At 69.0% G+C, this 56,289-nt stretch carries 54 protein-coding genes (2 of these 54 cut by a window edge); 35 read left to right on the top strand and 19 right to left on the bottom strand.

The window, feature by feature from the left end; translation table 11 throughout:
* Window positions 1-1,633, top strand: the 3' portion of a protein-coding gene (locus JGU66_00760) for an AAA family ATPase (GenBank protein MBJ6759271.1). Its footprint begins 125 nt before the window's first position; only the last 1,633 of its 1,758 coding nucleotides appear in the window; the start codon falls outside the window, past its left edge; it ends in the stop codon at window positions 1,631-1,633.
* A 5-nt stretch (window positions 1,634-1,638) separates the two neighbouring features.
* Here JGU66_00760 and JGU66_00755 read toward each other — a convergent pair whose 3' ends face one another.
* From JGU66_00755 to JGU66_00740, 4 genes are all read right to left on the bottom strand, one after another.
* A complete protein-coding gene (locus JGU66_00755) occupies window positions 1,639-2,769 on the bottom strand; it encodes a L,D-transpeptidase family protein (GenBank protein ID MBJ6759270.1) in 1,131 nt (376 codons plus the stop codon).
* 67 nt (window positions 2,770-2,836) lie between these two features.
* On the bottom strand, window positions 2,837-4,765 hold the full coding sequence (locus JGU66_00750; protein MBJ6759269.1) for a LysM peptidoglycan-binding domain-containing protein: 1,929 nt from the start codon (window positions 4,763-4,765) through the stop codon (window positions 2,837-2,839).
* A gap of 122 nt (window positions 4,766-4,887) precedes the next feature.
* Complete coding sequence (locus JGU66_00745; GenBank protein MBJ6759268.1) at window positions 4,888-6,447, bottom strand: cytochrome C; 1,560 nt, start codon at window positions 6,445-6,447, stop codon at window positions 4,888-4,890.
* A complete protein-coding gene (locus tag JGU66_00740; GenBank protein MBJ6759267.1) occupies window positions 6,447-6,830 on the bottom strand; it encodes a response regulator in 384 nt (127 codons plus the stop codon). The genes JGU66_00745 and JGU66_00740 overlap by 1 nt, the downstream gene beginning before the upstream one ends.
* 139 nt (window positions 6,831-6,969) lie before the next feature.
* On the opposite strand from JGU66_00740, the gene JGU66_00735 reads away from it, so the two are divergent.
* From JGU66_00735 to JGU66_00695, 9 genes are all read left to right on the top strand, one after another.
* Window positions 6,970-8,598, top strand: coding sequence for a mechanosensitive ion channel (locus tag JGU66_00735; protein MBJ6759266.1), 1,629 nt, complete (start codon window positions 6,970-6,972; stop codon window positions 8,596-8,598).
* A gap of 122 nt (window positions 8,599-8,720) precedes the next feature.
* Window positions 8,721-9,284, top strand: a complete 564-nt coding sequence (locus JGU66_00730; protein MBJ6759265.1) for a hypothetical protein — start codon at window positions 8,721-8,723, stop codon at window positions 9,282-9,284.
* Window positions 9,285-9,288: 4 nt separating this feature from the next.
* Complete coding sequence (locus JGU66_00725) at window positions 9,289-10,119, top strand: hypothetical protein (GenBank protein ID MBJ6759264.1); 831 nt, start codon at window positions 9,289-9,291, stop codon at window positions 10,117-10,119.
* 13 nt (window positions 10,120-10,132) lie between these two features.
* The gene (gene lpoB / locus JGU66_00720) at window positions 10,133-10,744 is read left to right on the top strand and encodes a penicillin-binding protein activator LpoB (protein MBJ6759263.1); all 612 of its coding nucleotides are present in this window, start codon (window positions 10,133-10,135) and stop codon (window positions 10,742-10,744) included.
* Between the two features lie 17 nt (window positions 10,745-10,761).
* The gene (locus tag JGU66_00715; GenBank protein MBJ6759262.1) at window positions 10,762-12,015 is read left to right on the top strand and encodes a hypothetical protein; all 1,254 of its coding nucleotides are present in this window, start codon (window positions 10,762-10,764) and stop codon (window positions 12,013-12,015) included.
* A gap of 30 nt (window positions 12,016-12,045) precedes the next feature.
* Window positions 12,046-12,804 carry a ZIP family metal transporter gene (locus JGU66_00710; GenBank protein MBJ6759261.1) on the top strand — a complete coding sequence of 253 codons (759 nt, stop codon included), beginning with the start codon at window positions 12,046-12,048 and terminating at the stop codon, window positions 12,802-12,804.
* A 137-nt stretch (window positions 12,805-12,941) separates the two neighbouring features.
* A complete protein-coding gene (locus tag JGU66_00705; GenBank protein MBJ6759260.1) occupies window positions 12,942-13,376 on the top strand; it encodes a CBS domain-containing protein in 435 nt (144 codons plus the stop codon).
* Between the two features lie 93 nt (window positions 13,377-13,469).
* A complete protein-coding gene (locus JGU66_00700) occupies window positions 13,470-14,297 on the top strand; it encodes a class I SAM-dependent methyltransferase (GenBank protein MBJ6759259.1) in 828 nt (275 codons plus the stop codon).
* A gap of 381 nt (window positions 14,298-14,678) precedes the next feature.
* Window positions 14,679-16,406, top strand: coding sequence for a sigma-54-dependent Fis family transcriptional regulator (locus JGU66_00695; protein ID MBJ6759258.1), 1,728 nt, complete (start codon window positions 14,679-14,681; stop codon window positions 16,404-16,406).
* 13 nt (window positions 16,407-16,419) lie between these two features.
* On the opposite strand, the gene JGU66_00690 is transcribed toward JGU66_00695, so the two are convergent.
* From JGU66_00690 to JGU66_00675, 4 genes are all read right to left on the bottom strand, one after another.
* A complete protein-coding gene (locus tag JGU66_00690; protein MBJ6759257.1) occupies window positions 16,420-16,914 on the bottom strand; it encodes a GDYXXLXY domain-containing protein in 495 nt (164 codons plus the stop codon).
* On the bottom strand, window positions 16,914-18,032 hold the full coding sequence (locus tag JGU66_00685; GenBank protein ID MBJ6759256.1) for a DUF4401 domain-containing protein: 1,119 nt from the start codon (window positions 18,030-18,032) through the stop codon (window positions 16,914-16,916). The genes JGU66_00690 and JGU66_00685 overlap by 1 nt, the downstream gene beginning before the upstream one ends.
* Before the next feature lies 1 nt (window position 18,033).
* Entirely contained in the window at window positions 18,034-19,047 is a 1,014-nt protein-coding gene (locus JGU66_00680) for a DUF2157 domain-containing protein (GenBank protein MBJ6759255.1), read from the bottom strand.
* 91 nt (window positions 19,048-19,138) lie between these two features.
* Window positions 19,139-20,110, bottom strand: a complete 972-nt coding sequence (locus JGU66_00675) for an alpha/beta fold hydrolase (protein ID MBJ6759254.1) — start codon at window positions 20,108-20,110, stop codon at window positions 19,139-19,141.
* Between the two features lie 116 nt (window positions 20,111-20,226).
* On the opposite strand from JGU66_00675, the gene JGU66_00670 reads away from it, so the two are divergent.
* From JGU66_00670 to JGU66_00630, 9 genes are all read left to right on the top strand, one after another.
* Window positions 20,227-21,216: an AAA family ATPase gene (locus tag JGU66_00670; GenBank protein ID MBJ6759253.1), complete on the top strand. Its 990-nt coding sequence runs from the start codon at window positions 20,227-20,229 to the stop codon at window positions 21,214-21,216.
* A 38-nt stretch (window positions 21,217-21,254) separates the two neighbouring features.
* Window positions 21,255-22,136, top strand: a complete 882-nt coding sequence (locus JGU66_00665) for a DUF58 domain-containing protein (GenBank protein MBJ6759252.1) — start codon at window positions 21,255-21,257, stop codon at window positions 22,134-22,136.
* Window positions 22,133-23,116 carry a hypothetical protein gene (locus tag JGU66_00660; protein MBJ6759251.1) on the top strand — a complete coding sequence of 328 codons (984 nt, stop codon included), beginning with the start codon at window positions 22,133-22,135 and terminating at the stop codon, window positions 23,114-23,116. The genes JGU66_00665 and JGU66_00660 overlap by 4 nt, the downstream gene beginning before the upstream one ends.
* The gene (locus JGU66_00655; protein ID MBJ6759250.1) at window positions 23,085-24,101 is read left to right on the top strand and encodes a VWA domain-containing protein; all 1,017 of its coding nucleotides are present in this window, start codon (window positions 23,085-23,087) and stop codon (window positions 24,099-24,101) included. Before JGU66_00660 ends, JGU66_00655 begins: the two co-directional genes overlap by 32 nt.
* Entirely contained in the window at window positions 24,098-25,153 is a 1,056-nt protein-coding gene (locus JGU66_00650; protein ID MBJ6759249.1) for a VWA domain-containing protein, read from the top strand. The genes JGU66_00655 and JGU66_00650 overlap by 4 nt, the downstream gene beginning before the upstream one ends.
* Window positions 25,154-25,164: 11 nt before the next feature.
* Entirely contained in the window at window positions 25,165-26,115 is a 951-nt protein-coding gene (locus tag JGU66_00645; GenBank protein MBJ6759248.1) for a tetratricopeptide repeat protein, read from the top strand.
* Window positions 26,099-27,964 (top strand): protein BatD, encoded by a 1,866-nt coding sequence (locus JGU66_00640; protein MBJ6759247.1) that lies wholly within the window; start codon window positions 26,099-26,101, stop codon window positions 27,962-27,964. Before JGU66_00645 ends, JGU66_00640 begins: the two co-directional genes overlap by 17 nt.
* Window positions 27,961-28,686, top strand: coding sequence for an SH3 domain-containing protein (locus JGU66_00635; protein MBJ6759246.1), 726 nt, complete (start codon window positions 27,961-27,963; stop codon window positions 28,684-28,686). Before JGU66_00640 ends, JGU66_00635 begins: the two co-directional genes overlap by 4 nt.
* A gap of 264 nt (window positions 28,687-28,950) precedes the next feature.
* A complete protein-coding gene (locus tag JGU66_00630; GenBank protein MBJ6759245.1) occupies window positions 28,951-29,352 on the top strand; it encodes a response regulator in 402 nt (133 codons plus the stop codon).
* Between the two features lie 15 nt (window positions 29,353-29,367).
* On the opposite strand, the gene JGU66_00625 is transcribed toward JGU66_00630, so the two are convergent.
* Complete coding sequence (locus tag JGU66_00625) at window positions 29,368-29,691, bottom strand: PilZ domain-containing protein (GenBank protein MBJ6759244.1); 324 nt, start codon at window positions 29,689-29,691, stop codon at window positions 29,368-29,370.
* A 230-nt stretch (window positions 29,692-29,921) separates the two neighbouring features.
* Here JGU66_00625 and JGU66_00620 point away from each other — a divergent pair, with 230 nt between their 5' ends.
* From JGU66_00620 to JGU66_00570, 11 genes are all read left to right on the top strand, one after another.
* On the top strand, window positions 29,922-30,371 hold the full coding sequence (locus JGU66_00620; protein MBJ6759243.1) for a hypothetical protein: 450 nt from the start codon (window positions 29,922-29,924) through the stop codon (window positions 30,369-30,371).
* Between the two features lie 7 nt (window positions 30,372-30,378).
* Window positions 30,379-30,855 carry an ATP-dependent helicase HrpB gene (locus JGU66_00615; protein ID MBJ6759242.1) on the top strand — a complete coding sequence of 159 codons (477 nt, stop codon included), beginning with the start codon at window positions 30,379-30,381 and terminating at the stop codon, window positions 30,853-30,855.
* A gap of 12 nt (window positions 30,856-30,867) precedes the next feature.
* Window positions 30,868-31,671, top strand: coding sequence for a flagellar M-ring protein FliF (locus JGU66_00610; protein ID MBJ6759241.1), 804 nt, complete (start codon window positions 30,868-30,870; stop codon window positions 31,669-31,671).
* A 145-nt stretch (window positions 31,672-31,816) separates the two neighbouring features.
* Window positions 31,817-32,161, top strand: coding sequence for a hypothetical protein (locus JGU66_00605; protein MBJ6759240.1), 345 nt, complete (start codon window positions 31,817-31,819; stop codon window positions 32,159-32,161).
* 123 nt (window positions 32,162-32,284) lie between these two features.
* On the top strand, window positions 32,285-33,433 hold the full coding sequence (locus JGU66_00600; protein MBJ6759239.1) for a FliM/FliN family flagellar motor switch protein: 1,149 nt from the start codon (window positions 32,285-32,287) through the stop codon (window positions 33,431-33,433).
* Between the two features lie 20 nt (window positions 33,434-33,453).
* Complete coding sequence (locus tag JGU66_00595) at window positions 33,454-33,855, top strand: hypothetical protein (GenBank protein MBJ6759238.1); 402 nt, start codon at window positions 33,454-33,456, stop codon at window positions 33,853-33,855.
* Entirely contained in the window at window positions 33,855-34,580 is a 726-nt protein-coding gene (gene sctR / locus JGU66_00590; protein MBJ6759237.1) for a type III secretion system export apparatus subunit SctR, read from the top strand. The genes JGU66_00595 and sctR overlap by 1 nt, the downstream gene beginning before the upstream one ends.
* Before the next feature lies 1 nt (window position 34,581).
* Window positions 34,582-34,851 (top strand): flagellar biosynthetic protein FliQ, encoded by a 270-nt coding sequence (locus tag JGU66_00585; protein ID MBJ6759236.1) that lies wholly within the window; start codon window positions 34,582-34,584, stop codon window positions 34,849-34,851.
* Window positions 34,852-34,859: 8 nt separating this feature from the next.
* A complete protein-coding gene (locus tag JGU66_00580) occupies window positions 34,860-35,642 on the top strand; it encodes a flagellar biosynthetic protein FliR (protein MBJ6759235.1) in 783 nt (260 codons plus the stop codon).
* Window positions 35,639-36,688 (top strand): EscU/YscU/HrcU family type III secretion system export apparatus switch protein, encoded by a 1,050-nt coding sequence (locus JGU66_00575; protein ID MBJ6759234.1) that lies wholly within the window; start codon window positions 35,639-35,641, stop codon window positions 36,686-36,688. Before JGU66_00580 ends, JGU66_00575 begins: the two co-directional genes overlap by 4 nt.
* Window positions 36,685-38,760, top strand: a complete 2,076-nt coding sequence (locus JGU66_00570) for an FHIPEP family type III secretion protein (GenBank protein MBJ6759233.1) — start codon at window positions 36,685-36,687, stop codon at window positions 38,758-38,760. Before JGU66_00575 ends, JGU66_00570 begins: the two co-directional genes overlap by 4 nt.
* 22 nt (window positions 38,761-38,782) lie before the next feature.
* Here JGU66_00570 and JGU66_00565 read toward each other — a convergent pair whose 3' ends face one another.
* The 6 genes from JGU66_00565 to ligA form a co-directional block, all read right to left on the bottom strand.
* Complete coding sequence (locus JGU66_00565) at window positions 38,783-39,130, bottom strand: integration host factor subunit beta (GenBank protein MBJ6759232.1); 348 nt, start codon at window positions 39,128-39,130, stop codon at window positions 38,783-38,785.
* A 125-nt stretch (window positions 39,131-39,255) separates the two neighbouring features.
* Window positions 39,256-40,644, bottom strand: a complete 1,389-nt coding sequence (locus JGU66_00560) for a YihY/virulence factor BrkB family protein (GenBank protein ID MBJ6759231.1) — start codon at window positions 40,642-40,644, stop codon at window positions 39,256-39,258.
* A 490-nt stretch (window positions 40,645-41,134) separates the two neighbouring features.
* Complete coding sequence (locus JGU66_00555) at window positions 41,135-43,732, bottom strand: Rne/Rng family ribonuclease (GenBank protein ID MBJ6759230.1); 2,598 nt, start codon at window positions 43,730-43,732, stop codon at window positions 41,135-41,137.
* Between the two features lie 550 nt (window positions 43,733-44,282).
* Window positions 44,283-44,726: a DUF3052 family protein gene (locus tag JGU66_00550; GenBank protein ID MBJ6759229.1), complete on the bottom strand. Its 444-nt coding sequence runs from the start codon at window positions 44,724-44,726 to the stop codon at window positions 44,283-44,285.
* Complete coding sequence (locus JGU66_00545) at window positions 44,723-45,010, bottom strand: acylphosphatase (GenBank protein ID MBJ6759228.1); 288 nt, start codon at window positions 45,008-45,010, stop codon at window positions 44,723-44,725. The genes JGU66_00550 and JGU66_00545 overlap by 4 nt, the downstream gene beginning before the upstream one ends.
* Before the next feature lie 13 nt (window positions 45,011-45,023).
* On the bottom strand, window positions 45,024-47,051 hold the full coding sequence (ligA, locus tag JGU66_00540; protein MBJ6759227.1) for an NAD-dependent DNA ligase LigA: 2,028 nt from the start codon (window positions 47,049-47,051) through the stop codon (window positions 45,024-45,026).
* A 794-nt stretch (window positions 47,052-47,845) separates the two neighbouring features.
* Between ligA and rho the strand changes: the two genes are divergently transcribed.
* Window positions 47,846-49,471, top strand: a complete 1,626-nt coding sequence (gene rho, locus JGU66_00535; protein ID MBJ6759226.1) for a transcription termination factor Rho — start codon at window positions 47,846-47,848, stop codon at window positions 49,469-49,471.
* A gap of 17 nt (window positions 49,472-49,488) precedes the next feature.
* Window positions 49,489-49,797 (top strand): hypothetical protein, encoded by a 309-nt coding sequence (locus JGU66_00530; protein ID MBJ6759225.1) that lies wholly within the window; start codon window positions 49,489-49,491, stop codon window positions 49,795-49,797.
* A 13-nt stretch (window positions 49,798-49,810) separates the two neighbouring features.
* On the opposite strand, the gene JGU66_00525 is transcribed toward JGU66_00530, so the two are convergent.
* From JGU66_00525 to JGU66_00510, 4 genes are all read right to left on the bottom strand, one after another.
* Window positions 49,811-51,034: an AI-2E family transporter gene (locus tag JGU66_00525; protein MBJ6759224.1), complete on the bottom strand. Its 1,224-nt coding sequence runs from the start codon at window positions 51,032-51,034 to the stop codon at window positions 49,811-49,813.
* Window positions 51,035-51,097: 63 nt separating this feature from the next.
* Entirely contained in the window at window positions 51,098-51,553 is a 456-nt protein-coding gene (locus JGU66_00520) for a hypothetical protein (GenBank protein ID MBJ6759223.1), read from the bottom strand.
* Window positions 51,554-51,559: 6 nt separating this feature from the next.
* Window positions 51,560-52,363 carry an alpha/beta hydrolase gene (locus tag JGU66_00515; GenBank protein MBJ6759222.1) on the bottom strand — a complete coding sequence of 268 codons (804 nt, stop codon included), beginning with the start codon at window positions 52,361-52,363 and terminating at the stop codon, window positions 51,560-51,562.
* A 117-nt stretch (window positions 52,364-52,480) separates the two neighbouring features.
* Window positions 52,481-52,966 (bottom strand): hypothetical protein, encoded by a 486-nt coding sequence (locus JGU66_00510; protein ID MBJ6759221.1) that lies wholly within the window; start codon window positions 52,964-52,966, stop codon window positions 52,481-52,483.
* 285 nt (window positions 52,967-53,251) lie between these two features.
* Between JGU66_00510 and JGU66_00505 the strand changes: the two genes are divergently transcribed.
* The 3 genes in view from JGU66_00505 to JGU66_00495 are tightly spaced (at most 41 nt apart) and all read left to right on the top strand, a layout consistent with a single transcriptional unit that may run on beyond the window.
* On the top strand, window positions 53,252-54,742 hold the full coding sequence (locus JGU66_00505; GenBank protein MBJ6759220.1) for an aldehyde dehydrogenase family protein: 1,491 nt from the start codon (window positions 53,252-53,254) through the stop codon (window positions 54,740-54,742).
* Between the two features lie 41 nt (window positions 54,743-54,783).
* Window positions 54,784-56,244, top strand: coding sequence for a glutamine synthetase (locus JGU66_00500; GenBank protein ID MBJ6759219.1), 1,461 nt, complete (start codon window positions 54,784-54,786; stop codon window positions 56,242-56,244).
* 11 nt (window positions 56,245-56,255) lie between these two features.
* Window positions 56,256-56,289, top strand: partial view of an iron-containing alcohol dehydrogenase gene (locus JGU66_00495; protein MBJ6759218.1) — the start only. It continues 1,151 nt past the right edge of the window; 34 of the gene's 1,185 nt are visible here — the first part of the coding sequence; its start codon is at window positions 56,256-56,258; its stop codon lies off the right edge, out of view.

Raw genomic sequence — 56,289 nt, 5'->3', positions numbered from 1 at the left:
AGACCTCCAGCCGCTGATGCTGGAGGACGGTGGCCGTGGCTTCGGCACGCTCAAGACGTTCCTCTCCGAGGAACTCTTTGGTGGGCGCGACCACGTCCTCTTCTACGACCGCTCGTCCGGCATCCGCTCCGCCTCGCCCGAGACGCAGAAGGACCTGCAGCGGGCCATGGCCGGTTACGACGCGATGTACGGCACGGACTTCTCCAAGGTGCTGCCGCGCGATCCAGGCCGCGCGCTGCAGATTCTGGAGAACTACCTGCGCATGCGGTTGAGCGAGGGCCGGTCGATGGCGCTCATCATCGACTTCGCGGAGACGCTGGTGCCCGGTGGCGAGATGAGCCACTTGTCCGCCGAGGACCGCTTCGTCGTGGCCACGCTCGACAAGTGGGCGCATGACCCGCAGCTCCTGGCGGGAGACGTGTCCGTGGTGCTGCTGGCCGAGAACCTGGCGGACATGTCGCCGCGTATCAGCCGCAACCCGTACGTGGCGCCCATCGAACTGCCGCTGCCCACCGAGGAAGAGCGCCTGGACTACGTGCGCTCCAAGCTGGAGGGCAAGCGCCTCCAGTCGCTCTCGGATGTGCCGCTGGCCGGACTGGCGAAGATGACGGCGGGTCTGTCCCGCATCAACCTCGACCGCATCCTCACCGAGGCGCTCGAGCGCGAGGTGCGCATCACGCCGGAGCTGTTGAAGGAGAAGAAGAAGGAGATGATCCAGGCGGAGTGCCATGGCCTCCTGGAATTCATCGAGCCGGCGCACACGCTCGACGCGGTGGCGGGCCATGGCCGCGCCAAGCAGATGCTGCGGCAGGCCGCCCAGGCCCTGAAGAAGGGACGCCTGGAGGTGATGCCCATGGGCTACCTGCTGAGCGGCCCCGTGGGGACGGGCAAGACGTTCATGGTGAGCTGCTTCGCCGGGGAGATTGGCATCCCGGTGGTGAAGTTCCTGAACTTCCGAAGCCAGTGGCAGGGCGTCACCGAGGCCAACCTGGAGAAGATCTTCAACCTGCTCAAGGCCCTGTGGCCCGTGGCGGTGATGATCGACGAGGCGGACACGTTCCTCGGCAACCGCGACTCGGGTGGGGACTCGGGCACGAGCAGCCGCATCTTCGGCTCCATCGCGTCCTTCATGGGCAACACCCAGTACCGCGGCAAGATCGTCTGGTTCCTCATGACGGCGCGACCCGACCTGCTGCCCATCGACCTCAAGCGCCAGGGCCGCGCCGAGGAGCACATCGCGCTCTTCTATCCGCAGACCGATGCGGAGCGAGACGACCTCTTCAAGGTGATGAGCAAGAAGACGGGCGTGTCGGTGGAGGGCATCGAGTCGTTCTCGTCCTTCATCCCGAAAGAGGTGCGTGCCTTCAGCGGCGCGGACATCGAAGCGGTGATGGTCCGCTCGAAGTTCCATGCACTCGCGGATGGCCGCGAGCAGGTGACGCAGGACGACCTCAAGGCCGTGCTCGCGGACTTCGTGCCGCCCAGCTATCCGCTGGAGATCGAACTCCAGAACCTGGTGGCCGTGCAGGAGTGCACCAGCCGCGAGCTGCTCCCGGAGAACTTCCGCTCCTTGGACCGAGACTTCATCAGCCGTCGCGTCCGTGAGTTGAAGATGCTCCTGGAAGAGCAGTAGGCGCCTCACGACACGGACACGGGGACGCCGAGGTTCGGGTCGTCCACCGTCTCCACGACAGCCACGCGGTCACCGACCGAGAGCGCGTCGTACATCGCGACGATGTGCTCGTTGTCGTGGCGAACGCACCCGTGTGACACGTCCCCGCCGAGCAGGGCGGGGGCGCTCGTTCCATGCAGCTCCTCCCCCGAGTGGCCACCGTTGGCCCACGACAGGTCGAGGATGCGCACGCCGAACACGTGGCGGTCGTTCCACAGGCGCGCGCCCGCGGCTTCAGCCGCCACTTGATCCAACTTCGCGCGCACGACCTTGAGTCCGCGGTGCGTGGGCGTGGCCACGGTCCCCGCTGCGTTGGGGAAGATGTCCAGCAGCCTCCCCTCGGGGTCGAACAGGAACGTGCGGTGTTCGCGCAAGGCCACCACGATGCGCACGGGCTGGCCTTCGTAGAGGGGGATCGGCACGTGGCGGGATTGCCCACGCGTACCTCGGGCCGGAGCGAGCGCGTCGAGCGCGCGCAACGTGGCGGTATCCAGCACGCCCGTGGAGCGCACGTCGGGGAACTTCGAGCGCGCGTGGACCTGGAAGTTGCGCAGTGCGCGAGTCGTATCCGGGCCATGGATGCCGTCCGCACCACTCAGCAGCGCGAAGCCCATGTCCAGCAGCGCTGCCTGCACGGCGCGCAATCCCTCGCCGCGAGAACCCGGCCCTAGCACCCGTCCTCCCGCTGCCACGTCCGCGAGCTGCGGCAGTCCCGTGAAGCGAGCGTGTGCGAGCGGCGCGGCGATAGGGGAGGGGAGCCCCGCCGCGCGCGGCGCGTCGAGAAGCTCGAGGAGGGACCGCGCCTGTGTCGAGCTGCGCGATGCATCGAGAGGCGCGGTGCTGAGCGGAGGCTGCTGCGGAATTCGCGGTGCTTCGTGCGGCGCGATGACGGAGAGGCGAGGTGTCCGTCCTCGGGGCGCGCTGACTTCCGCTGCGCGAGACGGAGTGGCCTCCGACGTCTTCTTGTCGGGACGGGCATCCCGTGAACTGGAGTCGCTTCGAGAGGGGATGGCGCCCGGAGCAGGCTCGGTCGACGCCGGTGCGTCTGTGAAGCCCGTCGGAGACGGAGCGGTGATGCGCGAGAGCGAGGTGAGCATGCCCCCGCCCACTGCAAGGACGTGACCCAGCCTCGGCGCTGAACCACGTCCTGTCTCGCCGCGCTGCCTACTCCGCGCTCAAGTGCAGCAGCTTCCCGGTGGGCACCGTGCGGTGGTCCTTGATGTGGTTCCACCGCATGATGTCCTCCACCGTCACGCCGTACCGCTGCGACACGGACCAGAGCGTCTCGCCCTCGGCGAGCGTGTGCACCTTCTTGTTGCCGTTCTGAGGCGCCTGGCTGGCCACGTTGGACGCCACCACGACGGTGCCCGTGCTCGTGGCGGCCTTCGCCACGGTCGTGCCCTGGGGCTGGGCCTGCGGGGACCAGATGTAGAGCTGGGTGCCCACGGACAGCGTCCGGTTGCGACGCGGCAGGTTGTTCCACTTCTTCAGGTCGTCCACCGACACCTGGAAGCGGTTGGCGATGAGCCAGAGGCTGTCGCCGTCCGCCACGCCGTACGTCACGCGGGACTTGCCGTTGATGGTCTCGGTCTTCATGGGGCCCACGGCGACGGGACCCTTGGGCGTACCGGCGGGCACCTCGTCCTCGGGCCGCGTCGCCACCACGCCGCTGCGCCGCGCTTGAGCCACCTTGTTGGCCAGCGCGCCGCCCGCGTCGCCACTTCCGCCTCGGCCCGTGGGGACGGGAATCACCAGCTCCGTGTTGAGCTTCAGGGTGCGCATGCCCTTCAGCCGATTCATCTGCAGGATGGCCTCGGGCGCGCTGCCGTACTTCAAGGCGATTTGAGACAGCGTGTCGCCGCGCTTCACCTTGTGCACGCGATACGTCAGGCGCTCGATGGGCGACAGCCGCTGGATGTTCTCCGCGAAGCGAGGCCCGGTGCCCTTGGGGAGCCGGAGCATGTAGGGCTGCTTCGTGCTCGTGGGCGGCGTGCACCAGCGGCGCAGCTCAGGGTTGAGGTCCTGCACGTCCTTCACGCTCACGCCCGCGGCGCGCGCCACCACGTCCAGGTCCGTGGCGTCCGGCAGCTTCACCTCGTCGTACTCCAGCGCGGACTCGTACTCGAACTCCTCCTCAGAGAAGCCGAACGCGGTGGGGTTCTTCGCGACGAGCGCCGCGGCGATGAGCTTGGGCACGTAGTGCTTCGTCTCCTTCGCCAGGCCCTTCTCCTCGGAGATGGCCCAGAAGTCGTTCGTGCCCAGGCGCTCCATCATCCGGCGCACGCGCCCGGAGCCCGTGTTGTAGCCGGCCCACGCCAGGTACCAGTGGCCCAGCTCGCCGTAGAGGTCCTTCAGGTACTGCGCCGCCGCGCGCGTGGCCTTGACGGGGTCCCGGCGCTCATCCACCCAGAAGTCCTGGCGCAGGCCGTACTGCTTGCCCGTGCTGGAGATGAACTGCCACGGCCCCGCCGCGTGCGCCCACGAGTAGGCATTGGTCGAGAAGCCGCTCTCGATCATCGACAGGTACACGAGGTCCCGCGGCAGGCCCTCCTTCTCCAGGATGGGCTGCATCACCGGCAGGTAACGCGTGGAGCGAGACATCCACTTGCAGAACCAACGCCGGCCCGGGCCCTGGAAGAACTCGATGTACTGCGCCACCAGCGGCTGCATCTCCACCGGGATGTCGTAGCGGTCCTTCACCTGCCCGACGTCGAAGCGCGAGAGGTCGGTGATGAGCGGCAGGTCCGGAGGCGTGTCGTCCTCGCGGAAGGTGGCCTCCTCCAACGCGTCCAGCATCCGCATGCGCAGCGGGTTGGCCAGGCCCAGCCGGCGCAGGGACTGCATCACCTCGGCGCTCGGACGCGCGCCTGGATCCAGCGAGGCGCCTTCCAACGCGCGCAGCTCTTCCATCTCCGCGGACTCGGACTCGACCTCTTCGCTCTCGCTCGCGGATTCGGGGTCCAGCTCCTCCGCCTGCGGTGCGGCCACGGCGGGCGCCTCCACCGCGTGCGGGCCCGGAGGCGGTAACGGCGCTCCGGCCTCCAAGGGAGGAACCGAGGCCAGGGCGAGCATGAGCAGGCAGAGAGGCGACATGAGAGCGCTGAGAATAAGGGCCTAGAAGCAGGCGAAGGCCGCAGTATTCGCGCTTTTTCTTGACAGTCAAACTACGAGTCGCCGGGTATGCCTGGGGTGCGGACGCTCCGTGTGCGCAGGCGTCAGGGCGTGGACGGGCGCTTCGCTGGCTGGCCGACGTCCAGGGGCTTTCCGTGTCCCGGGCCCAGGATGCGCGGCAGGTACGTGGCGAAGTCGAAGTGCGGCGAGTTCTCCGGGTTGTGGCAGGTGAGGCACGTCTCGCGTCCCGGCGTGGCCACGATGGTGGTGGGCCCCGGATTCTCCACGTGCAGCGAGCCAGGACCGTGGCAGCTCTCGCAGCCCACGTTCTCGCGGCCCATCACCTTGTCGAGTCGGCACACGCCGCCAGGGCGCTGCCAGCCCGTGACATGACAGCCCACGCAGTTCAGGTGGTACTGCTTGCCCGCCTGCTCCAGCGTCCCCCACGCGTGGCTGTGCAGGGTCTTCTCCCAGACGGCGTAGGCCTCCACGTGGCACTCGCGGCACGTCTGGGTGCCGACGAACGCGGCCTGGCCTTGCTGCGGCGCGGGGCACTCCTCGCCGTGCTCCTTCGCCCAGGCGAGGTTCATCTTCCCCACGTCCGAGTCGTAGGTCGTCACCAGGGCCTGCGCGGTGGGCGCGGTGGGGAGGCTCGGGTCCAGCGGCAGGAAGCGCAGCGTGAAGCCGTTGCCCTCGGCGCTGGGGATGGGCGGCGCAGTGAGCAGGGCCTGCTTGCGCTGCGCCAGCTCATCGCGCTTGGCCTGCTTGAGCGCCTTCAATCGTGGATCCACGCCGGGCAGGTTGATGTCCTTGTCCAACAGCGCCATCCGCTGCTCCAGCGCGGATACCTCGCGGTCCGTGTCGTCCTGCGAGTGCAGCGGAGTGAAGGGCCCGCGCGTGGGCGCATACGTGAGGTCGATGCGCAGCAGTGAGCGGCCCTTGCTCTGGAGCGCCACCACGGGCACGGCGGCGCGCACGCGCTTGTTCTCCTCGCCGCTGAACTCCGAAGCCGTGTGCGTGGCCACGACAACGTTCGCCACGAGCCCGGGCTGCTCCGCCGCGGCCTGGGCGACCTCCAGGGTGGTGTGCAGCAGGCCCACCACGAAGTCCGCTCCCTCGCCGCGAGCGCGGGCACTCAACGCCACCAACTGCTCCGCGGAGGTCGCGGACACCACGCCCACCTTCCGAGCCCCAGCGTCGAGCAGCTTCACCTGTCCGGCCGGCAGCTCGGGCAGGTGCAGCGATTGACGGAAGGCCGCGCCGCGCGCGTCATCGAGTTCGCCCACCGCGCGCACGGACAGGCCCATCAGCTTCATGGCCTCCGCCAGCGCGCGCGCCTTGCGCTCTTCCTGGGGCACCTGTCCCGGAGGGAACGAGGGCTCGCCGAAGAGGCTGTCGCCTCCGTCCACGTAGAGGACCGGGAGGGAGCCCGCGCGCGCGTCCAGGATCTGCTGGGCCGCGCGACCGATACCGCCGCGCATGTTCTCACTGCACCCGCAGGGCCCCAGATAGCCCCGCATGTCCGCGGACAGGAAGAGGATGGCCCCGGTCGCGTCGCGGGCGGGCGCGGTGCTCTTGGGTTCGGACTCGGTGGGCTTCGGTTCCTTGCGCGTGCAGGCCGGAAGCACCGCGAGCAGCAGCGCCGCGAGGACCGAGGCGCGCATCACCAGAGGATGCTCTGCACCAGTTCGTCAATCTTCTCGCCCATCGCCTCCAGGCCATTCACCTTGGACAGCGAGCCATCCGCGCCGACCTGCTCGGCCAGCTTGGACAGCTCGTCATCGGGGAGGCTGGAGAACAGGACGATGGGGATGTCCTGCGTGCCGTATTCGTTCTTGAGGGTGCGGCAGATGTCCGTGCCCTTGGCCTCGGGCATGTGGATGTCCGTGAGGATGAGGTCCGGGCGCCAGCTCTGCAGCGTCTTCTCGAACTCCATCAGGGTCGACGTGGCGACGACCTCGTAGCCCCGCGCCTCGAGGACGGCCTTCTCCATCGCGAGGGTTATCTCGCTGTCGTCAATCAGGAGGATTCTTCGCTTCTCGGACACGGCACCCTTCCTTGCCCTCGGGTTCTAGCCTACCGAAACCCGGTGCACCAATGTCTTTCCCGTCCGCCTGGCCGCCCCTGGTGGGAGCAGCGCCATCTTTGACAGGCAAGACAGGTGAAAAGGAGTAAGGAAGTTCGTCATGACGCACCGTTCCCGCACGGGCTTGGCGGCCCTCCTCGTCGCGTGGACCTTGGCGTGGGCTTTCCGCGCCGGGGCGCTCGATGCCGGCCTGGGGGCTGTGCCCACCGGAGTCGAGCGGCAGAACCCCCATGACGCCGTGCAGGGCTTCCTGGAGGCCGCGCACCGGGGCGACTACACCCGGGCCGCCTTCTACCTGGACCTCGACTTCCTGCCCCGGACCGAGCAGTCCACGCGCGGCTTCCAGCTCGCCCGCCGGCTGAAGTTCGTGCTGGACCGCAAGCTGCCGGTGGACCTGTCCAGCCTGTCCAAGGCTCCGGAAGGGGACCCCGCGGACCCACGCTTCGACTCGCTGGGCGCGCTGCCGCTGAAGGGCGCCACGGTTCCCATTCGCCTCCAGCGCGTGGCGTCGGATGTCGGGCCCGTCTGGGTGTTCAGTGAATCCACCGTGAAGACAGTGGACGCGCTGTTCGATGAATACGGCCCGCTGTTCGCCGAGACCTTGCCGCCGCTGTTCTTCGAGGGCACCTGGCTGGGGCTCGAGCCATGGCAGTGGTTGGGGTTGTTGGTGACGGTGCTGGGCGGCCTGGCGCTGTCGTTGGTGCTGGAGCGATTGGTGCTCGCGCTGGGGCTGCGGGTGGCTCGCTGGACGCGCATCGAGTGGGATGACGAGCTGGTGGCCGCGGGCGCAGGTCCGCTGCGGCTGCCGTTCTTCGCGGGCCTGCTGGCGGTGGGCACGTCCTTCCTCTTGTTGCCGCGCCCGGTCCAGTTGCTGTGCGACCGGGTGAGCTACTCGCTCGTCATCATCGCCGTCGCGTGGTTCATCCTTCGCTTCCTGCGCGTGTCGGAGGACTTCGTGCAGGGGCGCGTGACGTCGGAGACCGGCGACGTGGGGCGGGCCCGCTCGCTGCGCACGCAACTGGCCGTGCTGCGCCGTGTCTTCGAGGTCGCCACCTACGTGGTGGGAGCAGCGCTGCTGCTCATGCAGTTCGAGGTGGTGCGCAACGTCGGCGTCTCGCTGCTGGCCTCCGCCGGAATCGCCGGCCTCGTCATCGGTCTGGCGGCGCAGAAGTCCATCTCCACGCTGCTGGCCGGCATCCAGCTCTCCATCACCCAGCCCATCCGTATCGGGGACCAGGTCGTCATCGAGGGTGAGTTCGGCACCGTGGAGGAAATCACCCTGACCTACGTCGTCCTCCGCATCTGGGACCAACGGCGCATGGTCATCCCCATCACCCAGTTCCTCGACAAGCCCTTCCAGAACTGGAGCAAGGCGTCCCCCGAGATGCTGGGCGTCGTCACGCTCCAGGTGGATTATTACGCGGACATTGATGCGCTGCGGGTGGAGTTGCGGCGCATCCTGGAGAACGAGGCGCGGCACGTGTGGGACGGCCGCGTGCAGACGCTGGTGGTGCTGGAGGTGCAGGACAAGACGCTGACCATCCGCGCGCTCGTCAGCGCGGCCAATCCGGACCGGGTGAGCGAGCTGCGCTTCCTGGTCCGAGAGCGGATGGTCGTCTACCTGCGCTCCCGGCCACAGTGGCTGCCCACCACGCGCACCGAGACGCGGCCCGCCCAGCCGCTCCCTGAGCCGGCGCCGGTGCCTCCCTCGGCGGGGCCTCGGGACTGACGGGAGGGGCAGGGCGTGCACGAGCCGCTTGCGCCCTTGTTCGCGGCGCGTTGAATATCCCGCCGTGCCGCGCCGTCCATGCGCGCCGTGAAGTCGCACCCACTGCTTCGGGAGTCCAAGAGATGAAGCGTCATGCCAGGTTGTGCGGAGCCCTCGCGCTGCTGGCCGCCGCCGTGCCACTGACCGCCGGGGCCCAGTCCCGCGGCCGGACCGACGGGCCCGAGGAGTCCGAGTACGGCAAGGGCGGGTACGGTGACAACCGCCGCGGTCTTTCCCTCCAGCTGGACTGGGGCGCGGCCATCAACTCGGTGGAGCCCCCTCGGGGCGCTCCCGAGGGTCCGCCGCTCTTCATCGGCGCCACGCTGTCGCTCTGGGGCGATGACTGGTACCAGCTCGATGCGAGCGCGGCCTACGTCTTCGACGGCGGGCGCTTCATCGGGATGATTGGCCCCACGTTCCGCACCTGGGGCTGGCCCCTGACCTTCACGGCGGGCCTCAAGGCGGGCGCCATCGTGAGCCCCAAGGGAGACGGCCTGCGCTTCGGCATCTCGCCCCAGGTCGGCGCCGAGTTCCTCCTCGGAGACGCGGACCGCATCGTGCTCGGGCTGCACTACTCCCCGGACATCCCCATCGGCGGCGACGGCGTCACCCACCGGCTGTACATGAACGTCGGATACCGGTTCTAACGCCATGATCGCCCACCTCCTCGCCGCCACCCTCGCGCTGGCCGCCGGCCAGGCTCCCCGTGCCACTCCCGCCGCGCGGGGAGGACCGCAGCCGGCCCTGCCGTTCCCCACCGGGGACGTGCAGACCTACAACATCATCCAGTGGGACCCGAACCAGCTGCCGCGCATCTACGAGCGCTCGGAGCAACTGCCCCTCTCGGACGAGGAGCTGACGAAGCTGTCCCAGGCGGGCTTCGAGCCCGCCCAGCTCGTGAAGATGATTGAAGAGCGCCGCTGCGCCTGCGACGCGAGCGCGGACGGCCTCATCCGCATGAAGAAGGCGGGCGTGGACAAGAACGTCCTGGCCGCGGTGTCGCTCCACGCGCTGCCGCCCAATCGGGCGCTCAACCTGCTGGTCACCCTCGACTTCACGGGCGAGGGCCGCACCGCGCGCGAGGCGTTCCTCTACTTCTTCGTGGATGACGGGGACCTCACCCGCGTGTTCACCGCCAACCTCCCCGAGCTGCTCCAGCGGCAGAACTCGCACGAGACGATGGTGGACCGCAGCGACATTCTCATCGCGCACACCGTGCGCCGCATCCAGCTCGCGGGCAACGTGCCGCTCAAGACGTATGGCCCGCACCGGGTGATGGTGGCCGCCAGCGCCAATCCCACGCTCACCCATCCGTCCCAGCTCACCCCTGCCGAGCGCGCGAAGTCGCAGACGTACACCTTCGACTATCCGCGAGGTTCGTTGCAGAGCCTCTGCCGGCTGACGGCCGGCTACCGCCGCGACGCGGTGCTCTCGTACAAGTGGAACTTCGAGGGCAGCCGTTTCGAATGCGAATGGAACTAGGAGTCACGTGCCCATGAACACCCGTCTGCTGTTGTCCGCCCTCGTCGCCGCCTCGCTGACTGGCTGCTATGCCGGCCCGCGCGCCTTCACGCGTGGAACCTACGAGGACCCCAACACCATCGAGATGCTGTCGGATCGCTTCAACGAGAACGACCTGCAGCTCATCGCGAAGAAGATGGCCGAGTCCCTGGCCAACTCGCCGCGCTTCGTGCAGCCGCCCGCCCCGGGCCAGGCGCTGCCCATCGTGCTGGTGGGCAAGCTGAAGAACAGCACCAGCGAGCACATCGACATGCGGTCGCTGGGGGACAAGATCCAGACGGCGCTGGCCCAGACCGGGCGCTTCGCCATCGTGGATCAGCAGGCCCGCCAGGACATCGCCGAGGAGTACGAGTATCAGCAGTCCGGCTATGTCGATCCGAACGCGGCGAAGGGCCCGGGCCATCAGGCGTCCGTGGACTTCCTGATGACGGGCGACCTGGCCTCCATCGTCCAGGAGGTCGGCCGCGACAAGCTCGTCTATTACAAGATGACGGCGAAGCTGAACGACGTGCACACCGGCACCCTCGCCTGGACGGATGAGAAGCAGATCCGCAAGAAGTTCGAGAAGCGGGGGGTGAGCTGGTAGCCCCAGCCACCACGTCGATGGACTCACTGCCCTGGACTCGCCAGCGCCCGCTGGGGCGGGGGGCGCTCGTGTTCGCGAGCCTCCTGCTCCTGAGCGGTTGTGCCACGGACTACGTCGCGCGCACGCAGGTCTCTCGCGTGGCGTACCAGTCCGAGGACTATGCCCGGGCGCTCACCGCACTGGAGACCGAGGCGCAGCACGCTCCGCCGCAGGACCGGCTGCTGCTCCTCCTCGACAAGGGCATGGTGCTGCACGCCTCCGGGCGTTGGGCGGACAGCATCGCCGCGCTCACGGAGGCGGACCGGCTGAGCGGTGAGCTGGATGCGGTGTCCGTGCGCGAGGAGACCCTGACGCTCGTGAGCAACGAGCGTCAGCGCGCCTACTCGGGGGAGGACTTCGAGAAGCTGATGATCTCCGTCCTCCAGGCCCTGAACTACGCGGAGCTGGGCCGGGATGAGGACGCGCTCGTGGAGGTGCGGCGGGTCAACGAGCGCCTGGAGAAGATGATTGTCGATGAGAAGAAGCCCTATGAGCAGCTCGCCATCGCGCGCTACTTGGGCGGCGTGCTCTGGGAGGACCAGCACGACTGGGACGCGGCTTACATCGACTACGCCAAGGCGCTCGAATTGGAGCCCCGGCTGGACACGCTCGTGGAGCCGCTGCTGCGGCTGGCGAAGAAGACCGGGCGCGACGACGTCTACGCGGAGCTGACCGCGAAGCACCCCAACGTCGTCCATCCCCCCATGGCCCCGGACGAGGCCCAGGTCGTGGTGGTGGTGGAAGCGGGCCTGTCTCCAGAGAAGACCTCCACCTCGCGCGACTACGGCGACTCGGGCGACCTCATCGAGGTGCCCGTGTACCGGGACCGCGGACGGCCGCCGCGCATCCAGGTGAAGCTGGCGGAGCAGTCCGCGAAGGCCGTGACGGTGACGTCCCTGGCGGATGTGGCCAAGGTGCACCTCAACGACCGCATTGGCCGGATGCTGGCGAAGCAGCTGGCCGGGGCCCTGGTGAAGGCGGGGCTGGCGGCGGGTGTCGGGGCGCTGACCAAGAGCAAGGAAGTGGGGATTCTGGCGTTCCTCCTGCTCAACGCGGGCAATGCGCCGGACCTGCGCTCCTGGCTGTCCCTGCCGGCCGAGTTCCAGGTGGCGCGCTTCCGAGTCCCCGCCGGCAAGCACACGGTCGAGGTGTCCTCCGGAGGGCGGGTGACCACCCATGAGGTGGAGGTCAGCCCGGGCCGCGTGGGGCTGGTGGTCGTGCGGCGCTACTGAGTTGCGATTTTGGAGTAGGGTGCGCGCCCCATGTCGTCGGTCGTTGCCGTGGTGGTCCTCTATTCCTGCATCATCGTGTGCGGCTCGCTGGCCGGCGCGACGGTGGTCATCTTCAACGAGCGGCCCACCCGGCTGGTGACGTTCCTGGCCTTCGCGGCGGGCGTCATGTTCGGGGCCGCCTTCTTCCACATGCTCCCGGAGGCGTACCATGGGGGCGGTTGGTGGGCCTTCGCCATGGTGCCGGCGGGGTTCGTCTTCGTGCTCGTGTTGGAGCGCTACCTCGTGGCGCACGCCTGCGAGGAGCCCCCGGACTGCACCGAGCACGTGCACGGCCACGCCCTGGGCCTCACGGCCTTCCTCGGGCTGTCCACGCACACGCTCTTTGACGGCATCGCGTTGGGTTCGGCGGTGAAGGAGGGCGTGGGGATGATGGCGCTCATCGCCATCACCGCGCACAAGATTCCCTCGTCGCTGTCGCTCGCTTCCATCCTCCAGTCAGAGGGCAAGAAGCGCGGCGCCATCCTCCTGTACGCGGTGATGTACGGGCTCATGGTGCCGGTGGGCGCGGCCGTGTACTTCGGCTTCGACGCGGTCTTGAAGTTCCAGTCGCTCGCGCCTCGCGCGCTCGCGTTCTCCGCGGGCACGTTCCTCTACATCGCGGTGTCGGACCTGCTGCCGCACGTCAACCGCCACGGCCGTGACAAGCCTGGACGCAACCTGGTTGCATTGGCAGCGGGGTTGCTGGTGATGCTCGCCCTCGCTCAGGTGACGGGCGGCATCGAGCACTGACGTGGGGCGGGGCGGTGGGCCCATGGAGCGCCCGTCCGCCCGGCTGGCTCCGGGCTGCGTCTGCGTGTCCCACGACGCACTCTCCCGCATGCGGGGCCGTGCCTTGCGCCCGGCCCGAACTGGGAGGCCGCACCATGCTGCTCACCGTGGGGGACTTGATGTCCCGTGACGTCGTCACGCTGGACGAGTCGGATGGCCTGCTGCGCGGGGATGACCTGCTCAAGCTCAACCACATCCGGCACCTGCCCGTGGTGAAGGATGGGAAGCTCGTGGGGCTCGTCAGCCATCGCGACCTCATCCGCGCGCTCGCGCGACGAGCGGCGAATCCCACGGGGCCCATTCTTGGCGTCGCGGACATCATGACGCGAGAGCTGGACACCGTGCGCGAGGACCTCCCGGTGCGCGATGCCATCCATCACCTGTTGGATCAACGCTTCGGCTGTCTGCTGGTGGTGGATGAGCCAGGGCAGCTGGTGGGCATCGTCACCGAGTCCGACTTCATGCGGCTCGCGGCGCGGTTGCTCGACCGCGAGGCGCATGCGGGCGCGGGAGCTTCGCCGCCGATGCACTGAGGCAGAGGCCTCTCGCGTGGTCGAAGCGGCAGCGCGCGGCGGCAAAGTCCTTGGGGATTCGCAGCGGGTGCCGGAGGATGCGCGCGCCCGCCCATGGAACGACGCAACGACTGGTACGAGCATCCGGAATATTACGAAGCCATCTTCGGCACGGACACCGAGCGCGAAGTGGACTTCCTCCTCGCGCTCAGCGCCAAGCACGGCACGGGCGGCAAGCAGTGGCTGGAGCCCGCGTGCGGCGCGGGCCGCCTCGTGGCCGCCGCCGCGGCGCGAGGACTCAAGGTCGCGGGCTACGACATCTCGGAGACGATGCTCGCCCACGCGCGCAAGCGGCTCACGCCCGCGCAGCGCCGTCGCGTGAAGCTGCGCGCCTCGCGCATGGAGTCCTTCGCCGAGCCCTCGCTGGACGGGCGCGTGGACCTGGCCCACAACCTCGTCTCCACCTTCCGCTACCTCGACAGCGAGGCCGCCGCCGTGGAGCACCTGTCCGGCACGCGCAAGCTCTTGCGGCCCGAGGGCATCTACGTGCTGGGCTTCCACCTGTCCGAGTACGAGCGCACCACGCCGGAGCATGAGCGCTGGGTGGGGCGTGTCGGCCGCGACTCGGTGGTCTGCAACACGCACGAGGGACTCCCGGACCGGCGCCTGCGCCGCTCGCCCATGCGCAACCGCCTGCGCGTCACGGGGCCGGGCAAGGACTGGCTCATCGAGACGACGTGGTTCTTCCGCACCTACGACGGCGCCCAGGCCCAGCGCCTCTTCCGCGCCTCGGGGATGCGTGTGCTGGCCACCTACGACTTCGACTACCGCATCGACGAGCCCCTGGGCCGAGGCAGCCCCCGCCTCGACCGCGTGTTCGTCCTCCAGCCGGCGCCTGACGCGGCGCTTCCTCGTCGCCCGGCGCGCCGCGCGAAGCCCTGACCCGCATTCCTCGCGGGTCCTGTTTCACTGTTGGTTCCGGTTTTGCTCGGTCCGCGCGAGCGGGGGGCGTGTCCGGGGACCCAGGGCGGCGAGAAGCGGCCCGGATGCGTGCGGCATGGACGCGGCGGCGTTCGGATGGAACGCAAGTCGCCCGTCTGTTCCATCCTGGCGCCTGGAATCTCGCGTGAATGCACGCTGGCACAAAGGCCGCATGGTGGGGCTGTGCACGCCGTGGTTGGGCGTGAACGCAGTCCTGCAGAAGCCTGAGCGCGGAAGGAGGGGCCGCTCCTTCCGCGCTCTTCATCTCCGCTACACTGCCCGGCCGGATCGGACCTGCCCCCTGAAGAGGCGTGGCACGGCGTCCGGACGGAGGTGAGTGGGATGCGAGACGAGATGGCCCAGTTGATGGCCGCGCTCAGGGATGCCAGGGACTTCGAGACGGCTGCGACCGCCACGCTGCGTCGCATGCTGGAGGTGGCCGAGGACGCCGTCGCCGCCAGCCGTTACGCGGGGCGCGCGCGCGTGCTGCGAGGCATTGTCCACCTGCGGCAAGGCGAAGTGTATCGGCGCCTCGCGGCGCTGGATGTGGGCGCGTCGGAGATTGCGGACGCGGGAGTGGGCACGCCGTTCTTCACCTCGGCGACGGCGTGGCGTGCGGTCATGGAGCACCGCAGCGCGGTGTCCATTGACGTCAACGTGGGGACGGTTCAACCCCATGCGCCGGACGCGCCGGTGACAGGAGACCCGGGGCTGGTGGGCTTCCACAGCACGGAGAGCCGGCAGCGCTTCCTCGGGCGGCACGCGTCGCACGTGTGCGTGCTGCCGCTGCGCACCCCGGGCGGCATGGCGGGGATGATCTCCCTGGAGGCGGATTGCCTGGCCGCGATGGGACAGGAGTTCGTCTGGCGCGGCGTGGGCGAGCGCCTGCAATTGCTCGGAGATGTGGCGGCGCCGTACCTCACGGGCCTGCCGCAGCGCCCGGTGGCCACGCCCCAGGTGGACGAGTTCCTGCCCGTGGTGGGCCGCTCCATGGCGGAGCTCTTGCCCATCCTTCGCGTGTTCGCGCTGCAGGACGAGACCATCCTCATCAGCGGCGCCACGGGCGCGGGCAAGTCGCGGCTGGCGCGCTGGTGCCACGAGCGCTCCAGTCGTCGGGGCAAGCCCTTCGAGACGTTGGACCTGGTGACGGTGCCGGAAGACCTTCAGATGGCCGAGCTGTTCGGCTGGAAGAAGGGGGCCTTCACGGGCGCGGTGCGCGATGCCCCGGGCAGCGTGGCGCGCTCGGAGGGCGGCACGCTGTTCATCGATGAAATCGACAAGCTGTCGCTCAAGGCGCAGGCGGGCCTGCTGCACCTCTTGGAGTCGCGCAGCTACCGGCCGCTGGGAGAGGGCACCGGAGAGCGGCTGGCGGACGTGCGCTTCATCATCGGCACGAACGCGGACCTGCACGCCGAGGTGCGCGCGGGTCGCTTCCGCGAGGACCTCTACTACCGGGTCAACGTGTTGCCGGTGCGCATGCCCGCGCTCCAGGAGCGCCAGGACGAGATTCCGATGTGGGCGCGCTACATGGTCAGTCGGCGCCATCGGGAGCGACAGCCGGAAGGACACGCGCGGCTGACGCCGGAGACCGAGCGGCTCCTCGTGGCGAGCTCGTGGCCCGGCAACCTGCGGCAGCTCGACAACATCGTTCGGCGCGCCTACACGCTCGCGATGGTGGAGCACGCGGGCGCGTCGGGTGAGCTGGTGCTGGAGGAGCGGCACGTGGCGCGGGCGCTCGACTATGAGCAGGCGCCCGCGGGCCGGCCGATTCCCGAGGCCCTTCGCGCCGCCGCGCAGGCCTTTGTCTCCGAGGCTCGGCGCCGCAACGCGCCGCTCGACCTGGACCTCGCGGACGCCTTCCGAGGACTCGTGCTGGCCATGGCCATCCGACAGGTGGGGCGCGACGAGGCCTTCCGCCTGTTGGGGCGCGAGAGCCTGGTGAAGAACCGCAACCACCACAAGGCGCTCAAGCGCGAGCTGGAGAAGGTGGACGCGCTCTACAAGGCGCTCGGTGAGGACTCCTCGCCCTTCCTGGACTTGCTCAACTCGGAGGGCGAGGAAGCCGCCTGACGCCTTCGGCGCGTCAGTGCACCGCGTCTCCCAGGGGCTTGCGGTTCTCATCCCGCAGGCCCACCAGGACGCTGGTGCCGCTGTCCGCTACGCGCAGCTCGCCGTACTTCGCGTGCTCGTAGCGGTCGGCATGGCCCTCCTGGAAGAAGAAGGCTTCGGCGCCCAGCCGCACGCGGTGGTCTCGGATGCGGTAGCGCAGGCGGAACTCTCCGGGCGCCAGGGGCACCTCCGCCGAATCGAAGCGGACGAACTGGCCCACGCCATCCGAGTCCAGGCGCAAGACGAGGTTGCCGTCACGCGGGCGGCCATCGTTGTCCCAGCCCTGGTCCGTGCTGATGGCGTAGTTGAGCCGCATGTAGTCGCCTTGCATCAGCGAGCGCGGATCCACGGGCGCGAGCCGCAGCAGCACGGGCTGGCCTCGCGCGAGCACGGCCTCCTTCTGCATCACGATGACGAGCGCGGAGACGAGCACCAGCGCCAACCCACCGAGGATGAACGGTCCACGCATCACGGCACCTCGGTCGTCAGGGAGGGGGCGCGCCGAAGCAGCAACTGCCGAGCGCCGAGCAACACGAAGCCGCTGCCCAAGAGCGCGAGCGACTTGGCGAGCAGGCTCAACTGAAGGTCGTAGTAGTACGCCGAGCCGAAGCAGAGCAGGAACACCACCGCCAGCCCGAGCGTCACGGCGTCGCGCCGGTGGAAGCCCAGCAGCAGGATGCCCACGGCGGTGATGATGCCGGGCGTATGGAGAGTCATCACGGCGAGCAGCACGAACGTCCCGATGAAGCTCCAGGCCACGAGTCCCATGGGATTCACGTCCTGTTCCACCAGGATGACCCAGCTCGTCGCGCACACCATCGCGGTCATGCCCACCGTGACGAGCACCGCCTCCGAGGGGCCCCACAGCGTTTCGTCGAGCCCCAGGGGCACGCGCCCCATGCCCCAGCCGAAGAGCAGGTACCCCGCCACGGTGCACACGAGTCCGAGGGACACGGGACGGAGCCACGGCGCCCACCTTCCGCGCGCGAGCTTCGGCTCGGAGAGGAACAGCACGAACATCAGCGCCGCGCTGACGAGCGCCATCATCGCCAGGCCCACCGCGCCAGCGGCCTCGTAGGCGAGCACGGCCGCGGCGCTCGTGATGCCCAGCGTGGACATGAAGCGCATGAGCATGTCGGGATAGAGCGCGAGCAGTCCCGCGCAGATGATGATCTGCACCGTCGCGACGACGACCTGGACCTTCGTGGCGTCATGTTCGAACAACTGCGCGCAGCCCACCTCCATGCTGATCGCGCCCGTCAGGCACAGCGCCACCGCGAGCTGCTCCAGGAACGGACCGGAGCCCGTGCGTCGCAGGAAGAGGGTGCTCACGACGAGCAGGAACCCGACGCCGCAGAGGGCCTCCTCGTTCTTGGCGAGGCCCACGCATACGAAGAAGCTGACCATGAACAGCGCGGCGATCCACGCGCCCGCGCCTATCAGGACCTTGACGAACCAGGGCGTCCCGACCTCCGCCTTTCGATGCGTGGCCATGACCTCGCGCGACCGCGTCGCGAGGTCGTCATCCACCAGCCCCTCCGCGCGCAACCGCGTGAGGACATCGTTCAAAGACATTCGCAGCGCCATGTCAGACTTCCTCCGTGGCGCCCGTGGCGCTGGCCTCGTGACGCAACCACACGACCGTCAGTCCCAGCTCGAGGATGATCAGCAGGGGCATGATGAACAGGACCACCTCTTCCGATGAACTCCAGCTCTTGCTGAGCACGTAGCCCACCGCGGTCGTCACCAAGGTCATGGCGCACACCGCGGCCACCGTGAGCATGAACAGCTCCCCGCGCAGCTTGCGGTGCAGCGCGTAGGCCGCCGCCATGCACGCGAGCACGAACAGCAGCGGCAGGCCGTTGTTCCACCCGCGATGCGAGCTATCGACGATGAATTCCACCGCGGCCCCCAGGGGCGCGGTCACGGTCATCACCGCGAGCAGCCGCGGCATCCAGCGTCCCTGAAGCCACGTCACGCCCGCGTGGGCGAAGTGCTCATGCGTGGCGCAGGCCAGGCCGTTGAGCAGCCCGAGCCCCAGCGCCAGCCAGCCGAAGGTGTGCTCGTACGTGTCCATCCGCTGCTCCCAGAAGAGCACCGAGCCCGTGTTCACCAGCCCGAGCATCAGCAGCCACAGCGGCGCGAAGCGCGAGAGCGCGACCCACGGAATGATGAGCACGCTCCAGCCGATGAACAGCTCATAGGGGTCCGCGCCCGTCTGATAAATCTGTCCGTAGACGGCGAGCAGCGGACCCACCAGCACCGCCGAAGCGAGCAGCGCCATCTGCCCGGGCAGCCGCGTCCCCAGCTTCCAGGCCGCGAGGGCCATGCCCGCGATGGCCGCGCTCACCAGGCCGAGCTTCGCGAAGCGGTGCAGGGCCGCCCAGTTGTACGCGAAGAAGTAGATGACCCCCGAGAGCACGAGCAGCGCGCCCAGCGACAGCAGCGTGCGCGCGAGGAACGTCTGCCACGCATCGCGCGGCGGAGACGACAGGGTCAGGTCCAGCGCGCGCTCACGCGCCGACGCGGAGAGCACTCCCGCGTCAGCCAGGGCGCGCAGTCGCTCGGGAGTGGCTTGCAGCTCAAGCAGGTCGTTGGGCACGGACGGCAATGTACCGGAAGCCGTGCGCGCGCCTCACGCGTCCGGCTCGCCTGACTGCTGACATTGTCTGCAACGCCCTCCGCGTGCGGGTTCAGGGCTCGGGCGAGGCCGTGCCCGAGAGGAAGGACTTCAGCTCGGGGAGCAGTACCTCGGGCCGCTCCAGATGCGGACTGTGTCCTGCGTCCACTCGGAGCAGCCGCGCCTGGGGCAGGCGCCGCGCCGCCTCCTCGGCGAGGGTCGCTGGCAGTGTCTCGTCCCGCTCCCCCCAGACCAGAAGCACGGGCGCGGCTACCTCGGCGAGCCGCTCGCGTCGATGGAAGACAGGGCCCGTCAGCGGCACCAGCGTCCCGAAGGCCCTCGCGGCCTCGGGTCTGCCTCCACGCGGGGCGAGCAGCTCATAGCCGAGCGCCCCCAGTCGCTGGCCCAGCGGCGTGGGCGGGGGCGGCAGCATCCGGTCCATGGCCCACGGGCCCAGGTTGCGCGCGAGTCGTTCTGGCCCCGCCCGGAAGAACCAGCGCGAGGCGCGGCCCATCTCGGGACCCAGCCCCATGGCGTCCACGAGCACCAGCCGGGACACGGGCAGCTTTCCTCGCAGGGCAAGCTCCAGCGCCACCAGCCCCCCCAGCGAGTGGCCCACCAGCGCCAGGGGGCCCTCGACGAGCGTCCCGAGGCCCTCCTCCACCGGCTCGGTGAAGAAGCGCAGGCCGTCCTCGGCGGTGCGGGGCGTGGCCTCCGGGGGCGTGGACTGGCCAAAGCCGGGCAGGTCCACGGCAAGGACCCGGTGCCCCCGAGCCAGGGCCGTCAGGAAGGTGAACCACATCGTGGCCGAGTGCCCGCGTCCGTGCAGGAACACCACCGGCGGTCCCTCTCCACCCTCCAGGACGCGCAGGGCGCCCCCTCCGGGCAGCCAGTGGACGCGCGGGGTGAGCGCGGGCGCGAGCTGGGCCAGGAGGCCGGCCTCGATGGGCCCCACGGGCGGTGTCCGGCCCTCGGCGCCTTGCTTCCAGGCGGGCTCCCAGCGAGGCGGAAGCGACGTCGAGCGGGGGGAGGGAGGACGGGACATGGCGCGTTCCAGGGGGACCGCCTCGCACCTTACTGGAATGTCAGGCCCTCAGCGGTGTTGAGCCCGACGCCCGGGACACCCTAGGCTGCCCGCCGCCCAGCCTTACCAGAGGGGACATGAACACCGACATCCGCGCGCTCACGGAACGCGTGCAGCAGGAAAGCAGCTTCGTCGAAGTCCTCAACCAGGAGACCGGCAAGGTCATCGTCGGGCAGCGGTACATGCTCGAGCGCATCCTCATCGGCCTGCTGTGCAACGGCCATGTGTTGCTGGAGGGCGTGCCGGGTCTCGCGAAGACGCTCACCGTTCGCACGGTGGCTGACTCGCTCAGCGCGACCTTCATGCGCGTCCAGTTCACCCCGGATCTGCTGCCCGCCGACCTGGTGGGCACGATGATCTACAACCAGCAGACGGCCGCGTTCACCGTCCGCAAGGGCCCCATCTTCGCGAACATCGTCCTCGCGGACGAAATCAACCGCGCGCCCGCCAAGGTGCAGTCCGCGCTGCTGGAGGCCATGGCCGAGCGCCAGGTCACCATCGGCGACCAGACCTTCGGGCTGCCCTCGCCCTTCCTCGTGCTGGCCACCCAGAACCCCATCGAGCAGGAGGGCACCTATCCTCTGCCCGAGGCGCAGGTCGACCGCTTCATGCTGAAGGTGAAGGTCGGCTACCCCACGCGCGACGAGGAGAAGGTCATCATGGACCGCATGTCCGGGGGCGCGATGCCTCGGGCGCAGCGGGTCATCTCCCTGGAGCACCTGGTCCGTGCGCGCGAGCTCGTCCACGCCATCTACATGGACGAGAAGGTCAAGGACTACATCCTCAACGTGGTGTTCGCCACGCGCGAGCCCAACCGCTACGGCCTCAAGGACCTGGCGGACTACATCCAGTTCGGCGCGTCGCCTCGCGCCACCATCGCGCTGGCCCAGGCCGCGCGCGCGCACGCGTTCCTGCGCCACCGCGGCTTCGTCACGCCCGAGGACGTGAAGGCCATCGCGTTCGACGTGCTCCGCCACCGCGTCGCGCTCACGTACGAGGCCGAGGCCGAGGAGCTCACTGCCGAGAAGATCATCCAGCGCGTGTTCGATCGCGTCGAAGTTCCGTGACGCGCTGACTCGCCGGCCGCACCTTCCCCGAGCGCCCCGTGCTTCCCAAGGACCTCATCCGCCGCATCCGCAAGCTGGAGCTTCGCACCCGCAAGGTGGTGTCGGACATGCTCGCGGGTCAGTACCACTCGGTCTTCAAGGGCCGAGGCATGGCCTTCTCCGAGGTGCGGCAGTACCAGCCGGGCGATGAGATCCGCGTCATCGACTGGAACGTCACCGCGAGGATGAACGAGGCCTACGTCAAGGTCTTCACCGAGGAGCGCGAGCTGACGGTGATGCTCCTCGTGGACGTGTCGGCCTCGAATGAGTTCGGCTCGAAGGACCGCACCAAGGCGGAGGTCACCGCGGAGGTGGCCGCGCAGATCGCCTTCAGCGCCATCGCCAACAACGACCGGGTGGGGCTCATCCTCTTCTCGGACCGCGTGGAGAAGGTCGTGCCGCCGCGCAAGGGTCGCACGCACGTGCTGCGGCTCGTGAGCGACATCCTCACGTTCCGTCCCGAGGGCAAGGGCACGGACCTGTCAGCGGGGCTCTCGTACCTGCGGCGCGTGGCGAAGCGAAAGGCCGTCACGTTCCTCGTGTCCGACTTCCTGGCGAAGGGCTACGAGAAGCCGCTGCGTCTCGTGGGCCGCAAGCACGACCTCGTCCCCGTCGTCATCGAGGACCCCTTGGAACAGGCCTTCCCGCGCCGGGGCCTCGTGGAGATGGAGGACCCCGAATCGGGCGAGCGCTTCATCGTGGACACCTCCGACCCGGGCGTGCGCGGTCGCTTCGCGCGCGCCATGCAGGCCGCTCGCGACGAGCGCCGTCAGCTCTTCAAGAAGCTGGAGCTGGACCACGTGGAGCTGAAGGCGGGAGACGACCACGGCAAGGCGCTCGTGCAGTTCTTCCGCGCCCGTGCTCGAAGGATGGCGGCATGACCCGGCTCTTCCTCGTCCTCGCGCTGCTGCTCGTCACCTCGCCCACGGCCCGCGCCGCGCCCGCGGGTGCGCCCACGTTGGAGGCCGTCGAACCCTCGGGCATGTCGTTGAAGCTGGAGCCCGAGGAGGTGCGCATCGGCGAGCCGTTCACGTACACCGTGACGCTCACGCACCCTCGCGACCACCGCTACGAGCTGGTGGCGCCGCAGGCAGACAGCCCCTTCGAGTTGCTCGGTCAGATGCGCGAGCGCCAGGACGGCTCGGCCTCGGCGACCACCACGTTCAGCCTGAAGATGTCCGCCTTCGAGCTGGGCTCGCAGAAGCTGCCGGACCTCGCCTTCGAGGTGGCGACTCCCGAAGGGCCGCGCACCTTCACGGCGCCGGGCAAGATGCTCCAGGTGGCCGCCACGCTGCCGCCGGACGCGGACAAGCAGGGCTCCAACCTGTTCGACTTCAAGCCGCCCACCGAAGTACCCATCCGCTCGTGGACGCTCCTGTTCGTGCTGGCGGGACTCGTGGCCGCGGGGCTCCTGGCGTGGGCGCTGGTGCGCTGGTGGCGCAACCGCCCGAAGCGCGTGACGCAGGCGCCTCCGCAGCCGCTGGATGTGCGCGTGCGCCGCTCCCTGGACATGCTGCGCGGGGAGGACCTGCCGGGGCGCGGCCAGGTGAAGGAGTTCTACTTCCGCTTGTCGGAGATCCTCCGCGGCTACCTGGGTGAGCGCTACGGGTTCGAGGCGCTGGAGTGCACGTCCTCGGAGCTGATGGCCTCGCTGCGCCGCAAGTCCACCCCGGGTCTGCCGGAGGACGCGCTGATGCGCTTCATCTCCGAGTCCGACCTGGTGAAGTACGCGCGAGCGGAGGCCACGCCGGACACCTGCCGTGGCGCGCTCGCGTTCGGCTACGAGCTGCTGGACAAGACGTACGTCCCACCCCCGCCCCCCTCCCAGACTGCCGATGCTGCCGGACCTCGCGTTCAATAACCCGGAGGTACTCCCGGCCCTGCTGCTGGTGCCGCTGCTGCTGCTCGCGGCGCTCTGGGAGCGTCGCCGCCGCGCCACGCTGCGCTTCTCCGCCGCGCACGTCTTCGCGCGCGGGGGCAAGGGCCTGCGCACGTACCTGCTGCCGCTGCTGCCCGTGCTTCGCGCGGCGGCGGTGGCCGCGGCCGTGCTCGCCATCGCCCGGCCTCAGTCGCGCGACTCGCGCGTGCGGGACCTGAGCGTGGAGGGCATCGACATCGTGGTGGCGTTGGACTTGTCCACGTCCATGGAGGCCGGTGACTTCCGTCCGCAGAATCGCCTGCACGTCGCGAAGGAAGTCCTCGGCGAGTTCATCTCCAGCCGCGTGAATGACCGCATGGGCCTGGTGGTGTTCGCGGGCGCGGCCTACACGCAGGCGCCGCTCACGCTCGACTACGGCGTGTTGAAGGAAGTCCTCAAGCAGCTGCGCACGCGCGTGCTGGAGGACGGCACCGCGATTGGTGACGCCATCGCGACCTCGCTCAACCGCCTGCGGGACTCGGAGGCGAAGAGCCGCGTGGTGGTGCTCATCACGGACGGCGACAACAACGCGGGGAAGATTTCGCCCCTGGACGCGGCGGCCATGGCCAAGTCGCTCCACGTGCCCATCTACACCATCCTCGTGGGCAAGGGCGGCAAGGTGCCCTTCCCTGGGGGCACGGACCTCTTCGGCAACACGGTGTGGCGCGAGACCGAGATCCCCATCAACCCCGAGCTGCTCCAGGACATCTCGGACCGCACGGGCGGCGAGTACTACCGCGCCACGGACCCCGAGGGCCTCAAGCGCGGACTCCAGCAGGTGCTCGATTCGCTCGAGCGCTCGAAGCTGATGGAGGGCGGCGCGAGCGCGACGTACCGCGAGGACTTCCATCCGTTCCTGCTGCTCGCGTTCGGGCTCGCCGCGCTGGAGCTGCTCTTGCGCTCCACCTTCCTGAGGGTGTTCCCGTGACCCCCGTTGGACCCTGGCACTTCACGCTGCTTGGCTATCAGGCGGGACTGGCGCAGCCGCTCTTCCTGGGCCTGTGTCTGGTGGGCCTGCTGTTGGGCGCGCTCGCGCTCGTGGCGGCGCTGCGGCGGCGCTCGCGCTTGGGCATCCTCATCAACGAGCGGCACGCGGAGCGACTCGCGCCGGGCGTCTCGGTGTGGCGCCCCGCGGCGCAGGGCGGGTTGTATGGACTGGGGCTGATGCTGTTCGGCATCGCGCTCGCGCAGCCGCAGTGCGGCTCGAAGAGTGAGCTGACCAAGCGGCGCGGCATCGACGTGGTGGTGGCGCTGGATGCCTCCAAGTCCATGCTCGCGCGCGACGTGCAGCCGAGCCGCCTGGACCGTGCGCGGCTGGAGCTGAGCACGCTGTTGGACGAGCTGAAGGGCGATCGCGTGGGGCTGGTGGTGTTCGCCGGCGATGCGTTCATCCAGTCGCCGCTCACGTCGGACTACTCGGCGGTGAAGCTGTTCCTGCGCGCGGTGGACCCCGAGATGATGCCCCAGGGCGGCACCAACGTGGGCGCGGCGCTGAAGCTGTGCAAGCAGGTGCTCGACAACGCGGACCGCGGCGCCAAGGAGCGCGTCGTGGTGCTGCTGTCGGACGGCGAGGACCTGATGGGCGAGGTCGCCGAGGCCACTGAGGCCCTGAAGGAATCCAACGTGCAGGTGCTGGCGGTGGGCGTGGGCTCGGAGTCCGGAGAGCCCATCCCCGTCTATGACCGCCGGGGCGAGTTCGTCGACTACAAGAAGGACTCCAACGGCGAGACGGTGATTACCCGGTTGGATCGCGCGGGGCTGACGGCCATCGCCGAGGCGTCCGGTGGCGCCTTCTTCTATCAGCCGCGCGGCGTGGCGATGGGGCAGGTGGTGGAGCGCATCGACCAGATGCAGAAGAGCGAGCTGGAGAGCCGGGTGACCGTTCGTTACGACGAGCGCTTTCAGACCTTCGCCATCCCGGGGCTCGTGCTGCTGGTGATGGGCATGCTGCTCATTCCGTCGCGCCGGAGGGCCTCGTGAGCGGCCAGGGGATGCGGAAGGGGCCCGCGCGAGCCTGGGCTTGGACCGTGGCGGGACTCCTGTGTCTGCCGGCGCGAGCCTGGGCCGCGGGGCCGCTGGAGAAGGACCACCCGCTGGTGCAGCGCGGGCGCGAGGCCTACGAGGCGGGGCGTTACGAAGACGCCCTGCGCGACTTCGAGTCCGCGCGGCAGGAGCGACCCAACGACCCCGCGGTGGAGTTCAATCGCGCGGACGCGCTGGCCAAGCTGGGCCGCGTGGCCGAGGCGAAGGAGGCCTTCACGCAGGTGGCGCAGTCGGCCAAGCGCCCCGACCTGGCGGAGCAGAGTTGGTACAACCTGGGCAACCTCGCGGCCTCGACGGGCGACCGGAAGGAAGCGCTGCGTGCGTATCGCCGCGCGCTCACCCTGGATCCGCAGGACCAGCAGGCCCGGCACAACTACGAGGTGGTGCTGCGCAACCTGCCGCCGCCGCAGTCGCCTCAGCCGGATGGCGGAGTTGATGGTGGACAGGATGGCGGGCAGGACGGCGGCCGTCCGGATGCGGGCGAGGATGGGGGCGTGAAGGGCGATGGTGGTGCGCCGGTGGATGGTGGTACCGACGGCGGACCGGATGGGGGCGCGGACGGAGGCGATGGCGGCAGCGACGGTGGCCAGGGCGACGGCGGCGCGGATGGGGGGCAGCAAGGCCCGGGGAATGGCGATGGCGGCTCGGATGGTGGATCCGACGGAGGCCAGGGAGACGGTGAGGGCGACTCGCGCGATGGCGGCGCGGATGGTGGCAAGCCTCAGGAGCAGGATGAGGCGGAGGACTCGCACCGGGATGGCGGGACACCCGCCTCGGACGTCGACCGGCAGGAGGCCGAGCGCCTGCTGGATGCGATGAAGCAGAACGAGAAGAATCTCCAGCTCTGGCGTTTCCAGCAGAAGAAGAAGCCGAGGAAGGCCAATGAGAAGGACTGGTAGCGGCCGCGCGGCGTGGTTCGCCGTGCTTGCCCTGCTCGCCACGGCGCCAGCATGGGCGGATGACATCGAGTTCTACCAGACGGTGGACCGCACCGAGGTCGGCACCGAGGACGCCTTCCACCTCACGGTGGTGGTGGTGAACGCTCCCGCCAACGCGCAGGTGCGGCTGCCTCAGTCGGAAGACTTCGAGGTGTTGTCCAACTCACGCAGCAGCCAGCGCTCCATCTCGCTGTCGGGTGGTGGCCCCGCCGTCATCCAGGACGTGACGCGCCACATGCTCGTCCTGCGCGCGAACCGCGCGGGCACGCTCACCATCCCGCCCGCGGTGCTGAACGTGGGCGGGCGACAGATGAAGACGGATCCGTTGCGCGTCACCGTGAAGGAGGGCCACGCCTCGCAGGGCTCCGCGCAGGCGAACGCCCGCCCCGCGTTGCCGGACCCCTTCCGGAACCTGCCGAGCACCGCGAATGACCCCTTCGGTGAGGACGAGGAGGCCGACGAGCCCGTCATCCCACGGGGCGACTCGGATCTGTTCCTGCGTTCGACGTTGGACAGGGACGATGTGTACGTGGGCGAGCAGGTGACGCTGTCGCTCTATGTCTACTCCCGCGTGGACCTGTCCTCGGTGGACTCCGTCACCATGCCCAAGTTGGAGGGCTTCTGGTCCGAGGCCGTGGAGAACCCCACGCAGTTGTCGAGCGACCAGAAGATTGTCGACGGCATTCCCTACCGCACCTATCTCCTGCGCCGCTCCGCGCTGTTCCCCGTGAAGCCGGGCGCGCTGACCATCTCGGCGGCGGAGGCGGACATCACCACGGGCTTCCTCTTCGCGGGCCACCGCGTGCACCGCATCGCCAACGCGTTGAAGGTGAAGGTGCGGCCGCTTCCCGCGGGCGCTCCTCCGGGGATGTCCAACGCGAACGTGGGCAACTGGCGGCTGTCGCTGGACGTGTCCAACACGCGCGTGGAGCTGGGCCAGCCCGTCACCGTGAAGGTGGTCCTGGAGGGGACGGGCAACGTCAAGAACATCACGCCGCCCAAGCTCACGGGACCGGCCTCGCTCAAGGTCTACGACCCGACGACGACGGACAAGCTCACGCCCAACCGCAACCGCATCCAGGGCCGCCGCGTCGTCGAGTACCTGGTGATGCCGCAGCGCACGGGCGCCTTCACCTTGCCCGCGCTCGAGTTCCCCTACTTCGACCCGAGCACACGCCGCTACGAGGTCGCGCGCACCGACCCCGTGACCCTCAACGTGGAGGCGGGGGCCGGTGGCACCACCTCGCTGGGCACGCAGACACCGCGGCTGAATGACTCGGCCAGCGAGCAGAAGAACGTCCTCACGGCGGGCGGCATCCGGCCCGTGCGCTACCAAGCGCGCTTCGAGGCACCAGCGACACCCGTGTGGCAGCGCCCCTTCTTCGCGACCGCGGTGCTCGCGCCGCTGGGGTTGCTCGCGGGCGTGGCGCTCATGGGCGGAGTGCGAGGACGGATGGCCACGCGCACCGAGGCAGGGAAGGGCAAGCAGCAGGCGCGTGCCGCGCGCAAGCGATTGGCCGCAGCGGAGAAGCTGCTGGCGGGCAAGGACGCGGGTGCCTTCTACGCGGAGGTGGAGAAGGGACTGCTGGGCTTCCTGGACGCGCAAGTGGGCGCGCCGCTGGGAGGGCTGACACGTGAGGCGCTCAGTGAGCGTCTGGCCGCGGCGGGCGTGGATGCCGAGCGACGCGCGCGGGTGCAGTTCGTGTTGGAGGCGTGCGACATGGGGCGCTACGGCGGCGGCGTGGAGCCGGCCGAGCGCCGGAAGGTCTTGGAGGCCGCCGCCGCGGTCATGGAGGGCTGGGGGCGATGAGCACCGAGACGACCCAGGGCTACTACTCGCCCGACGAGGCACAGGCGCTCTTCCAGCAGGCCAACGAGGCCTATGCCCGCGAGGACTACGCGGCCGCGCAGGAGGGCTACGACAAGCTGCTGTCGCACGGCTTCGGTGGCCCGGACGTCCTCTACAACCTGGGCACCACGCATCTGGCGCGCGGCGACCTGGGCCGCGCGGTGCTGTCGCTGGAGCGCGCGCGGAAGCAGGGCGGAAAAGCGCCGGACCTCGAGTCGAACCTCACTTTGGCCCGGGCGCGCCAGGTGGACAAGGTGGTGGGCGCCACGGCGGATGAGCCATTCCTCTCCCGCGTGACGGCCGTGACGGACGGAGCGATGGTGTCGTGGATCTTCCTGGGCGCGTGGCTGCTGGGCTTCGCGCTCATCCTCGCGCGGCGCGCGTGGCCCTGGGCGCGCGGCACTGTCACCGCGGTGCTGATGGGCCTGTGCCTCACCGCGTCGGTGCCAGCGGGTGCGCTGCTCGTCGCGCATGTCTGGGTCCACCAGAACGTTCACGAGGCGGTGATTGTGGCGCCCACGGTGGCGGCGCGAGAGCTGCCACGTGACGGCGCTCGCTCGCTCTTCGAGGTTCACGCGGGCCTCAAGGTGCAGATGCTGGATGAGTCGGGACGCTTCGTGCGCATCCGCCTGCCCAACGGCCTGGAGGGCTGGGCCGAGCGCGAGGGTGTGGCGGACATCTGACCTGCTCCCGAGCGTCTCCGCATGCCGCGACGTACGGGCGTGTGTGAGAAATGGGAGGGTGTCTGGCGACACCCCAGCGTGAGACACCGCTGCGCGCGGAATCTCCGCGGGGTGTCGTGGGTACTTCGCTACAGAACGGGCGGGGGTTGCTGGTGCGAGCGGTGCCGGCGGGGCTATACCCCGCCCCCGCGCGCACGTTGGCGCAGCAGAGCCTGGCGAGGCTCCCGCATTCGAGTGAGGCCCGAGGGTCGATTCCGAGGAACGATGGCCGTCAACGCCCAGGCACCTTTCCACATCCTGCTCGTCGAGGACGAACCCGTCATTCGCGAACTCGTCCGCTCCATGTTGAGCGATGGCGCTGTGGATGTGGTGTGCGCTGCGAATGGGTTGGAGGGCCTGAAGCTCGCGAAGAGTCAGCCCTTCCACCTCATCTTGATGGACGTGGTGCTACCGCAACTCGATGGCGTTTCGGTCTGCCGCATCCTCAAGAGCGATCCGTCCACGGCGGGCGTGCCGCTCTACATGCTGACCGGGAAGGCGAAGAAGTCGGATGTGGAGAGCGCGACGGCCGCGGGCGCGGATGGCTACATCCACAAGCCATTCCGAGGCGCGGAGTTGATGGCGCTGGTGGAGCGGCTGCGCACGCGGATGGCCGCGTCGAGCTGACCGTCGGCGTTTCGCTCAGGGCAGGCGCGGATGGAGGAAGCGCGCCAGGGCGATGAGGTCGTCCCAGTCCAGGGGACCAAACTCCAGCGCCACGCCATCCACCTCGCGCCGCCGAATCTCGCACGTGGTGACGAGCTCTCGGTCACCCGGTAGCGGCAAGGCGATGGTGAGGGTCTGCTGGGTCTCCGCCGCGTGCGCGAGAAGGAACAGCCCGGCCATGGACACGTCGCGCGCCTGAGCCGACACGGTGCGCCCGGACAGGAGCACCTTGACGGGGAGATTGGCCTCGACGCGAGGGTGAAAGCGTTCGGCCGTGCTGGGTGCACCAGGGGAGGTCATCACCGGGTCTCTCTCCTTCGCGAGCGACAGGGTGCGACAACTCTGGAGCAGCCCGGCCGAGAGGCAAGTTTTCGAGCGGTCCGTGCTCCGTCCACGTCGGTGGACGCCTTCTCCGGGATGGGAGCGGCGCGTGGGGGCGCCGCAGGTTGTTCCGCCTGTCATTCCCACGGCTTGGCGGCTGGCATGCCCATTGGAATGAGCCCACGGCGACCCATCGCCGGAGGCATCCCTTGGACTCATCCCACGCACTTCCCTCGCTGACCATTACCCAGACTGTTGCTCGGCAGACGCCGCGAAGTGAGTTCGGCCCCAGCCTCGCGCGAGCGGCGCGCGAAGTCGTGCGCACGGGCGCGGGGCTCGTGGGCGGGATGATTCCGGGGGGGCCCATCACGAGCGCGGCCATCTCCAGCGTGAGTTCGGTGGTGGCCTCCTCCGTGGGGTCGACGACGGTGCCGCTGAAGGGGGGCACGAGCGTGGGGGGCAGCAGCGCGGGGCAGGGCGATGCGTGGGACTTGATGGAGGCCCAGAAGCTCATGAACGCGGAGGGCCAGAAGTTCAACATGGCCTACCTCCAGCTCCAGAACGAGATGCAGCAGGAGAGCCGCGAGCACAACGCCATCTCCAACATCATGAAGGTCCGCCACGACTCCGCGAAGGCGGCCATCAACAACATCCGCTGAGGCGCCCATGGGCATCGACAAGATGGGGCCCACGGGAAGCGTGGCCTCGGGTGTCTCGCCGAGAGAGTCGTTTCGAGACGTCCTGGACGGTGCGCGGGAGCTGCCGAAGAGCTCGGGGCCCCCGCGAGTATCGGGTCCGCGAGAGGGCGCGGCTACCTCGGAGGTGGCGCGGAGTCCATCGCGCGTGGACGACACGCGGAAGACGTGCGCTGCGGTGGAGGGCGCGAAGCCCGACACGCGAGTGGGCTCGGTTCAATCCGCGCGAGCGCAGCATGTGGCTCAGGTGTTGGAGGGCGTCGACCAGGCGCGCAAGCAATTGGACCACGTCATGCGGCTGGCCGAGTCCGGCCGCACCTTCACAGCCACCGAGCTGCTGGGCCTTCAAGCGCGAGTCTACCGCGCGAGTCAGGAACTCGATCTCGCGGGCAAGGTTGTCGAGAAGGCCACGAGCGGCGTGAAGCAGGTTCTGCAGACCCAGATTTGAGGAACTCCTCGCATGCGTTTCTTGTGTCGAGCCGTGCTGCTCCTGCTCTGTCTTCAGGGTGTCACGGCATGTCGTGAGCAGATTCAACACGGGTTGGATGAGCGGCAGGCCAACCTCCTTCAGACGGTCCTCATCGAGCGGGGGCTCGATGCGCGCAAGGTCGCGGAAGGGGGCAAGAAGCCCTCATGGTCGGTGGAGGTCGAGGAAGAGCATGCCTCCGACGCTGTTCGCATTCTCGCGGAGCTGGGGTTGCCGCGTCCGCCCGAGGAGTCGGGATGTGAAGTCTTCGGCGGAAGCGGACTGGTGCGCACCCCCCTGGAGGAGCAGGTCTGTCGAACGCGGGTGCTGGAGCGGGAGCTGGAGAAGACGCTGCAAACCGTGGACGGTGTCCTGCTGGCGCGAGTGCATCTGGTGCTGCCCTCTCTACCTCGGTCGGGACAACCCGTGGCCGCATCGAAGGCCGCGGCCATGCTGCGGGCCGAACCCGGTCGCGCCGCGCATCTGCGCCAGTCCACGGAGTCACTCAAGACGCTCCTCGCGGGTGGGGTGGAGGGGCTTTCGCCGGAGGGCGTGTCCCTGCTCGTGGACGAGGTGACGACCCGAGTGATGCCCGTGGCGCAGCCGAATGCGTCTCCGCTGGCGCGCCTGCGAATCCTCCTCGCGGCACTTGGGATGGTTCTCACCGTGCTGGCGGTGGCCCTGGTGCTGGTGACGCTGAAGCTGAAACACTATCGGATGCGGAGTGAGCCGTCCTCGGTGCCGACCACCCCACCGCGCCCCGTGCTGACGCCGGCCGCGCCCCGCAAGGTCACATGAGGGCCTCCGCATGGACGTGACGCGAGCGGGACGGGCCTCGCGGCCTGTGCGGAGGACGGTGGCTGCTCCGAATCCAGGGCCGCACGTCCAGTCGGAGCCGAAGGCATCTCCTTCGCTACCCCTCTCGTTGGAGCGCTGCGTCCTGGTGCTTCACGCCCTGGCCCGGGACCGAGCCTTGGAGTTGTTGGACGGACTGGTTGCTGCGGATGCCGAGCAAGCCCGAGGCCTGTTGGCGGAGGTCGCCACGCTGCAGTCGGCGCGCCGTCAAGCGAGGGTCGCCATGGCCTTTGGTGAACGCGAAGACGCGGCGGAGCGACTGCGCGCGGTGATGGCCTCCGCGAGCGGCCCATTGCGAAAGGCGCTCTACCGCGCGCTGCCTCCGTATCACCGCAGCCTCTTTCCAGGGCAGGTGCTCGAGGGCACAGCCCAGGAAGGCGCCTCCGGAATGGAGGCGCTCGCCGCACGACTCATTCGCGAGGCGACGCGCTGACCTGCGGAGTGTCCAGCTCCGTGTACTCGGCATCCGGCTCGCGGATGCCGCTCGCTCACAACCACCTGTTCCCACTCGCGCTCATGTTGGCCGTGCACCTGCATTGCCATGGCGCCCAAGTCCATGACGAATCCGTTTCGTGCCTCTTCTTCATCCCAGCGCAGCGCACGGCCGACCTGGTTGGCCATGCGCAAGCTCTCCCGTGCGCATCTGCTCCTGTCTCAGCGCCCGGATACGGCTGCGCTAGGGGATGCGGCACTGCGTGTCGCGTGTGAAGCGCTGACGCGCGAGCTGGACGTCAGCGTTTCCGCGGAGGCGCGGGTGTTGGAGTCGGTGCTCGTTCCGGCATCGGGGCTCGCAGCCGGAAATGTCTTCGCGGTGCTGGAGCTGTCCGCGGTGGGTGGAGTGGCGGTCCTGGAGCTGGAGCCCTCCCTGGTTTTCTCCGCGCTGGGGCAATTGGCGGGGGCAGGTCGCCGCGCCGCTCCGTTGGAGGCCCTCACCCGTCTGGAGGAGTCCACACTGGTGTTCTTGCTCCTCGCGGTGCTCTCGGCGACGCGAGCGCAGGGCGTGCCCCATGACCTGCTGGGACCGCGGCTGCTTGCGGTGACGGCGCGCGGTGCGGACGTCGTGGCACGGATGGAGGCGCGTCGGCGTCACGTGGGCATCGAGCTGCGCGTGCGTCTGGGGGAGGTGGTTGGAGGCGCGCGCCTCGTGTTGCCGGCGCACTCGCTCCAGGTCGCGCTTCAATCCCTGCCCCGTGCACCGGTGCGGGAGCCCGCGTCGCAATGGCTGTCGGTGGCGATTCCTGCGCGATGTCGCGCTGGACGGAGCCGGCTCTCGCCGGGCGCGCTGGAGTCCCTGCGAGGCAGAGACGTCATCGTTTTCGAGGGTGTGCACCGCGAGGCGGGCCACATCCGAGGTCCAGGGCGACTGGTGACCTCGGGGTTCGCCCTGAGCGGGTCGTTTCAGTCGGATGGTTTCTCGTTGAACCGCGCTCACTCGGGCGCGTCATCCCAGGAGTTGGTCATGGTCGCAGGCAGTGAGTCGAGCGAGGGAATGCCCCCGCTTCCCGTGGACGTGGAGATTGAGCTGGCCCGCGTGATGTTGCCGCTGACGGAGTTGATGGGGATGCGGCCGGGGGCGCTGGTCCCGCTGCACATCAACGCGAGTGATCCGGTGCTGCTGCGCGTGGGAGAACGGGCAGTCGCGCGAGCGGAGTTGGTCGATATTGAGGGCGAGGTTGGTGCCCGCATCCTCGCGCTGCTGCCATGAGGTTCGACGTGCGCGCATGGATGGCATCGCTGTCGATTCGGACGCGGCTCATGTGGGCGGTCGCGCTGATGCTGGGATTGCTTGCCGCCGTCCCCTTGGGCGGAGGCGTGTCGGCGGCGACGGTGGCGCGAGGGATTCTCGGTGTCTCAGTGGTCGGCGCGCTGGGCTGGTGGTGGCGCCGTCGCGCGATGGCGGGGCCTGGGGTGGTGCCCCCCTCACGGATGACGGTGGTGTCGAGGGCGGGTCTGTCGCAGCGCTGTGGATTGGCATTGGTGGAGGTGGATGGGCGTGGCTATCTGGTGGTGCACGGGGACTCCTTCGCGGAGATCCGCGAGACGAAAAAGCCGCGTCCCTTCGCGCGGTCGCTGCCTCTCTTGTGGCGTTCGCGATACCGCCGCGGATTCCCCAAGGTGGTGGCGTGATGACTCGGGTGCTGACCGGGCTGGCGCTGCTGGCGCCCACGGCCTCGTTCGCGGCGGGAGAGTCGCTGTCGCAGATGTCGTACGCGGGAAACCCCGTGGCGATGATGGGGCTGCTCGCGCTCATGTCGTTGCTGCCCTTCGCGGTCTTGATGCTGACGAGCTTCTCGAAGATCGCGGTGGTGTTGTCCCTGGCTCGCTCGGCGATGGGAACACAGCAGGCGCCGCCTACCTTGGTGCTCACGGGGCTGGCGGCCGTGCTGACCGGGCACATCATGGCGCCCGTGGCGGAGCACATGTACGACGCGGGGCGGGTCGCCTATCGCGACGTGGACTCTGGCACTGAGGTCCTGGTCGCGGCGGCTCGGGTCTCCGAGCCCCTGCGGGCCTTTCTGTTGAAGCACGGCAGCGTGGAGGAGCGTGCTCGCTTCGCGGACCTCGCGCGCGAGCTGCGGCCTCCCGAAGAGGCCTCTCAGGTCAAGGAGGAGGACGTGTTCGTCATCATCCCCGCCTTCGTCATCACGGAGCTGAAAGAGGCCTTTGAGATTGGCTTCATCGTCTTCCTACCCTTCCTTGTCCTGGACATGGTCATCGCCAATGTGTTGCTCGCCCTGGGGATGCAGACCTTGTCGCCCAGTCAGGTGAGTCTGCCCTTCAAGATCCTGCTCTTCGTCGCGGTGGATGGCTGGGCGCTGCTCGCGCGTGGGCTCATCTTGGGGTACCGGTGACATGACCCAAGACATGCTGCTCACCCTGGGGCGCGAGGCGCTGCTGTTGATGGTGCTGGCCTCGTTGCCTCCGATTGGCGCGAGTCTGGTGGTGGGCTTCGCGGCGAGCCTCTTTCAGGCCACGACGCAGATTCAGGAAAGCACGCTCTCGGTGGTGCCCAAGCTGTGCGCGGCCGTGGCGGCGCTGGTGCTCGCGGGACCGTGGATTGCGGCGCAGCTCGTTCGTTTCACCCAGCAACTCTTGATGCTCATCGCGGAGGTCTCGCTGTGAGTCCCGCGATGCTGAACGAGTCACTGACCGCTCTGGTACCCCACCTCGTCGCGGTGGCGCTGTGCGCGTCACGTCTCATCCCGATCGCCTTTCTGTGCCCACTGCTCGGAGGGCAGGCCGCGCCCACTTCCGTGAAGCTGGCACTGGTGCTGGCGCTCTCGTTGTTCTTACACCTGGAAGCGGGCGTGAGCTTGCCGCAACTCGTTGAGACGCCTTTCGAACTGGGGGCGCTCGTGGTGCGGGAGTTCGTCATGGGCTCGGTGATGGGGCTGGTGGCTGCCTTGCCGTTCGACTCGGCGCGGATGGCGGGGCGCATGATCGATCTCGTCCGAGGCACGTCCGCGGAAGCGAGTCTGCCCGTGGCGGGAAGTCGCGAGTCCGCTACGGGGGAGGGGCTCTACAACCTGCTGCTTGCGCTCGTGGTTTCTGGGAGTGCCTTCCCGCTCGTTCTCTCCGGATTGATTCGAGGATTTGGTGTCGTGCGGCTGGGTGTCTTTGTGCCGACGGAAGTCGCCGTCGTGCGGGTCGCGACTTGGGTGGGGGCCGCGATGACGACAGGGCTGGCGGTGGGGGCGCCTGTCGCCGCCGCGGTGCTGGCGGTGGATTGCTTCCTGGGGATGGCCTCGCGAGTCGCGGCCCAGGTCGACTTGAAGGAGCTGGGCGCTCCGCTGCGAATCCTGGGAGGCGGAGCTGTTCTCTGGCTCGGTGTGGGCGTCATGTGCGAGCGATTGCTCGCGGGCGTCATGGCGAGCGGCGAGGCACTGGCCTGGCTTGGGGAGAAGGTTCAGTGAGCGGGGAGAAGACAGAACAGCCGACACCTCGGCGCTTGCGAGAGGCGCGGCGCAAGGGCCAGGTCGCACGCAGTCGTATGCTGTCCGCCAGTGCGGTGACGCTGGGGGGACTTCTGGGATTCCTGTCACACGCTCGCGATGGGAGCGCGAAGTTGATGGCCTGGACTGCTCGGCTCCTGTTGGAGCAGCGGGCCCCGGATGTGGGGATGGAGGCCGCGAGGCTCGTCGTGAGTCTCAGTGGTCCCGCGCTCGGTGGAGCGCTGTTGGCCGCCTTCGGAGTTTCAGTGGCGACGGTGGGTTTCGAGCTGAATCCGGCGCATGTGCTCCCCAGTCTGGAGCGAGTCAATCCCGTCGCGGGATTCAAGCGATTGTTCAGCGGGCGCGCGATGCTGGAGGTGGGAAAGGCCTTGGTTGTGACGGCCTTGGTTGCCTTCGTGGTCTGGCGCGAAGTCGTCGCGAGCGGCGCCGATGCGCTGCGGTCCATCTGGAGTGACGGAGTGGGTGGCGCGCGGTTCCTGGGCGAGTGCCTGTCGGGGCTGTGTCTCCGCCTGGCATGGCTGCTGTTGGTACTGGGCGTGCTCGACTACCTGTTGGCGCGATGGCGACACCGCCGTGACCTCATGATGTCTCGCGAGGAGGTGCGCCGAGAGCACAAGGAGAGCGAGGGAGATCCTCGCAACAAGGGGCAGCGCAGGGCCCTCCATCGCCAGCTCTCGCAGGGAGGCGCGGCACGTGGGGTGCAAAAGGCCACCGCCATGGTCATCAATCCCACGCATATCGCGGTCGCATTGCGCTACGACTCCGCGGAGTGTGACGCCCCGTATCTCGTCGCGAAGGGCCGTGAAGCAGAGGCCCTGGCCCTGCGTGCAGAGGCACTGGAGCTGGGCATCCCCATCATCCGTGACGTCCCGTTGGCGCGCAGCCTGGTTCACTTCGACGTGGGCGAGCCGATTCCCGAGGAGCTGTATCAAGCCGCCGCGGTGGTGCTCCGGACGGCGCTGGAGGCGAAGTCCTCGGACATGCATCCGGCGAGGTGGACGCCATGATTCATCGCCTCGAGAAGGTGTGGGCGCGAACTTCGTCGGACGTGCTGCTGGCGCTGGCCATGGCCGCGGTCCTGGGCGCGCTCATCATTCCCTTACCTGCGTGGCTCTTGGATGTGGGGCTCGCGCTCAACCTCGCGGTGTCGGTGGCGCTCCTGGTCGCGGCGCTGTACGCGCGGGATGCGTTGAAGGTGACTGCCTTTCCCACGCTGTTGCTCTTCACCACGTTGTTCCGCCTGTCCTTGAACGTGTCGTCCACGCGATTGGCGCTCGCCGAGGGGCATGCGGGGGCCGTCATCCAGGCCTTCGGTGAGTTCGTGGTGCGCGGCGACTACGTCGTGGGCGGGGTGGTGTTCGCCATCTTGACCCTGGTGCAGTTGCTGGTGGTGACCAAGGGCGCGGAGCGCGTGGCGGAGGTCTCGGCTCGGTTCACGCTGGATGCGATGCCAGGCAAGCAGATGTCCATCGACGCGGACCTGAGAGCGGGGGCCATCGACCAGGCTGCGGCGCGGCGACGACGGCGCGACCTGGAGCGCGAGTCGCAGATGTTCGGGGCCATGGACGGCGCCATGAAGTTCGTGAAGGGAGATGTCATCGCGGGGCTGGTCATCGTCGCGGTGAATCTCCTGGGCGGAACGCTCATCGGCATGTTCCAGGGCGGCCTGTCGCTGGCGGACGCAGCGTCCACGTTCGCGCTCATCGCGATGGGCGACGGGCTCGTGTCCCAGATTCCCTCGTTGTGCATCGCGGTGGCGGCGGGTCTCGTCGTCACGCGCGTGGCCTCGGAGAACGAATCGGACTCACTGGGCTCGGAGATTGGCTCGCAGTTCTTCGGACAGGCGAAGACGCTCTGGGTCGTAGCGGGTCTGTGTGGTGCATTGGCCTGCATTCCTGGAATGCCCCATGGGACGTTCTTCGTGCTGGGTGGGGCCCTGGGCGCGCTGGGCCATGTGTTGCGACAGCGCGAGGTGTCGAAGTCGAGCCTGGGCGACCCATCCATGGGCAAGGCACCGGGGGCGGCGGCTCCGACGGTTGGAGAGGCTCCTGCGTCTGAGCGTGGCGGTGCGCCCGTGGGGGTCGCGCCGCTCACGTTGGACCTCGCTCCAGACCTGACGCCCTTGGCTGAGGCGGAAGGGGGCGCTTTCGTGCATCGGACGCTCAATGCCGTGCGCGATGCTCTGTTCTTTGAGCTGGGGGTTCGTGTCCCCGGTATCCGGGTACGGACGCAGGCGTCCTATCTGGGGCCCGGGGAGTACCGCTTGCTGTTGGACGAAGTACCGGCGGGCGCGGGCCAGGTCATGGTGGGGGCGCTGTATGCCCTGGCCCAGCCCGGTGAGGTGGCCTTCCTCGAGGTGAAGGCGGAGCCAGCCCAGGAGCCCGCCACTGGGCGCACCATCTGTCGTGTGACGGAGGCGGCACGCGCTCGCCTGGAGATGGCGCAGGTGCCCGTGCGACGGGCCGATGAACTCATCTCAGACCATCTGCGCGCTGTGCTGAGCGCGAGGGCCTCCGCGCTGCTGGGACTCCAGGAGGTGCAGCAGCTCCTCGAAGGGCTGGAGGCGCATGCCCCGGTCCTGGTGAAGGAGGCCGTGCAGAAGGTGCCGCTGCCGCTGCTGGTGGATGTGCTGCGGCGGCTCGTCCAGGAGCAGGTGAGCATTCGGGACCTGCGGACCATCCTTGAGGCGCTGGTCTCCCCGACGACGGAAGGAGATGCCGGTGCGCTCGCGGAGCGGTGCCGGCAGGCGCTGCACCGCTACCTGAGTCACAAGTTCGCGCCATCCGGACCGCTGTATGCCTACCTCGTGGATCCCGAGGTCGAGGAGTCACTCCGCACGGGAGGTCCTCGCGGCCCCGCGCTCGCGCCGGAGCGGGTGGCGGAAATCCTGGAAGGGGTGCGACGGATCTCCACGGGAGGCCGCGCCGTGTTGCTGACCGCGCCCGATGTCCGACGCTCCCTGCGAAAGCTCTGCGAGGGCGCCTTCCCCGAGGTGGCGGTGCTGACCTACGGCGAACTGGAGGGGGGGCTGCAAATCCGACCCGTTGGCCGGCTCACCGCGGTGTCCGCGGGAGCCTGAAGTCCGACGGGAAGCGCTTCTCTCAGAGGGTGCCGGTTCCGCTGCCCTTGCTCTCGGACGAGGGCGGCAGGTCCGTCTGGGCCTGCTGGGGGGCGGGGCGGTTGACGCGGTCGCGGAGTTCCTTGCCGGTGCGGAAGAGCAGGCCCCGCTTGGGCTTCACCGGGATGACCACACCCGTCTTCGGGTTGCGGCCCTGGTATCCCTGGTAGTTCTTCACATGGAAAGCGCCGAGACCGCGAATTTCGATGTTCTCGCCACGGCAGAGGGCGTCCTTCATGGACTCGAAGATCGTCTCGATGGTGGCCTCAGCCTGCTTCTGGGTCACGCCTCGCTTGCCAACGAGGATGTTGATCAGATCGGACTTGAGCATCGGACGCTCCCGCAAACCCGGTGACCCCTTCGCAACAGGGCGCTCTGGCCCGTGGTCGAATCCAGAAAACATAACAGAACCCCTCCGTCATGCAAGCCGACGAGGCTTCCAACCACTCAGAAACGTTACGGATTTCGACCACCGGCCACGACCCGAGGATTGGATGGGGTGGCCTCCTCCCTCGCGTCAGGTCCGGGCCCGGCGAGCAGATCGACCCAGCGGGTGCGCCGCAACAAGTCGATGCCCGCGCAATCGGCAGACTGAAAGAGCGGCTCGAGCTGCTCGAAGCCCGGGGCCTTCGGTCCTGTCCAGGTATCAGGCCCCCCGGTGATCATCACGCCATGGACCGCCAGGGTCGTGTCCGCCAGGGTCAGCTCGGCGGGGTCCTTCGCGGGGAGCAGGCCCCCTCGGCGCGCGTGCTCCAGCAGGCCGCCCTCGACCATTCGGTCGACGACCTCGTGGACGAGGGACTCGGGGACGCGGATGCGGGTCGCGAGTTCGCGAGGAGAGGGTGGGGTACGGCCTTCCACCCAGCAGAGCGTGGCTTCCTGGGCGACTCGGGCGGCCACCAGCTCATTGGCGCGAGGGTGACTCCCGAAGGCGAACAAGGAATCGCGAAAGGACGTGTGCTCCACGGCATAGGCCAGCCGGGCTCCGAAGAGCAGCAACAGCCAGCTCACATGGACCCACGCGAGGAACAGCGGCAGGGCGCCCAGGGAGCCGTAGAGGGGGTTGTAGTGGAAGCTGCGCTCGGCGAACTCGGCGTAGACCTGCTTGGCCAGCATCCACCCCAGGCCCGCGACCAGCCCCCCCGACAGCGCTGAGCGCACACGGACATGGGCATACGGCGTCCAGTAGTAGAGCAAGGTGAGGCTGACGATGGCGGTCAGCGTGGTGCCAATGCCGATGAAGACGAAGGCATACGGCATGTTGGTCTGCAGGAAGGAGCGCACCGCGCCCGTTCCGGAGATCGACACGGCGAGGAAGAACGGGCCCAGCAGCAGCAGCCCCGCGTAGATGAGCAGCCGCGCCATCAGCGGGCGCTGGCGGCGGATACCCCACAGCTCGTTCACGGCGCCATCGAGTTGGCGGAGGAGGGAGCCCGCGGAGAGCAACACGGCCAGGAAGCCCATGCTGCCCACCGCGATGGTGCTGCTCGGGTGCAGGAAGCGGTCGAGGAACGCCGCGGACTCCTCGCGCACCCCTGGCGCGAGCAGCTCGAAGATGACGAAGCGCAAGCGCTTCTGGAAGTTCTCCTGGTGGAAGGCCCGGAGCAGCACGAGGCCCACCGTCAGCAGCGGCACCAGCGAGAACATGCTGACGTAGGTGAGGGCGGAGGCCCGGAGGCGGAGGTTCTCCCCCATGAAGCCTCGGGCCACCGTTCTCGCCGCGAAGAAGGTGTCCGCCGCGAACTGGCCGAGCGTTGTCGCACCCACAGGGGCCCACAGGCGTGCTGCCCGCGTGAGCAACCAGTCGCGTGCGGCCACCGCGTGAGATGGGGAGCCCGAAGCCACGGTCTGCCTCACCCGCTCCAGCCCGCACGGGCATGGGCCCGGGGGGAAAAGCGGCCCGCTGGGACGAGGGGGCGCCGCGAGTGGGGTGGGGAGGGCCAGGCCATGCGGGTCGAGCGGTCCAGGCTAGCCAAACCGGGGGCGCCCGGGCCAGCCCACTCGGTGTGCTGTTCTGCCACAAGGTCACGCATTGCACGGACCCGGAGGCTCCGCGCGCCCGCGCTGGGCGGCGTCGCCGGGGCCGTTCTCCGCGCTCCGCGGGGTGGAACCCAGGCCGCAGTCTCTCCACCGCGAGGGTTCCAGGTGGGGCGCTGCGGCCAGCCCAGGGCTCGTCAGCGCGACGCCGGTCGGTGACACAGGGCCAACCACGACCGACGCCCCATCATTGCTTCGCGCCCTGAGGCGGGGCTCTTGGGACGATGGGTGTCCCAAGGCTCCGCTGCATCATGGCGTGGAGCCGTGGGACTTCCGTCCCACGACCCCATGGCGCGTGTCAGGCCGCGCCGCCTCCCGAGGGCTCCGAGCTGCCTCCCCCGGTCGAGGACGGCGGGGCGCCGCCGGAGTTGTCTCCGCCGCTCGGAGGTGTCTGTCGCGCGGCCTGCTCACCGCCGCGCTCTCCGCGGTCACCTCGTTCGCCGCGCTCACCTCGGTGCTCGCCGCCGCGCCGCTCGCGGTCACCGCCGCGCTCCCGATCGCCGCCACCGCGCTCACGGTCACCTCCGCGCTCGCCGCCACCGCGGCTGCGCTCGCCACCGCCCGAGCCGCCTCCGCGCTCAGGACGCCGACCCTCGCGCCGGTCTCCGCCGCCGCCACCGCCACTCCCGCCACCCGAGCGCTCCCGGTCGCGGTCACGACCGCCTCGACGATTCTGGTCCTGGCGGCCGTAGTTGCTGTCGGGCCGGCGCTGCTGCATGGCCAGCTCGCCATCTCCCGAGCCGGGAGACGAGGCCACCTTGTGCTCCGGGCCCGTGGCCGAGCGACCGTAGATGTCGTACTGCTCGCGGTGGTAGTTCTGCTGCGCCTTGACCTGGATGGACTTGTTGTAGCGGTCCATCAGGTGGCGCAGCTCGTTGCGCTCCTCACCCTGGAGCAGCCGCGCCACCTCGGCGTTGCAGTTGATGACGAGCGTCGAGTCCTTGTAGCCCGGCGCCTCGCGACGAATCTCGCGGAAGATCTCGTACGCCACCGTGGTGGCCGTCTTCACGAAGCCCTTGCCGTCGCAGTACGGGCAGTCCTCGTGCAGCACGCGGCCAATGGACTCGCGCACGCGCTTGCGCGTCATCTCCACGAGGCCCAGCTCGGAGATGCGCAGGACGTTCGTCTTCGCCTTGTCGCGTCCCAGCGCTTCCTGCAGCGACTTGAAGACCTTGTCGCGGTTCTGCGCCTTCTCCATGTCGATGAAGTCGCAGATGATGATGCCGCCGATGTTGCGCAGCCGGAGCTGGTAGACGATCTCCTTGGCCGCCTCGACGTTGATCTTGGTGATGGTCTCCTCGAGGCTCTTCTTGCCGACGTAGCGGCCCGAGTTGACGTCGATGGCGGTGAGCGCCTCGGCCTGGTCGATGATGAGGTAGCCGCCGCTCTTCAGCCACACCTTGCGCTGGGTGGCGCGCTGCAGCTCCTGCTCGATGCCGTACGCGTCGAAGACGGGCTCATCCCCGTCGTGCAGGACGACGCGGTCTCTCAGCGCCGGGTCCTGCGCGGTGACGAAGCCCTGGATGCGCTCGTACTCCTCCGGGTCGTCCACGACGAGCTTCTCCACGTCGTGGGCGAACAGGTCGCGCGTGGCGCGCAGGATGAGGTCCAGGTCCGGGTGCAGCAGGCCCGGGCCCCCGCGCTTCTCGTTGCGGCGCACGACCTGGTTCCACACCTCGATGAGGAACCGGATGTCGCTCTCCAGCTTCTCCTGGGGAACGTTCTCCGCCACCGTGCGGACGATGAAGCCCGTCCCGGGTGGGCGCAGCCGGTCCACGATCTCCCGCAGGCGCCGGCGCTCCTTCTCGTTGGAGATGCGGCGGCTGATGCCCACGTGGTCCACCGTGGGCATGAACACCAGGTGGCGACCCGGGATGGAGATGTGCGAGGTGAGGCGCGCGCCCTTCGTGCCGATGGGGTCCTTGGAGATCTGGACCACGACCTCCTGGCCGACCTTCAGCAGGTCCTCGATCTTGTCCGTCCGGCGCTGCTTGGGCTTCTCCTTCTCGTCCTCGCGCTTGTCACGGCGCTGGCCCTCGGCCGGGCGGCGGCCCTTGTCCTTCTCACGGGCCTCGCGGGCGCGGGGCTCGCGAGCCTCGCGGGGGGCGCGGCGCTCACCGGACACGTCCGCCGGACGCGCCACGACGGCCTCTGCCTCAGGCGCGGGGATGATGTCTCCCAGGGCGGTGGCGGCGGGCGGCGGGGCCTCCGCGGAGGTCAGCGCCACCCCGGCGCCGTCATCCGTGCCCGTCGCCATCGGCGCGGCTTCCGCGGGCGGGAGGGCGGACGCGTCGGTGGACACCGCCTCCAGCACCGCGACGGCCACGGACTCGGTGGGGGCGGGGGCCTCGGGGCTCGCCACGGCGGCGGCACCCTCGGCGGGAATGACCGCGACGGCCGCAGCCTCAACCGGGATGAGCGCGGGCGACGTAGCAGCCAGCTCCACCGCGGTGTCGTGAGGCAGCGCCTCGGTCAGCGGGGCGTTCACCTCGGAGCCCGCGGCCAGCGCCTGGGCCTCGGCTTCGACCTCGGTGGCGTGCGGCCCGGGTTCTTGGACGGCGGCTTCAGCGGCTGCCTCGGCGGCATCCGCCTCCATCTCGGTGGGGACCTCGGGGGCGTCTTCGTGCTCGCCCTCGGTCAGTTCGAACTGAGCGCGGGCGAAGTCAGGGTCATAGACGACGTCGCTGACATACAGGAACGCGGCCTTCTCCAGACCGATGTCCACGAAAGCCGCCTGCATGCCGGGGAGCACCCGGACGACGCGACCCTTGTAGATGTTCCCAACGACTCCCTTGTCCTTCTTACGCTCGAGATAGAACTCCGCGATGTGTCCGTTCTCGACGAGCGCCACTCGGGTCTCGCGACCCGCGGCGTTGATGACGAGGACACTGCTCATGGATGAATCCTGGACGCGCGCGCGGTAGGGCGGACCACACCGGACGGGGGGCGGCGAGGGGCCACGCCTCCGAGCACGCTGCGAGGGGAGAGGCGGCTCCAGGCCCTCCAGAGAAGCCGTACACCCCGGAGTCTCCGGGGGGGACCTGCATCGCTGGGGTGAGGGCCAAGGGGACCACCGCCTGCTCCTCCGAGTTCATGTCGCCCCGCATTGCAACCGGCACCGTGCCGGGGGGGCCTGCTTCTCTTCAAGCGTTCGAGGCCCTCCACCACGCGCGTGGGCCGCCCGCCCCCTCTTCCTCACCCGGTCGGTGCCCATCCGTGGGCATCTTGGGGGGGTGTTTGGGAGCCCCGGTGCGGCTGACGCGTTCAGAGGGATCCGGAACGCAACCCGTCGAAATTCCTGCCTGGACTTGACGTCCGACAACGCGGAGCGTCACACAACCGTCCAGAAACACGACGAGTTTTCCACGCCCCACCAGGTGTGTAAAGGCAAGAAGCGTCGTTCATCCACTGGGATGCAGATGTCCGGCGGCTGTCCGGCTGCCCGGTCAGGCCTGCGCGGGGGCTTGCTTGCGGCCCTCGGGCTTGTCGAGTCGGCCGCGCGGGCGGCGCACGAGGCGCAGGCCAGTCCAGGTCGAGTCGATGAGGCAGATCTTGTTGTCCACGAGGCCGATATCGAGCGCGGCGTGGCGCACGAAGTCCTCGGACAGCGTCGACTTCACGCCCTCTCCACCCGGCCAGCAGACCCAGATGCCGCCCGTGAGCGCCATGGCGCGCGCGAGCGCGGGCAGCCGCTGGACCAGCTCCTGGGCGTCGGGGGTGAAGAAGAGGATGACGTCCAGGCCCGTCTGCGCGGTGATGAGGAACTCCACTCCGTCCGGCAGCGGGTTGAGCCGCTGGACGAAGCCTCGAGGCGGGTTGATGACGGAGACCTTGGACCCTGCCCGGATGCCCAGCATGGTCGGCAGGGACGCCAGCGCGTACGGCGTCATGAGGTGCGCTCCACGGAGAAGAGGCTGTACTCGCCCGTGGCCTCGCTGTCCGTGCGCGCCACCTCGGTGACGTGCGCGGAGCGCGGGCCGCGATGGCTCCACTGGATGAAGAGTTCGAGCGCGGCGGGCTCACCCTCGGCGACGGCTTCGACGCTGCCGTCGCTCAGGTTTCGCACCCAGCCCGTGAGACCCAAACGCTGGGCCTCGGCGCGGGCGCTCTCCCGAAAGGAGACGCCCTGCACCTTGCCCCGGATTCGCAGGGTCGCGCGCCGCCGCGTGCTCATGCCTCGGTCCTCATCATCCTCTGGCGTCGCCTTGTAGCATCTGGAGGAACGCCTGCTCATCCAGGATTCTTACCCCGAGTTCCTGCGCCTTCTTGAGCTTGGAGCCGGCATCCTCGCCCGCGACGACGAAATCGGTCTTGCGCGAGACACTTCCGGACACTTTGCCGCCGCGCCGCTCGACTTCTTCCTTCGCTTGTTCCCGGGACATGCCGCTCATGCCACCCGTGAGAACCACCGTCTTTCCCAGGAACGGGCCGCTGGTGCTCACCTGCGGCGGGGCAGGGGAGACGCCTGCTTTCAGGAGCGCCTCCACGGCCTGCTGGTTCTGAGGCTCCTGGAAGAACGTGTGGATGACCTGGGCCATCACCGGGCCCACGTCCTTCACGCGGGTGATGTCCTCCAGGGTGGCGGTGAAGAGCCGGTGCACTTCCGGGAAGGCCTCGGCCATGGCCTTCGCCGTGGCGTCTCCCACGTGGCGGATTCCCAGGGAATACAGGAAGCGGCGCTGCGTGGTCTGCTTCGAGTGCTCGATGGCCGCGAGCAGGTTCTCCGCGCTCTTGTCGCCCATCCGCTCGAGCGTCAGGAGCTTCTCCTTGGTGAGCCCGTAGATGTCGGCGAAGGACTTCACGGTGCCAGTGGCCACGAGCTGGGTGGCGAGCTTGTCGCCCAGGCCCTCGATGTCCATGGCGAGCCGGCTGGCGAAGTGGCGAATCTTCTCCACGAGTTGGGCGGGACACGAAGCGCCGGTGCAGCGGATGATGGCGCCGTCCTCGTCCTTCACCGCGGCCGCGCCGCACACGGGGCAGTGCGCGGGGAACTCGAAGGGCCGCGAGTCCGCGGGGCGCTTGGACAGCACCACGCTGACAATCTCCGGAATCACGTCACCGGCGCGGCGCACGAAGACGGTATCGCCCTGGCGCACATCCTTGCGGCGCAGCTCGTCCTCGTTGTGCAGCGTGGCGCGGGACACCGTGACGCCGCCTACCTTCACCGGACGCAGGTGGGCCACCGGGGTGAGCGCGCCCGTGCGGCCCACCTGGATGCCGATGTTCTGCACCTCGGTGGACTCCTCCTCGGGCGGGAACTTGTAGGCCACGGCCCAGCGCGGACTCTTGGAGACCTGGCCCAGTCGGCGGCGCAGGTCCTCCTCGTCCACCTTCACCACCATGCCGTCCACCTCGAAGGGAAGGGCGTGGCGGCCCTTCAGCGAGTCGTCGTAGGCCTTGCGGATGCCCTCGACTCCCTCGACGCGGACGTAGGTGTTGATGGGGAGGCCCAGCTTGCGCAGGTGCTCGAGCTTCTCGACGTGGCTCTTGAAGGCGGGCAGGTCCTCGGAGGGGACGCACTCGTAGAGGTAGACGGTGAGGGGGCGCGAGGCCGTCACCTTCGGGTCGAGCTGACGGAGGCTGCCGGCGGCGGCGTTGCGCGGGTTGGCGAAGAGCGGCTCCCCGGCCTCCTCGCGCTTCTCGTTGAGCTTGCGGAAGTCCTCCTTGCGGATGAAGACCTCGCCGCGCACCTCCAGCCGCTTCGGCACCTTCACGGCGGCGTCCACGGGGAACAGCTCCATGGGCAGGCTGCGGATGGTGCGCAGGTTGCTGGTGACGTCCTCGCCCGTGGTGCCGTCGCCTCGGGTGGCGCCCTGCACGAACCGGCCGTTCTCGTACCGCAGCGAGATGGCCAGGCCGTCCAGCTTGGGCTCGCACACGTAGGCCACCTGGGAAAGCCCGGTCAGCTTGCGGATGCGGTCCTCGAACTCCACGAGCCCGGCGTCATCGAAGAGGTTGGCCAGGGACAACATGGGGGCCGAGTGGACGACCTCTCCAAAGTCATCCACCGGCGCGCCTCCCACGCGCTGCGTGGGTGAGTCCGGCGTGGCGAGCGAGGGATGCGCTGTCTCCAGAGCCTGGAGCTCCCGCATCAGCGCGTCGTATTGCGCGTCGCTCACCTCTGGCGAGTCGAGGACGTAGTAGCGGTGATTGTGGTGGGCCAGCTCGCGGCGGAGCTCTCGGGCTCGGGCTTCGGCTTTCTGGAAGGTGTCCACGGGGCGGGGTCCTTACTCCAATTCACGGCGTCATGGCGCGTGCCCCCGGTGAGGAGGCCCCGCGCCGTCAGTGGCTGGCGAGGCCCCGCACTCTACGGCCGCGACCTGACACGGCGTGCGCGCGCCGTCGGTGGAGCCTCCGCAGGGAGTGGGGCCGGGAGCCTGAGCCCGCCCGCATCAGGTGGTGGATCCGAGCGGGGACGTCGCTCCAACGCTGCGTCCCAGGTCGCGGCCTCCGGGGAGACTTCGCGGGTGGGGCGCGGCACTCGCGCGGAAGCAGATGCGCTCAGGTCGGGTCGCCAAGGGGCGCGCGCTCCCGAAAGTGGGAATCCTTGGCCGTGGCGCTGGGCGATCCCCCATCGTCGGGTGCACGGGGGGCCGGGGTGGGAGGTCATCGACTCGGGCGATGGGAAGAGGGTGCGGGAATGAGGTGTTGTCCCCACCAGGAGCCCACCTCGGTCGCTTGTGGGCCCGAATTTCAATGACATAGCGTTTTCCAGGTTCAGGAGGAGGCCTCCCTCCGGATGCAACCTCCTGAAAAATGGGTCGATACGGGGCACGGATGCCTTGACAGGCCCAGAGGGGGTCAATAGTTTCCGGCGCGATTCATGGCGCAGGGGTTCCCTCTCGCCCGTCTCTTCCCAACCAAAAGGCTTTCGCCCACCTCCGTCCCGTTCTCGGACCCGGGTAGGGCTGCCCTCCTGGAAGGTGCTTCCGAGCGCCGCGCGGCACGTTTCCGCGTCTCCAACCTGCCCGAGCCCTCGGGCGTTCCCCCCTTCCGTTGCTGCCCTGTCATGCCCAAAGCACGTTCCCCCAGAGAGAAAGTCACCGGCCCCGAGCTCGTCTCCGTGGAGGCGGACGAGAAGCCCCGTCGCAAGCGGGCCGCGAAGTCGGCTGAGCGCTACGAGGCGCCCGAGAAGCCCTCGCGCACCCGGCGCGCTCCGGCCCGGCGTGACGAGGCCGGCGAGGAGGCGAGCGCCGAGCCGCCCCGTCCCGTGCTGACGCCCATGACGCCCGTCTCCCGGCCGGTTCGCGACGACGACCTCCAGGAGGTCCGTTCCACGGAGGACGGTGAGGAACTCGCCGCCACCCTCCCGCCCGCGCCGGAGTCCCCCGAGGCGCCCGCCATCACGGAAGTCACCCGCGACGGCGCGCCCATGCAGGTCATCAAGCTCAATGACCTGAAGCGGATGAAGATCACGGACCTGGCCAAGATGGCCCACGATGTGGGCATCGAGGGCTACCAGGGCCTGAAGAAGCAGGACCTCATCTTCGCGCTGCTCGGTGGCATCGCGGACAAGCGCTACGAGGTCCACGCCGAGGGCGTGCTGGAGCTGTTGAGCGACGGCTTCGGCTTCCTGCGCAGCTCGGACAGCGACTACCAGCCGAGCCCGGACGACATCTACGTGTCCCCCTCGCAGGTGCGCCGCTTCAACCTGCGGCCGGGCGACACCGTGACGGGCCCCATCCGTCAGCCGCGCGAGGGCGAGCGGTTCTTCGCGCTGCAGAAGGTGGACAAGGTCAACTTCGCGGACCCCATGTCGGACGCGGCGCGCGAGCGCATCCTGTTCGACAACCTCACGCCGCTCTACCCCACGCGCAAGCTCAAGCTGGAGCATGAGGCGGGGGAGATGACCACGCGCATCATCGACATGTTCTGCCCCATCGGGCTGGGCCAGCGCTGCCTCATCGTGGCGCCGCCGAAGGCGGGCAAGACGGTGCTGCTGCAGAACATCGCGCACGCCATCAGCCGCAACCACCCGGACGTCTACCTCATCGTGCTGCTCGTGGACGAGCGCCCGGAGGAAGTGACGGACATGGAGCGCAGCGTGCGCGGCGAGGTGGTCTCGTCCACCTTCGACGAGCCCGCCACGCGTCACGTCCAGGTGGCGGAGATGGTCATCGACAAGGCGAAGCGCCTGGTCGAGCAGAAGTACGACGTGTGCATCCTGCTGGACTCCATCACCCGTCTGGCGCGCGCCTACAACACGGTGGTTCCCGCGTCCGGAAAGATTCTCTCCGGCGGCGTGGACGCCAACGCGCTCCACAAGCCGAAGCGCTTCTTCGGCGCCGCGCGCAACATCGAAGAGGGCGGCAGCCTCACCATCATCGGCACGGCGCTCATCGACACCGGCAGCCGCATGGACGAGGTCATCTTCGAGGAGTTCAAGGGCACGGGTAACTCCGAAATCGTCCTGGACCGGAAGCTGATGGAGAAGCGCATCTTCCCCACGCTCGACATCAACAAGTCCGGTACGCGCAAGGAGGAGCTCCTCTTGTCTCCGGGCGACCTCGTGCGCATCACTGCGCTTCGCCAGGTGCTCCACCCGTTCACGCCCATCGACGCCATGGAGTTCGTGCTCAAGCACATGCGTCCCACGGCTGCGAACGCGGAGTTCCTCGGCTCGATGAACCGTTAGCGACGACGAGGGTCCGCATGCGCCGTTCCGCAGTCGTGCGTCTCGCCACCCTGGTGTTCGGGGTGGCGTTCTCCGGCTGTGACGTGGGCGTCGAGGACCTGCCCGGGGAAGACTTGCCCCCGGTGCTCTCGCAGCGGGCCTGCTACGTGGACTCGGACTGCGTGGCGAATGCCTGCTGCGGCGAGGGCACGGCCGTCACGCACCGCCTGGACGGGCCCAGCTGCGGCGGGGTTTCGTGCACGGGGAGCTGTCCGGCCAACAGCATCGACTGCGGTCGCTGCATCCCCACCTGTCGCAACGCGCGCTGCGCCGCCGCGTGCCAGTGACGCGGGCCGCGCCTCACGCCGCGGAGGAGGACTTCTCCGCGATGGGCGAAGGCGGCACGGCCTCCACCACCGGGGGCTGCGCCTTGATGCGCGCGTAGTCGAAGCAGGCCACGAGGATGGCGGCGCTCGGCACGGCGAAGAGGGCCCCCATCAGCCCGTAGAGCTGCTCTCCCGCGATGAGGGAGAAGGCGACGATGACGGGGTGGATGCGCGCGGCCTCGCCCATGATCTTGGGGTTGAGGAAGTACGCCTCCAGCGCGTGGATGCCGACAATCCACAGCAGGATGGCCACGCCCTTCTGGAAGCCATCCGCCAGCGCGATGAGCACGATGGGCACGGAGCTCAGGATGGTCCCGAAGATGGGGATGAGGCTGAGGAACGTCGCCACCGTCGCGAGCAGGAAGGCGAACTTCACCCCGAACAACAGCAGGCCCACGAAGGTGAGCCCGCCATTGACCATGCAGATGGTGAGCTGGCCGCGCACCACGCCCGACAGCGAGCGGTCGATGCGATCCACCAGCAGCCTCGCGTCCGGGAGCAGCTCCGGAGGGACGAGCGTGCCGAAGTAGCGGCGGATGGCCTGGGCGTCGATGGAGAAGAACGCGGCCACCATCAAGATGAAGAACAGCATGAAGACGCTGGCCAGCACCGACGTGACGATGCGGCGTGACACGTTGACGATGTCACCCAGGTTCTCCTTCACCAGAGAGGAGCCTCGCGCCACCGTGTCCCCGAGCAGCTTCTCCAGGTCCAACGCCAGGCTGAAGTGCCCCGCGCCGCCCGGGCCGTCCTCGCCCTCCAGCGCGCGGTTGGAGAGCGCCACGGGGATTCCGTGGTCCGCCAGCCACGTCTCGCCGTGCTGGGCCAGCTCCTGGACGTGCTCGGGCGTGAGCGTGTTGGCGAAGGCCGCCGCCTCGCGACTGACGCGGGCCAGCTCGCGGTAGAGCTGCGGCACCAGCGCGACGAAGAAGAGGTACACGCCGAGGAAGAACCCCGCGTAGATGAGCAGCAGGGCGCCCCAGCGGGGAATCGCTCGCCCGGCCACCTTGCGCTGGGTGAGCCGCGCGACCAGCGGCTGCACCAGGTACGCGATGAGCGCCGCGCCCGCGAAGGGCATCACCACGGAGCGCAGGGCGATGAGCACTCCCGCGATGGCCACCCAGAGCCCCGCGAGGAGGAGGAAGCGCTTGCGGCGGTCGGCGGTGGCGGCAATCGAGGCGTCAACGGGCGGCGACATGGCCAGCCCGGCTTAGGGCACCCCATGGCCCGCTGACAAGTGGCGCGCGTGCGACAACGGCCGTCAGGCCTGGACCTGTGCCTGCCGCAGCCGCGCTTCCAGGCGCTCCAGGCAGTTCTGCATGTGGGCGCGCTTGACTCGGCCCTCGGTGGCCTCTCCCAGGCCCAGCATCTGCTCGGTCAGCCAGCGGCTGAGGAAGAGCAGCGGCAGGCGGTCCTCGGGGACGAGCCCTCGCTCCAGGTAGCGCTTGTTGCGCACGTACTCGTCGGAGGCGTCGAACTCGCGGGAGAGGTCCCAGCGCGCCAGCCGCAGCGCCTCTGTGTAGACAGCGGCGGCCGGCCGGGGCCGGGGCTCGGTGAAGAGGGGGGCGAAGGCTCCCCCCGTGTCCAGGTCCAGCTCCTGCACGGGCGGAGGCCAGGCCTGGAGGTCCTTGGCGAGCAGCTTCGCCACCTCGTCGAGGAGGTGGTCGATGAGCGCGACGGGCTTGAGGTCGAAGAGGTGGTCCCAGCGCGAGGGCATGGCGGCTCAAGAGCCGGCAGACGGGAGCGACACGAGGCTCGGCTCCACGGCGGGCTCCGGAACACCATACCCCAGCGCGAGTTCGCGGCGGATGACCTCGTAGACGGAGCGCTTGGTGAGCAGCTCGCCATGGGACACGCCCGGGACCTCCAGGTTGAAGACGTTGGGTTGACCGTCCACGTGGAGCACCGCCGAGGGCCAGGGCGCCACGGCATCCGCGCGCGAGTAGATGGACACCAGCCGCACGTTTCGGGGGAAGGCGCCCACGCTCAGGTGCTTGATGAAGGGCGACACGGGCGTGAGCTGCCACATGCCGCGGCTGGCCCAGCCGAGCGTCATGCAGCCCAGGTACGCGAGCTTCGAGCCCCGGTGCGGCGTGCCCAGCGTCACCAGGCTCTGCACGCGCGTGTCTCCGCCCAGCCGCTTCACGTAGTAGTGACCGATGAGCCCGCCCTTCGAGTGGCCGATGACGGTGAGCGGCCCCATGTCCGGGTGGCGCGTGTAGAGGCGCTCCACCTTGCCGCGGACCCGGCGGGCCAGCTCGTCCACGCCCTGCATGTTGAGGCGATCCAACATGCCGCCCAGGTGGAGGGTCCAGACGCAGTAGCCATCCCGACGCAGGCGGTGCTCCAGGACCTCGAGGACGCGGCGCGTGCTGAAGAAGCCGTGGAGCAGCAGCACGGGCCTGGCGCAGTCATGGAAGTCCGTGCGCCTGGGCACGGGCCGCGCCCGAGGTGTCAGATGGAGATTTCCGGTGAGGTGCCTCCACCGGCGCATCAGTTTGCGGTACTGCAACACGAAGAGATTCATGGCGCCCCCCCGCACTCAGTGACCCGAAACCCATTTCGCCGACTGGGTTCACGATAAGGTGCGAGTCCGGCACACGCCGGAGCCAGCGGGGCGCAACCGTCCACATTCGCGCGAGGCTCAGCTTCCTCCGTCCGCGTCGAGTCCTCCCGCGTCGGGAATCCCACCATCGCCCGTGCCCGCGTCCGGGGCGCCAGCGTCCGGCGTGCTTCCTCGGCAGCAGGCCGCGTCGCGGAAGTAGACCCCGGCCTGCGCGCACGTGACGTGGATGTTCCGGCGGTACGCACTGCAGCCCGACACGAAGCCCCGGCCGTCGCAGACGGGAGGCGCGGCGGTCGCCGGGTCGCACGCCGCCAGCTCCTGCGCGCAGACCGCGCGCGAGCGGAAGAAGCGCGCGTCGTTCGAGTCGCCCGGGACGACGGTGCAGGTGGTGCCCTCGGCGCACTCCAGCTCGATGGGCCCGGTGGAGCAGGGGCCCACCACGCACGAGGTATCGCAGTTGAGCGCGATGCCATCGTCGCACCGAGGCGCCAGCGAGCAGAGGTTTCCGTTGGAGCAGGCGCCGAGGGCGCTCGCGAGGAGGAGGACAAACAAGTGGCGCGGCACGCGGGGCCTCGGAAGAACGGCGAAGGATAGGAGCGCGGCGAAGTTGAGCAGGATTCGGCGCGCGGCGGGAGTCTCTCAATCGTCCAGTGGTGGGCAGATGCGAGCCCCGCGCTGCTCGCGCGTGAGGAACTCACGTGTGAGCGCCGGGGCTGCTTTCCACCGCATGACGTTCGGAGACGCGCGCGGTTGCCGAGCGTGGGGGCGGTTCCTACCGTGTCCGCCGCCCGGTGCCCCACGCCGGCTGCTCTTTGTTTCGTGCGCCCCCGCGCACCCCGAGGCCTCGCCATGTCCGACGCGCGCTCTCTCTCGCCGCAGCTCCCCGTGCTCCAGCTGCTCATCGATGGTCAATGGACGGATCCGGTGGAGGGCGGCACCTTTCCGGTGACGAACCCCGCCACGGGCCAACGGCTCTGTGATGCGCCGTCCGGCACCGCCGCGGACGTGGACCGCGCCGTGAAAGCCGCGCGCCGCGCCTTCGAGTCCGGGCCGTGGAGTCGCATGACGGGCCGCGAGCGCGGTCGGCTCGTGCGCAAGCTGGCGGACCTGCTGTGGGAGCGGCGCGAGGAGTTCGCGCTCATCGAGTCGCTCAACAACGGCAAGACATTCCGGGACGCGGTGCGCGGAGACGTGGCGCCGGGCGCGGGCACGCTCGCGTACTTCGCGGACCTGGCGGGCGGCATCCTCGGCGAGGTGCTCCCGGTAGCGGGGCCCTTCCACACCTACTGTTTGAAGGAGCCCGTCGGCGTGGTGGGCGCCATCGTCCCCTGGAACTATCCGACGTGCCTCTTGTGCTGGAAGCTGGGCCCCGCGCTGGCGTCCGGCTGCACCGTGGTGGTGAAGCCCTCCGAGTACACGCCGCTCACCGCGCTGAAGCTGGGCGCGCTCGCGCTGGAGGCGGGCTTCCCGCCCGGCGTGCTCAACGTGGTGACGGGCTATGGAGACCCCGCGGGCGAGGCCCTGGCGCGTCACCCGGACGTGGACAAGATTTCGTTCACGGGCTCGGCGCGCACCGCGCGTCGCCTGATGCAGGCCTCGGCGGGCAGCAACCTCAAGAAGCTGACCTTGGAGCTGGGCGGCAAGAGCCCGCAGGTCATCTTCCCCGATGCTGATTTCGATCGCGCCGTGGAGGCGTGCTTCTGGGGCATCTTTGGCAACAAAGGTGAGACGTGCAACGCGGGCAGCCGCGTGCTCGTGCACGAACATGCCTATGACGCGTTCGTTGCAAGGCTCGCGGAGCGCGCGAAGTCGCTGCGCGTGGGTGACCCGTTGGACCCATCCACGGAGATGGGTGCGCAGGTGAGCCAGCGGCAACTGGAGACCATCCTCGGCTACATCGACGCGGGCGTGAAGCAGGGCGCGCGCGTGCTCGCGGGCGGCGCACGCGACCTCGACGGCGAGAAGTCCCGGGGCTTCTTCGTGAAGCCCACCATCTTCGGGGACGTGAAGCCGGAGATGCGCATCGCGCAGGAGGAGATTTTCGGCCCGGTGCTCAGCTGCCTGCGCTTCCGCGACGACGCCGAGGCGCTGAGCATCGCCAATGGCACGCCCTATGGATTGGCCGCGAGCTTGTGGACGCGCGACGTGGCGCGGGCGCATGCGCTCGCCCGACAGGTGAAGAGCGGCGTGGTGTGGATCAACTGCTTCAACGAGTTCGACGATGCGGCGCCCTTCGGTGGCTACAAGGAATCCGGCTGGGGCCGGGACCTGTCGCACCACGCGCTGGAGGGCTACCTGCAGACGAAGGCGGTGTGGACCCAGCTGCCCTCGCTTCCCTGAGGTTTCCGTGCGGTAGCCCCGATTGCGAAAGGGATGGCCCTATGTCGACGCGACCCAAGGCGAAGGTCCTCACGCATCCGACGCTGGCCCGGCGCGCGCGGACGAAGGAGCGGGGCGAGACTTCGCGCAGTGCCCCCACGCGCGAGGGTGGCTCGGACACGCTGCATCGGTGGATGGATGCGAAGGGCGTGCGCAAGGTGAAGCTGGGCGCCATCGACTTGGATGGCGTCTGGCGCGGCAAGTACGTCTCGCTCGACAAGTTCTTCAGCGCGGCCAAGGGCGGCCTGGGCTTCTGTGACGTCGTCTTCGGCTGGGACCTGGGAGACGAACTGCTGGACAACACCGAGGTGACGGGCTGGCACACGGGCTACCCGGACGCGAAGGCCCGGGTGGACGTGTCCACCGCGCGCATCATCCCGTGGGAGCCGGACACGGCGGCCTTCCTGCTCGACTTCGTGAACCCGGATGGCTCGCCCTTCGAGGCGAGTCCGCGTCAGCTCTTGCAGAAGGTGGCCGCGCGCGCGCGCCAGCAGGGCTTCCTGCCCAGGTTCGGCGCCGAGTACGAGTTCTTCATCTTCAAGGAGCAGCCGCACAGCCTGCGCGAGAAGGGCTTTCAATCCTTGTCGCCGCTCACGCCGGGCATGTTCGGCTACTCGTGGCTGCGCACGTCGCTCAACGCGCCGCTGGTGCACGCGCTCATCGATGGCTGCAACGCCTTCGGCCTCGACATCGAGGGCTTCCATACCGAGACGGGGCCCGGCGTCTTCGAGGCCGCCATCCGCTACGACGACCTGGAGAAGGCGGCGGACAAGGCGGCTCTGTTCAAGACGGTGGTGAAGGAGATCTGCTCGCGCCACGGGCTCACCGCGTGCTTCATGGCCAAGGTGAACCCCAAGCTGCCGGGTTGCTCGGGGCACGTGCACCAGTCGCTGTGGAACCTCAAGGGCGACGAGAACCTCTTCCATGACCCCGATGCGCCGCAGGGGATGAGCGCGCGGATGCGGCACTACATCGGCGGGCAGATCGCCCTGATGCCGGAGCTGACCGCGCTCTACTGGCCCACCATCAACAGCTACAAGCGCAGCGTGGAGAACACGTGGGCGCCCACCACGGCCACCTGGGGCGTGGAGAACCGCACCTGCGCCATCCGCGTCATCGGTGACAGCCCCAAGTCCATGCGCCTGGAGTACCGCCAGCTCGGCGCGGACATGAACGCCTATGTCGGCATGGCGGTGAGCCTGGCCGCGGGTTTGTGGGGCATCGAGAACGAAGTGGAGCCGCCCGCGCCCGTGTTGGCGAATGCGTACTCGGCTCGGCATGCGAAGCCGCTGCCCCGAACGCTGAAGGACGCCGTGGCGCTGCTCAAGGAGAGCGAGCACGCGCGCGAGCTGTTGGGCGAAGCCTTCGTGGACCACTTCCTCCGCACCCGCGAGTGGGAGGTGCGCCAGTACGAGCGCGCCGTCACCACGTGGGAGCTGGAGCGCTACCTGGAACTCATTTGACAGGAGATGCCATGAAGCCGTTCGACATTCCCCCCGAGCCTCGCG

It is taken from the genome of Myxococcaceae bacterium JPH2 (genome assembly GCA_016458225.1).
In the GTDB taxonomy this organism is placed as follows: domain Bacteria; phylum Myxococcota; class Myxococcia; order Myxococcales; family Myxococcaceae; genus Citreicoccus.
Note: the sequence above shows the minus strand (reverse complement) of the source record. Positions and strands in the feature narration are given on the sequence as shown.

Excerpts from the sequence above, each read along its gene's own strand:
- JGU66_00755 (MBJ6759270.1), bottom strand. The coding sequence starts at position 2,769 with ATGCTCACCTCGCTCTCGCGCATCACCGCTCCGTCTCCGACGGGCTTC.
- JGU66_00750 (MBJ6759269.1), bottom strand. The coding sequence starts at position 4,765 with ATGTCGCCTCTCTGCCTGCTCATGCTCGCCCTGGCCTCGGTTCCTCCC.
- JGU66_00745 (MBJ6759268.1), bottom strand. The coding sequence starts at position 6,447 with ATGCGCGCCTCGGTCCTCGCGGCGCTGCTGCTCGCGGTGCTTCCGGCC.
- JGU66_00735 (MBJ6759266.1), top strand. The coding sequence starts at position 6,970 with ATGACGCACCGTTCCCGCACGGGCTTGGCGGCCCTCCTCGTCGCGTGG.
- JGU66_00730 (MBJ6759265.1), top strand. The coding sequence starts at position 8,721 with ATGAAGCGTCATGCCAGGTTGTGCGGAGCCCTCGCGCTGCTGGCCGCC.
- JGU66_00725 (MBJ6759264.1), top strand. The coding sequence starts at position 9,289 with ATGATCGCCCACCTCCTCGCCGCCACCCTCGCGCTGGCCGCCGGCCAG.
- lpoB (MBJ6759263.1), top strand. The coding sequence starts at position 10,133 with ATGAACACCCGTCTGCTGTTGTCCGCCCTCGTCGCCGCCTCGCTGACT.
- JGU66_00715 (MBJ6759262.1), top strand. The coding sequence starts at position 10,762 with ATGGACTCACTGCCCTGGACTCGCCAGCGCCCGCTGGGGCGGGGGGCG.
- JGU66_00710 (MBJ6759261.1), top strand. The coding sequence starts at position 12,046 with ATGTCGTCGGTCGTTGCCGTGGTGGTCCTCTATTCCTGCATCATCGTG.
- JGU66_00700 (MBJ6759259.1), top strand. The coding sequence starts at position 13,470 with ATGGAACGACGCAACGACTGGTACGAGCATCCGGAATATTACGAAGCC.
- JGU66_00695 (MBJ6759258.1), top strand. The coding sequence starts at position 14,679 with ATGCGAGACGAGATGGCCCAGTTGATGGCCGCGCTCAGGGATGCCAGG.
- JGU66_00690 (MBJ6759257.1), bottom strand. The coding sequence starts at position 16,914 with ATGCGTGGACCGTTCATCCTCGGTGGGTTGGCGCTGGTGCTCGTCTCC.
- JGU66_00685 (MBJ6759256.1), bottom strand. The coding sequence starts at position 18,032 with ATGGCGCTGCGAATGTCTTTGAACGATGTCCTCACGCGGTTGCGCGCG.
- JGU66_00675 (MBJ6759254.1), bottom strand. The coding sequence starts at position 20,110 with ATGTCCCGTCCTCCCTCCCCCCGCTCGACGTCGCTTCCGCCTCGCTGG.
- JGU66_00670 (MBJ6759253.1), top strand. The coding sequence starts at position 20,227 with ATGAACACCGACATCCGCGCGCTCACGGAACGCGTGCAGCAGGAAAGC.
- JGU66_00660 (MBJ6759251.1), top strand. The coding sequence starts at position 22,133 with ATGACCCGGCTCTTCCTCGTCCTCGCGCTGCTGCTCGTCACCTCGCCC.
- JGU66_00645 (MBJ6759248.1), top strand. The coding sequence starts at position 25,165 with ATGCGGAAGGGGCCCGCGCGAGCCTGGGCTTGGACCGTGGCGGGACTC.
- JGU66_00640 (MBJ6759247.1), top strand. The coding sequence starts at position 26,099 with ATGAGAAGGACTGGTAGCGGCCGCGCGGCGTGGTTCGCCGTGCTTGCC.
- JGU66_00635 (MBJ6759246.1), top strand. The coding sequence starts at position 27,961 with ATGAGCACCGAGACGACCCAGGGCTACTACTCGCCCGACGAGGCACAG.
- JGU66_00630 (MBJ6759245.1), top strand. The coding sequence starts at position 28,951 with ATGGCCGTCAACGCCCAGGCACCTTTCCACATCCTGCTCGTCGAGGAC.
- JGU66_00625 (MBJ6759244.1), bottom strand. The coding sequence starts at position 29,691 with ATGACCTCCCCTGGTGCACCCAGCACGGCCGAACGCTTTCACCCTCGC.
- JGU66_00615 (MBJ6759242.1), top strand. The coding sequence starts at position 30,379 with ATGGGCATCGACAAGATGGGGCCCACGGGAAGCGTGGCCTCGGGTGTC.
- JGU66_00610 (MBJ6759241.1), top strand. The coding sequence starts at position 30,868 with ATGCGTTTCTTGTGTCGAGCCGTGCTGCTCCTGCTCTGTCTTCAGGGT.
- JGU66_00600 (MBJ6759239.1), top strand. The coding sequence starts at position 32,285 with ATGACGAATCCGTTTCGTGCCTCTTCTTCATCCCAGCGCAGCGCACGG.
- JGU66_00595 (MBJ6759238.1), top strand. The coding sequence starts at position 33,454 with ATGGCATCGCTGTCGATTCGGACGCGGCTCATGTGGGCGGTCGCGCTG.
- sctR (MBJ6759237.1), top strand. The coding sequence starts at position 33,855 with ATGACTCGGGTGCTGACCGGGCTGGCGCTGCTGGCGCCCACGGCCTCG.
- JGU66_00585 (MBJ6759236.1), top strand. The coding sequence starts at position 34,582 with ATGACCCAAGACATGCTGCTCACCCTGGGGCGCGAGGCGCTGCTGTTG.
- JGU66_00580 (MBJ6759235.1), top strand. The coding sequence starts at position 34,860 with ATGCTGAACGAGTCACTGACCGCTCTGGTACCCCACCTCGTCGCGGTG.
- JGU66_00570 (MBJ6759233.1), top strand. The coding sequence starts at position 36,685 with ATGATTCATCGCCTCGAGAAGGTGTGGGCGCGAACTTCGTCGGACGTG.
- JGU66_00565 (MBJ6759232.1), bottom strand. The coding sequence starts at position 39,130 with ATGCTCAAGTCCGATCTGATCAACATCCTCGTTGGCAAGCGAGGCGTG.
- JGU66_00555 (MBJ6759230.1), bottom strand. The coding sequence starts at position 43,732 with ATGAGCAGTGTCCTCGTCATCAACGCCGCGGGTCGCGAGACCCGAGTG.
- JGU66_00550 (MBJ6759229.1), bottom strand. The coding sequence starts at position 44,726 with ATGACGCCGTACGCGCTGGCGTCCCTGCCGACCATGCTGGGCATCCGG.
- JGU66_00545 (MBJ6759228.1), bottom strand. The coding sequence starts at position 45,010 with ATGAGCACGCGGCGGCGCGCGACCCTGCGAATCCGGGGCAAGGTGCAG.
- rho (MBJ6759226.1), top strand. The coding sequence starts at position 47,846 with ATGCCCAAAGCACGTTCCCCCAGAGAGAAAGTCACCGGCCCCGAGCTC.
- JGU66_00530 (MBJ6759225.1), top strand. The coding sequence starts at position 49,489 with ATGCGCCGTTCCGCAGTCGTGCGTCTCGCCACCCTGGTGTTCGGGGTG.
- JGU66_00525 (MBJ6759224.1), bottom strand. The coding sequence starts at position 51,034 with ATGTCGCCGCCCGTTGACGCCTCGATTGCCGCCACCGCCGACCGCCGC.
- JGU66_00520 (MBJ6759223.1), bottom strand. The coding sequence starts at position 51,553 with ATGCCCTCGCGCTGGGACCACCTCTTCGACCTCAAGCCCGTCGCGCTC.
- JGU66_00515 (MBJ6759222.1), bottom strand. The coding sequence starts at position 52,363 with ATGAATCTCTTCGTGTTGCAGTACCGCAAACTGATGCGCCGGTGGAGG.
- JGU66_00505 (MBJ6759220.1), top strand. The coding sequence starts at position 53,252 with ATGTCCGACGCGCGCTCTCTCTCGCCGCAGCTCCCCGTGCTCCAGCTG.
- JGU66_00500 (MBJ6759219.1), top strand. The coding sequence starts at position 54,784 with ATGTCGACGCGACCCAAGGCGAAGGTCCTCACGCATCCGACGCTGGCC.